This is a genomic window from Neobittarella massiliensis (ex Bilen et al. 2018), from assembly GCF_900289145.1.
Classification (GTDB): domain Bacteria; phylum Bacillota; class Clostridia; order Oscillospirales; family Ruminococcaceae; genus Neobittarella; species Neobittarella massiliensis.
In genome coordinates this window covers 1-57671 of sequence record NZ_OKQO01000005.1, presented here as the reverse complement: position 1 = coordinate 57671, position 57671 = coordinate 1, and the positions used below count along the sequence as shown (strand labels likewise).

Below are 57671 nucleotides of genomic sequence, written 5' to 3'. Positions count from 1 at the left end.
GGGGCCATGAGCCAGATCATCAGAGCCAGGGGCGACGCCTGCTCGGTGTACACCGACATCAGGGTGACCGAGCTGCAGCGCACCATCGACCAGATACGCTGGATGGCCGAGACCGAGCGCAGCCGGCGCTCGCCGTTTGACCACGGGGTGGGTAAGGCCCAGCAAGGCGGCGCCCTGAGCGCCCACGACGACCTGGCCGCGGTGGCCGGGGCGGTGCAAAAGTTGGGATATGATCTCTCGGAGGACGACATGGCCAAGGTGTACGAGGCATTTTGCCACATCGCCGCCAAAAAAGAGGTGAGCCTGCCGGAGCTGGAAGTCATCGTGGCCACCAACGCCCTGCAGGTGCCCCCCACCTACAAGCTGCGCAGCTATGTCATCAACGCCGGCAACGTGATCGCCGCCAGCGCCCAGATCGAACTGGAAAAAGACGGGCGCATCATGCCCGGTATCTGTGTGGGCGACGGCCCTATCGACGCCGCCTTTTTGACCATTGAGCAGATCATCGGCCACCATTACGAGCTGGACGACTTTCAGATCCAGGCGGTGACCGAGGGCCGTGAGGCTATGGGCGCCGCACTGGTGCGGCTGCGGGCCGGCGGCAAGCTGTACGCCGGGCAGGGTATATCCACCGACGTGATCGGCGCCAGTATCCACGCGTACATGAACGCGCTCAACAAGATCGTATACGAGGAGATGTAGCAATGAGACTTTCGTTTTCGATAAATGGCTGGCAGGGGTACAGCTGGGATGAATTTGTAGCTGTGGCCGGGGAGACCGGCATGCAGGGCATTGAGCTGCGGGGCATCCACCAGGGGGAGCTGGCCGGCAAGCACGGGCCTTTTGGCCCCCACCACGCCGCGGCCACAGTGCGCGACCTGTTTGAAAAGCAGCTCTCCATCCCCTGTCTCGACTCGGTGTGCGATATCTCGGATATCGCCGGCCGGGCCGATACTGTGGCCGAGGTGACCGCCTGTATGCAGACGGCCAAAGACCTGCGGGTGCCCTACGTGCGGGTGCACGCCACCAGCGGCGGAAAGAGCGCTGTAGAGGCCGCCGGCGACTGCCTAAAGCAGCTGGTAACGCGGGCCGAGGAGCTGGGGGTGACACTGCTTTTAGAGACGGTGGGCATTTTTTCTGATACGGCGGCGCTGCGGGACCTGCTCAACCGGTTTGCCTCTGACCATTTGGCGGCGCTGTGGGACCTGCACCACCCCTATCGCGACCACGGCGAACAGCCGGAGGAGACCATCCAAAACCTGGGGGCCTATGTGCGCCATGTACACGTAAAAGACTCGACCGTGGGGGAAGACGGCCGGCCGGTGTACTGCCTTATCGGCGAGGGCAGCCTGCCCATGGATCAGCTCATGCGGGCGCTGGGCTCGATCAACTACGACGGATTTATCTCGCTGGAATGGGACCCCCAGTGGATGCCGGGCCTGCAGGATATGGAGGTCATCTTTACCCACTTCGTCACCTATATGGAGCAGTTCGGCAGCCCGTCGCGGGCACCGCACCACCTGTACGACAACACCACTCACACCGGCCAGTTCGTGTGGAAGAAAGACGACCTCATCGACCTGACTTTCTCGCAGGTGCTCGACCGCATGGTGGAGGAATTCCCCGACCAGTACGCCTTTAAATACACCACCCTCGACTACACCCGCACCTACGCCCAGTTCCGCGACGACGTGGACCAGTTTTGCCGGGTGCTTATCTCGCTGGGGGTAAAAGCGGGCAGCCATGTGGCCATCTGGGCCACCAACATCCCCCAGTGGTTCATCGCCTTTTGGTCGGTGACCAAGATCGGCGCGGTGCTGGTGTCGATGAACACCGCCTACAAGATCCACGAGGCCGAGTACCTGCTGCGTCAGTCGGACACCCACACCCTGATCATGGTGGAGGGCTTTCGCGACGCCCACTACAAGAGCATCGTGCAGGAGCTCTGCCCAGAGCTGGCCACCACCCGTCCCGGCCAGCCGCTGCATAGCCGCCGACTGCCGTTTTTGCGCAACGTCATCACCGTGGGCTGCAAGGTGCCCGGCTGCCTATGCTGGGAGGAAGCCATGCAGCGGGCGGACAACGTGCCCGTAGAGGAAGTCTACCGCCTGGCGGCCAAGGTCGACCCGGGCGACGTGTGCAACATGCAGTACACCTCCGGCACCACCGGCTTTCCCAAGGGCGTTATGCTCACCCACTACAACGTGGTCAACAACGGCAAGTATATCGGCGACCGCATGGACCTCTCCACCGCCGACCGCATGATGATACAGGTGCCGATGTTCCACTGTTTCGGTATGGTGCTGTCGATGACCGCCTCGATGACCCACGGCACCACCATGTGCCCGCTGCCGTACTTCTCGCCGGCCTCGGCACTGGCCTGTGTGAGCGCCGAGCGCATCACCTGCTTTAACGGTGTGCCCACCATGTTTATCGCCATGATGGGCCACCCCGATTTTGCCACCACCGATTTCTCGTACATCCGCACCGGCATTATGGCCGGCTCCAACTGCCCGGCCGACCTCATGCGCCAGGCGGCAGAGGTGATGAATATGCGCCAGATCGTGAGCGTATACGGCCAGACCGAGGCCTCGCCGGGGTGTACCATGTCGAGCTTTACCGACCCGCTGGAGGTGCGCACCGACACGGTGGGCAGCGCCTTTGCCAACGTGTCCTGCAAGATCATCGATCCCGATACCGGCGCTGATTGCCAAGACGGCGAGACCGGCGAATTTGTGGCTCGGGGCTATAACATCATGAAGGGCTATTACAAGATGCCCGGCGCCACCGAGGCGGCCATCGACGCCGAAGGCTGGCTGCACACCGGCGACCTGGCCTGCCGCGACCGGGATGGCAACTACCGCATTACCGGGCGGCTGAAAGACATGATCATCCGCGGGGGCGAAAACATCTACCCCAAAGAGATCGAGGAGTTCATCTTCACCCATCCAAAGGTGCAGGACGTACAGGTCATCGGCGTGCCGGACAAGCGCTACGGCGAGGAGATCATGGCCTGTATCATTTTAAAAGAGGGCCAGCAGATGACCGCCGAGGAGATGCGCGGCTACATCGCCGATCACATGGCCCGGCACAAGGTGCCCCGGTACATCGATTTTGTGGCGGAGTTCCCCATGAATGTGGCCGGAAAGATACTCAAGTATAAAATGCGTGAAGACGCGGTGAAAAAGCTGGGCCTGGGAGACTAGAGCTGCCGGATGGCCTGTGTCATCGCCGCCGAGGGCCCCGGGGCAAAGACCTGCCCCGGGGCCTTTTGCCATTGGCGGTCAAGTGGGCTGCAGCGGTGCCCGATATACTTTTTTGGGCATGGTGCACAGTGGGGCGCACGGTGTTGGGGGCATACAGAAAATTGCCGGTGTGAGGTTGCCGGCTGCCGACAGGAACGGTATACTAGAGTGGAAGAGAAGTGCTAGAGGAGAGCGATACTATGCCCATAGAAGCTGTAAAAATGCCGGTGATCTTAGACTGCGACACCGGCTCGGACGACGCCTTTGCCATCGCTATGGCCATTGCCAGCGACCAGCTGGAGGTGCTGGGGGTATCGGCGGTGGCCGGCAACCTGACTTTAGACCGGGTGGTGAAGAACACCCGGCGGACCCTGTCGTTTACCGACCCCGCAGTGCCGTTTGCCGCCGGCGCAGCCGGGCCGCTGCAGCGGGACCTGATCGAAACCGGGCGCCCCATCCACATGTTGTTTGCGGGGGCAAAGGAGGAGCGGGTACCGGTAGATCCCCGCCCGGCAGAAGACTTTTTGTACGACCTGATCCAGAAGAGCGAGCAGCCGGTGACTCTTATCCCGCTGGGGCCGCTGACCAACATCGCCAAGCTGCTGCAGAAGTACCCCCAGTGCAAAGAAAACATTTTGCGCATGGTGCTGATGGGGGGCGCGGCGGCCGGCGGAAACACCACCGAGTTTGCCGAATTCAACATCTATGTAGACCCCGAGGCAGCGGATATCGTGTTTCGCAGCGGTGTCCCCATCGTGATGTGCGGCATAGAGGTGTGCCGTGACGGCCGGGTGAGCGTGGAGGATGCAGAGCGCTTGGAGGCGCTGCAAAACGAGGCGGCCGGCTACTTTGCGCGGGAGATGATGCAGGACTTTAAAAATGGTGAGAGCATCATCTTCGACGCGGTGACGGTGGCCTGGATCTTGCGCCCCGAGATCATCACCGCCCAGCCGGCGCAGGTGCACATCGAGCTGCGCGACCAGCTGCGGCTGGGGCAGACGGTGTGCGATTTTGCCAGCGACCGACCCAATGCGCTGGTGGCGCTGCACATGCAAAAAAAGGGGTTTGTGCAGCTGATCTTAGACCTGTTTGCCAAATATGGGGGCTGATGGGTCACCACCGGCGGGACGGCCTGCAGCCGCCCCGCCTTTTTGTGTGGCGGAGCCGGCCAATGGGCGGCGGTTGACGGCGGTTGGGCAAGAATGATGTAGAGGCAGCGCCCCGCTTTTTGCTATGATGGGCAGGCGAAGGAGGGATGTGTTTTGGCGGGAAAGACCCAAAACGTGATGGCGGCCATCGACTATATCGAGGCCCACTTAGATCAGAAGCTGGACCTGGAGCAGGTGGCGGAGGCGGTACACTACTCTAAATATTACCTGCACCGCATGTTTACCGCTGCGGTGGGGCTTACGGTGCACGACTACGTACAGCGCCGTCAGCTGACCGAGGCGGCCAAGCTGCTGGCGTTCTCGCGCCGGCCTATCTCCGAGATCGCCCAGCTGGCGGGGTATGCCAGCCAACAGGCCTTTACCGACGCCTTTAAGGCCATGTACAAAAAGGCACCGGGGCGGTTTCGCGAGGAGGAGGCCTTTTACCCCCTGCAGCTGGCTTTTGTGCTGCAGCCCGACCCGGCGCTGCCCGAGACGGATACCGCCGCGTTGGCAGAGCGGGTACAGACGGCGCAGGAAAAAGACATCGACCGCTGGATGCAGCTGGTGCGACTGGTGGTGGACGGTTTCCCCGGCCTGATCGAGGAGCAGTATATCGACGTGCTGCGCGACTATATGCGCGCCGGACGGGCCCTGTGGCTGTGCGAGAACCAAACGGCTATCGGCGCGGTGCTGTTTGACCCCCGGCAGGGGAGTATCGACTTTTTGGGCGTACACCCCCAGTACCGCCGCCGCGGTGTGACCGAGGCGCTGCTGCGGTGTGTGGTGGAGCGGTATATGCCGGGAAGACCGGTGAGTATTACCACCTACCGGGCCGGCGACCGGGCCGATACCGGGTACCGGGAGGCTTTTTTGCAGCTGGGCTTTGCCGAATCGGAGCTGCTGACCGAATTTGGCTACCCCACCCAGCGCTTTGTGCTGCCGGCAGAAGAGCGGGGAGGTGAAGGCGATGACTGAGCGGCGTATAAACCCCCTGGACCGCGATTTTGGCGCCGGGGCACTGCTACGTTTTGCCTTCCCCACCATTTTTATGATGGTGTTCATGGGCATGTATACCATTGTAGATACGGTATTCATCTCGCGTCTGGTGGGCACCGAGGCGCTGTCGGCGGTGAACATCGCCTGCCCGGTGATCTACGCCACGGTGGGGCTCGCGACCATGCTGGCCACCGGCGGCGGGGCCATTATCGGCCGCCGCATGGGGGAGGGGGATGACCGGGGCGCCCGCAGCGCCTTTAGCCTGCTGGCGCTGTGCTGTGTGGCGCTGAGCGCACTCATCGCCCTATTGGGCCTATCTTTTTTAGACCCGCTGGTGCGGGCGCTGGGGGCCAGCGAGATCTTGGCCCCATACTGCCGCGACTACCTGGGGGTCCTACTGCTGTGCACCCCTTTTAATATGCTGCAGGTGCTGTTTCAAAACCTGCTGGTCACCGCCGGGCGCCCGGGGCTGGGCTTTGGGCTGACGCTGGCGGCCGGCTGCACCAACGCCGTGCTGGACTTTGTGTTTATGGGCCCGCTCAAGATGGGGATCATGGGGGCGGCCATCGCCACCGGGCTGGGCTACTCCATCCCGGCGGTGGCGGGGCTCTTGGTGTTTATGAAAAAGCGGGGCAGCCTGTACTTTTGCCGCCCCATCTGGGAGGGGCGGGTGCTGGCAGAGGCCTGTCTCAACGGCTCGTCAGAGATGGTCAGCCAGCTGGCCACCGCCCTGACCACCTTTCTCTTTAACATCCAGATGATAAAACTGGCTGGCGAGGCCGGGGTGGCGGCGGTGACGGTGATGCTCTACACCCAGTTTTTGATGAGCACCTTGTATATCGGCTTTTCTATGGGGGTGGCGCCGATCATCAGCTTTAACTACGGCAGCGGCAACACCCGACGGCAAAAGCGGGTGTTTGGCATCTGTCTGCGCTTTATCGGTCTGTCGTCGCTGGCGATCTTTGCACTGACCATGATAGGTGCACCGGTGCTGTCGGCTATATTTGCCGCCCCGGGCAGCACCGTGTACCAGCTGAGCCGCGCCGGCTTTCGGCTGTTTGGCTACAGTTTTTTGGCCAGTGGGATCAACATCTTCACCTCGGCCATGTTCACCGCGCTGTCAAACGGCAAGCTCTCGGCGGGGCTCTCTTTTACCCGTACATTTGGTTTTACGACGATCGGGCTTTTGCTGCTGCCGCGGCTCTGGGGCGTAGACGGGCTGTGGCTGGCAGTGCCCATCGCCGAGGGGCTGACGGTGATCGCGGCGCTGGTACTGCTGTGGCGGGGCCGCAAGCGGTACGGGTACCTGTAAGTGGGCCGGTACTGCGCCGGCAATGACGCGGAGCCGATAAAAAAGAGCTCTCCCACCGGGGAGAGCTCCTCTTTTTGATGGGGGCGCTGATCGCCTGGATATTTTGGCGCCGTACCAGGCAAAAATGGCCCTGCGGCCGCGTATACTGGTAGGGACCTGCCCCGCCGGGGGCGCAAATGCTTAATAATGGGGGCGGCGATTTGGATATATACACCATGGTGCTCATGGGTTTTGGCATGGCGATGGACGCCTTTGCCGTATCGGTCACCAACGGGCTGGCAGCCCGGGGGCGGCTGCTGCGCTGTGCGCTGCTGTGCAGCCTGTATTTTGGTTTGGCGCAGATGCTCATGCCGCTGCTGGGCTATTTTGTGGGCTATGGCTTTAGCGGCTATATCCAGCGCTTTGACCACTGGGTGGCACTGATCCTGCTGTGCTTTTTGGGGGTGCGCATGCTGCGTGAGGCCGGCCAGCACGGGCGGCAGATCACGGCGGTGGGGCGCACGCTGATACTCACCAGCAGACTGCTGCTGGTGCAGGCCGTCGCCACCAGTGTAGATGCGCTGGCCCTGGGGGTGAGCCTGTCGGCCATTGGGGCCAACATCTTTTTGGCGGCACCCATTATTGGCCTCACCACTTTTTGCTGCTGCTTTGTGGGGGCCTTTTTAGGGCGCCGTTTTGGCGACCTGCTGGGCAAATTTGCCGAGATCGCCGGCGGCTTGATATTGGCCGGTATCGGGCTGAAGATCTTTTTGGAGCACACGGTGTGAGAGATAGAAAAAAGGGCCGCTGTCTTGGCACAGCGGCCCTTTTTAAGAGGGGACCTAATGGGGTCTACGACAACTCGAACTGGCCGGTATAGAGCTGGTAGTACTTGCCTTTTTGGGCGATGAGCTCGTCGTGATTGCCGCGCTCGATGATCTGGCCGTGCTCCAGCACCATGATGGCGTCGGCGCTGCGCACGGTAGAGAGCCGGTGGGCGATGACGAACACAGTGCGGCCCTGCATCAGCTCGTTCATGCCTTTTTCGATGAGCGCCTCGGTGCGGGTGTCGATGGAAGAGGTGGCCTCGTCTAAGATGAGCACCGGCGGGTCGGCTACCGCCGCCCGGGCGATGGCCAGCAGCTGCCGTTGCCCCTGGCTGAGGTTTTGCCCGTCGGAGTAGAGCATGGTGTCGTAGCCCTGTGGCAGGCGGCGGATAAAGCCGTCGGCGTTGGCCAGTTTGGCGGCGGCGACGATCTGCTCGTCGGTGGCGTCGAGACGGCCATAGCGGATGTTGTCTTTTACGGTGCCGGTAAACAGGTGAGTATCCTGCAGCACCATGCCCAGACTGCGGCGCAGGTCGTCTTTTTTGATCTTGCCGATGTTGATGCCGTCGTAGCGGATCTTGCCTTCCGGCACATCGTAAAAGCGGTTGATGAGGTTGGTGATGGTGGTCTTACCGGCGCCGGTAGAGCCGACAAAGGCGATCTTTTGCCCCGGCTTGGCGTAGAGCGAGACGTTTTGCAAAACAGTCTTATCCGGCTCGTAGCCAAAGGTCACGTCGAAAAAGCGCACGTCGCCGGTCAGCGGGGTATAGGTGATGGTACCGTCCTGGTGCGGGTGCTTCCAGGCCCACAGGCCGGTGCGGCCCTCGCTCTCGCAGAGCTGGCCGTCAGGGCCCTTTTGGGCGTTGACCAGCTGCACATAGCCGTCGTCCACCTCGGGGGTCTCGTCGATGACCTCGAAGATACGCTCGGCACCGGCCAGCGCCGAGAGGATGGAGTTAAACTGCTGTGAGATCTGGGTGATGGGCTGAGAGAAGGAGCGGGTGAACTGCAAAAACGAAGCGATGGTGCCGATGTCCATCGAGCCCCTGATGACCAGGAAAGCACCCACCATAGCGGTGGCGGCGTAGTTGACGTAAGACAGGTTGCCCATGATGGGCATGAGGATGCTGGCAAAGGTGTTGGCGTTGGTAGCCGACTGTCGCAGCTGCTCGTTTAAGACGGCGTACTCGTCGACGGCAGCCTGCTCGTGGCAGAAGACCTTGACGACTTTTTGCCCCTCGATCATCTCCTCGATAAAGCCGCTGGCGGCGCCGTTGGCCTTTTGTTGGGCTTTAAAATAGCGGGCGCTGCGGCTGCCTACCGCCTTGATGATAAACAGCATGATGACGAGCATGGCCACGATGAGCAGAGTGAGGGTGGGGCTGAGCACCAGCATCATGGTAAAGGTGCCCACTACCGAGATGACCGAAGACAGCAGCTGTGGAGTGGACTGGGAGATACATTCACGCAGGGTGTCGACGTCGGAGGTGTAGCGGCTCATCAGCTCGCCGTGGGTGTGGGTGTCGAAGTAGCGGATGGGAAGATCCTGCATGTGGTCGAACAGATCGCGGCGGATGGCTCCCAGCGTGCGGTTGGAGATCGAGATCATCAGCCGGTTGTAGCAGTAGGTGGAGATGGCCCCGGCCAGATAGATGCAGCCCATCAGGCACAGCATGCCGATAAAGCCGGAAAGATCGGCTGAGCCACTGCCGATAAAAGGCACGATATAGCGGTTGAGCACCGGCTTGAGCAGATAGGTGCCGGCCACCGAGGCGCCGGAGCTGATGGCTACAAATAGCACCACCAGCGCCAGCACGGCGGGGCGGGCCATCATGTAGCCGATGAGCCGGCGAAATGTTTTGCCGGTGTTTTTTGGCTTTTGGTAATTGGTGCGCGGTCTGGGCATCAGTCGGCCACCCCTTTCTGCTGTGAAGTGTACACGTCGCGGTAGATCTCGCTTCTCTGCATCAGCGTCTCGTGGTCGCCCACGTCGGCGATGCGGCCCTCATCCAGCACCACGATCTGGTCGCAGTCCTGCACCGAGGTGATGCGCTGGGCGATGATGATGGTGGTGCCGGCCAGGTCTTGCTGCAGGCCCTGACGAATGTGCTGGTCGGTAGCGGTATCTACGGCGCTGGTGGAGTCGTCTAAAATAATGATCTTGGGGCCAGCCAGCAGCGCCCGGGCAATGCACAGCCGCTGCTTTTGGCCGCCCGAGACGTTGACGCCACCCTGACCCAGATCGGTGTCGTAGCCCTGGGGGAAGGATTGGATGAAGTCGTGAGCCTGGGCGATCTTACAGGCGGCGACGATCTGCTCGTCGGTGGCGTTCGGGTCGCCCCAGCGCAGATTGTCGCGGATGGTGCCGGAAAACAGCACGTTTTTCTGCAGGACCATGGCTACGTCGTGGCGCAGCGTGTCGAGCTTGTAGTCGCGCACGTCGCGGCCGCCCACCTTCACTCTGCCCACCGTGGCGTCGTACAGGCGGGGGATGAGCTGTACCAGGGTGGTCTTGGCCGAACCGGTGCCGCCGATGATGCCCACCCGGCTGCCGGCGGGGATGTGCAGGTCGATATTTTGCAGCACGTCGTTCTCGGCATCTTGGCGGTAGCGGAAAGAGACGTTTTCAAAATCGATAGAGCCGTCTTTTACCGGCGCGTCGGAGGCGTGTTCGTCTGATATATCGGGCACCTCCTCCAGCACCTCGCCGATACGGGAGATAGAGGCGCGGGACAGTACCAGGTTGATAAAGGCCATAGAGATCATCATCAGCGACATGAGGATCTGGGTGACGTAGCTGATAAAGCTGATGAGCTCGCCGGTGAGCATGCTGCCGCCGATGACCATGCCCCCGCCGAACCACAAGATGGAGATGATGCAGCTGTACATCACCAGCTGCATGATGGGCATGTTGCAGATGACCCGGCGTTCGGCCGCCAGCGAGGCGCCGATGAGGTCCTCGTTGGCCTTTTTAAATTTGTCTTTTTCGTAGCGCGAGCGCACAAAGGCCTTTACCACCCGGATGGCGATGAGGTTTTCCTGCACCGAGGCGTTCATGCCGTCGTATTTGCGCAGCATCGACTGAAAGCGGGGGAAAGCGGTGATGGCGATGGTGGCCAGCGCCACGGCCAGTACCGGTATGGCCACCAAAAAGACGGTGACCAGGCTGGAATTTATCGAGAAGGCCATGATGGTGGCGCTGACGAGCATCACCGGTGAACGCACCAGCATGCGAATGACCATCATCGTGGCGTTTTGAGTGTTCTGTACGTCGGTGGTCATGCGGGTGACCAGGCTGGCCGAGGAGTACTTGTCGATGTTAGAAAAAGAGAAAGACTGTATCTTTTTAAACATGGCCCCGCGCAGCTGGCTGCCCAGCCCCATACTGGCCATGGCGCCAAAGCGGGCCGACAGCGCCCCGCAGATGAGCGAGGCCAGAGCCATGCAGACCATCATGGCGCCGGTGCGCACCACGTAACCCAGGTCGCGGCCGGGAATGCCCACGTCGACGATCTTGGACATGAGCAGCGGGATGCGGATCTCCAGCAGTACCTCGCCAATGACCATCAGCGGGCAGAGGATCGCATAGAGCCGGTAGGGCTTCATATAATGAGCGAGTTTTTTGATCATCGCCGGTCACCTCCTCTTTCGGGGCGCGGTGGGTGGGGATGGCCGCTGTGCGCGGCCCGGTGCTCAGCCTCTTTGAGCTGTTTCGCCTGCTGCCGCAGGGTGATATTATCAAGCCCCGCATAGGGGCCTACCGCCAAGTTGGCGATCATGTGCTCGACGGTGGTGATGAACTGCTCGATCTCCTGCGGGGAGAGACCGGCAAACATCTGCTGGTCCACCGAGTCGAACTGGGCGCGGAAAGCGGTGGTCAGCTGGCGGCCCTCATCGGTGATGTGCAGCCGGTTGCAGCGGGCGTCGCGGGGGTCGGGGGTACGGGCGATCAGGCCCATTTTTTCCATCCGCTTGATGGAAGTGGCCACCGACGGCGGGCTGACGTGCAAAAATTCGGCCACGTCGGACTGGGTGCAGCCGTCGTGATCCATCACGTATTCCAGCAGCGGCGGCTGCCCGAAATAGAGGTGGTTTTGCAGTGCCGTTTTTTGAATGTACAGCCGGTGCAGCAGGTGCAGTCGGCTGATCTTCTGAACGATCTCGCGAAGGTCCAAATAAATACCTCCTTTTTACATGGGGGATGTGAAATGTGGAAAAGGTGTCTTTTTAAATTAACCGGTTAATAGTTAATCGGCTTATTATATTTTAGCAGCTGTTGCCCGTTTGTCAAGGGGGCATTTGTTAAAAATAAAAAAGAGTATGCGGCTCTGGCCGGATGGGCAAAAAGGTGCGTGGTGGCCACTACCTGGCAAAATAACTTTTTCCAAATCCCCGATAGTACGCACCGGGCAGTTTACTAGCGCGGCGGTGGCCGGTGGCCGGCGGATATATCGACACGGCAGCTGGCGGAGATATGGCCGGTGTGGTACAATAAGAGCCAGTAAAAAGGGTCGCCGGCCGGCGGCGGAAGAAGAGGGAGAAGAGGAATGAAACTGCTGCACTGCGCGGACCTGCACATCGGCAAAACACTGGGGGAGTACCCGTTGCTGGAGGACCAGCGGTATATACTGGACCAGATCCTGCACCTGATCGAGTGCGAGCAGGTAGAGCTGCTCCTGCTGGCCGGCGACCTGTACGACCGCTCGGTGCCGCCGGCGGCAGCGGTGGCGGTGCTGGATGACTTCATAGATGGAGCCATAGCCCGCGGAGCCCGGGTGGCGGCCATTGCCGGCAACCACGACAGCGCTCAGCGGCTGCAGTTCGGCGCCCGGCAGACCGCTGCCGGTGGCCTGCTCATACAGGGGGTGCCCAGCCAGCGGATGGCCCGCCTGGAGATGACCGGGCGCGACGGCACCCGGCTGGCGGTGTACCTGGCCCCCTATGTGGACCTGCCACGGCTGCGACAGCTGTTTCCTGAGCGGGAGGTCCCCGATATGGACAGTGGATACGCCGCCTGGTTTGCCGAAAATCCCCTGGAGCCGGGGGCGGTCAACCTGCTCATGGCCCACGGCTTTTTTGCACCCGGCGCCATGAGCGCGGGCGATATGCGCCGCAGTGAGGGGGAGTTGGCGGTGGGCGAGAGCGACCTGGTGCACACCGGTGTGCTGCCCGATTTTGCCTATGTGGCGCTGGGGCACCTGCACGCCCCCCAGCAGGTGGGAGAGCGGCCCATCTACTACAGCGGGTCGCCGCTCAGCTACTCCACTTCAGAGGCGGGGCAGCAAAAACAGGTCAACCTGGTAGAAGTACGGCCCGACGGACAGGTACAGGTGCGACCGCAGCTGTTGCGGCCGCTGCGGTCGGTGGCGGTGGTGCGGGGCAGCTTGGCCGAGATCCTCACCGGCCGGCTGCACCCGGGCCGGCAGGACTATGTGTACGCGGTGGTGACCGACCGGGAGCTGGTGTACGACAGCATGAACCGGCTGCGGGGGGTGTACCCCAACATGCTGGGCCTGCGGCTGGAGAGCCGGCGGCGGCAGCAGCTCGAGCAGGTAGCCTGCGGCTGGGAGGAGATCGACAGCGCCACCCAATTCGCCGATTTTTACCGGGCCGTTAAGGGCGAGGAATTGGATGAGCCCAGCCGCGAGATGATCGCGCAGCTGCTGCAAAAACTGGAGCGGGAGGTGTAGCACATGCAGCTTGAGCAGTTACAGCTAGAGGCCTTTGGCCCCTTTGCTGACCGACAGCAGGTGGATTTTAAGGCGCTTAGCGGCAGCGGGATCTTTGTCATCACCGGCCCTACCGGAGCGGGCAAGACCAGCATTTTTGACGGGGTGATGTTTGCCCTGTACGGCCGGGCCAGCGGCGACAGCCGCCCCGCCGACGGCCTGCGCAGCGACTATGCCGCCGAGGACGCGGTGAGCCGGGTACGCCTTGTTTTTACGGTGCGCGGCCAGCGCTACACGGTGGAGCGCGCACCCAAACAGGTGCGCCGCAACAGCCGCGGCAACTACAGCACCTTTAACCAGCAGGCGGCGCTGTATCTGCCCGACGGCCAGGTGCTCACCCGCGTGCGGGAGGTGGACGAGCAGCTGGCCCAGCTGGTGGGGCTGGGGGCAGAGCAGTTTCGCCAGATCGTGCTGCTGCCCCAGGGGGAGTTTCAGCGGCTCTTGCAGTCCTCCAGCGCCGACAAGCAGCTTATTTTTCGCCGCATTTTTGGCACCCAGCTGTTTGCCCGCTTAGAGGAGGCGCTCAAAGCTGAGCTGGCGGCCCAGCAGGAGGCGCTGCAGGCCCACCAGGCCCAGCGCCAATTACTGCTGCACCAGTTAAACGGCAGCGGCGACGGCGCGCTCCAGCAGTTGTTAGATACCGATTATCCCGATGTGGAGGCCATCTGCCAGCTGCTCGAGCAGCGGCAGATGGCGGGGCGATCAGCGCTGGACGAATTGGCCGCGCAGCTAGAGAAAAATCGCCGCGACCAGCAAAAATACCCGCTGGAGCAGATGAGCCGCGACAATGCGGCTATTGTCCAGTTACAGAGCTACCAGCAGGCGCTGGCGGCGCTGGACGAGCAGGCCGGGGAACAGGCGCAGCGCCGCTACCAGCTGGCCCAGATGGAAAAGCTGGTGCGCTGCCGCCAAGCTGCCCAGCAGGCGCAGGAACACCGCGCCCGCCGCGACGAGGCGGCGGCCGGCCTGAAAGAGGCCCAGACCCAGTGGGATGACCTGCAGCGGCGCCGCCGGGAAATAGAGAGCGCCGAGCGGGAGCTGCGGGAGCTGGAGAGCCGCCGCGGCGAGAGCGACCGGCAGCTGCAGCTGGAAAAGAGCAGGTTGGAGAGCCTGCACCTGCGCCAGAAGCTGGAGGGCAGTTTGCAGGACAGTTTGCTCACGCTGCAGCGGCTGGATACGGTAGAGCAGTACGTGCAGTGCTGTGCCGAGCAGGCCGACCTGGCTGCACTGCGCGCCCAGGCGGTGGCACTGCAGGAACAGCTGGCCGAGTTTGGCCGCGCCGGCTGCGCCTGCCGCGCCGCCCAGGAGGAATACGACCGCATCAGCGGCGCCTACCACCGTTCGCAGGCGGGGCAGTTGGCCCAAACGCTGCGCCCCGATGCCCCCTGCCCGGTGTGCGGCAGCACGCACCACCCCGCCCCGGCAAAGACTGTGGACGCCGGGGCCGACTACCCGGCTCTGCAGGCGGCCACGGCTGCCCTAACAGCGGCCACCGCCGCCCTGCGGCAGAGAGACGCCCAACTGGCAGCGGCCTTAGAGCAGCTGAACGGCAGCGATCTGCTGCCGGTGCTGGGCACGCTGTCGGCCCTCAAAGCCGACCCGGCCCTGGCGGCGGGAGCCACTCTGTTTTGCGACGAGCGACAGCAACAGCTGCGCCAAAAACAGAGCCGGCTGGCCGAGGCCTTAGCGGCGTTTTGCCCGGTAGACCAGCTGCAGAAAAAGGGGCTCGACACCGCAGCAGGGGTGGCGGCCAGCCGGGCCGGCGTACAGGGCAAGCGACAGCTGTGGGCCGAGCAGTTGACGGCGCTGCCCACCGGCTGTGCCCAAGAGGTCCAAGACAAGGTGCGCCGGCTGGAAGAGGAGCGGCAGACGAGCGAAAAGCGGCAGGAGGCACTGCGGCGACAGCTGGCCGAGTACGAGCAGCAGCTGGCCAGCTGCCGCGAGCGGCTGGCGATACGCCGCCAACTGGCCGAGCAGACCGCGCAGGCGGTGCGGGAGAGCGCCGAGGCATTGGCGGCGCTGCTGGCCCGTGAGGAGGTACAGCCCGAGCAGCTGCGCCGGACGCCGCCCACCACCGCCCAGCGCCAGCAGCTGCAAGAACAGATCGACCGTTACGAGCAGGAGCGGCAGCGACTGCTGGGGCAAAAAGAGGCGCTGGCGGCCTATGAGGGCCGCGCCCCCAGCGACCTGGAGGAAGCCCGCCGGGTGCTGGACGCCCTGCGCGAGCAGGAGCAGAGCGCCCGCCAGCAGGTGACCGCCTTACAGCTGACCCTGCAAAAGCAGAAGAGCAGTCTCAGCCAGCTACAGCAGCTGTTAAAAGAGCAGGGGCGGTTGGATGAGGCCTACATGCAGGTGCAGGATCTGTACCGGGTGGCCAGCGGAAAAAACAGCCAGCACCTCTCTTTTGAGCGGTATGTGCTCTCGGGTTATTTTGACCGGGTGCTGGCAGCGGCCAACCTGCGGCTGGATCAGATGACACAGGGCAAATATATGCTGCTGCGGCGCACCGAAAAAGAGAAGGGAAACGCCCCCTCGGGGCTGGAGATGGAGGTGCTCGACAGCTACAGCGGCAAGGCGCGCCCGGTGAGCACGCTATCTGGCGGCGAGAGCTTTAAGGCGGCGCTGTCGCTGGCGTTGGGACTGGCCGATGTCATCGGCGCCCAGTCGGGGGGCATCGCCCTGGATACGGTGTTTATCGACGAGGGCTTTGGCAGCCTGGACCCCCAGTCGCTGGAGGAGGCTATGAACACGCTGGAGGCGCTGAAGAAAGAGGAGCGGCTGGTGGGTATCATCTCCCACGTACAGGCGCTCAAAGAGCGGTTTCCGCAGGGAATAGAGGTGCGGCCATTACCCGGTGGCGGCAGCGCGATCCACCAAAAGTAGTGGAAGATATTTACAAAGTTGATTGCAATTGTTTGTGCGCTTTGCTATAATAAGAAAAATCGGCATACGATATGCGCCCGTTATCAGCCCGCCCCGGTACCGGCCAGCGGCGGCTGGTGGCGCGCCTTTAAAAGTATATGTAGGACCGACCCTGCCGCGACCCGGCGGCAGACAGCTGAAAGAGAGAGTACCCCATGAATATTTGGCACGATATCGACCCCCGGCGGGTGGCGCCCGCCGATTTTGTAGCGGTGGTGGAGATACCCGAGGGCAGCAACAAAAAATACGAGCTGGACAAGCAGACCGGTCTGCTGCGGCTGGACCGCATCCTCTACACCTCCACCCACTACCCGGCCAACTACGGCTTTATCCCCCGCACCTATGCCGACGACAGCGACCCGCTGGACGTGCTGGTGCTGTGCTCTGAGCCGCTGGACCCCATGGTGATGGTGGAGTGTTATCCTATCGGTGTGGTGCGCATGATCGACGACGACGAGATCGACGACAAGGTCATCGCCATCCCGCAGAAAGACCCCACCTGGAACTTTTACAAAGATATCAGCCAGCTGCCGCCCCATATCTCCGACGAGATCAAGCACTTTTTCGAGGTGTATAAGGGGTTGGAGCACGGTCACACCACCACCTCGGAGGTGCTGGGCGGCCAGCGCGCGCAGGAGATCATCGAGGAGTGTATGGAGCGCTATCAGGTGCATTTCTGCGGTAAGCGCGTAGACAACTAGCAGCTGCTCGGGGCGCGCTGTGCGGCGCACCCGAGCGCGATCAAAAGCAAAGACGGCGAAAGGCGGAGAGACGTACCGTATGGAGAGAGTGATACTATTTATCAAGGGGATGCTCATCGGCGTGGGCAACATCATCCCCGGGGTGAGCGGCGGCACAGTGGCTGTTATGGCCGGGGTGTACGACGAGCTCATCGGCGCCATCACCCTAAAGTGGAAGGTGCTCAAGAAAAACCTGCAGTTCCTCATTTTGTTGGGGCTGGGCATGGCGGTGGGCATCTTCGCGTTTAGCGGCGTGCTCTCGTACCTGTTTGAAAACTTCCCTATGCCCACCAGTTTCGCCTTTATGGGGCTCATTATCGGCAGCCTGCCCGATATCGCCAAGCGGGCGGCCAAGTCGGGCTATGCGCCCCGCTACCTGTTGCCCATGGGCATCGCCATCGGCGTTATGGCGGTCATCGCCTTTGTAAAGCCCGACTCGGCGGCCATGAAGATCGGCGCGCTGTCGGTATCAAACTTCTTTCTGCTGTTTTTTGCCGGGCTCATCGCAGCGGTATCGATGATCGTGCCGGGCATCAGCGGTTCGTTCGTACTGTTGGTCATCGGCCTGTACGAGCCTATTTTGCACGCGGTGGCCAAGCTCAATATCCCGCTGCTCATCCCGGTCGTACTGGGGGCGGCAGTCGGCATTTTGGGTGGGGCCAAAGTCATCGACTACCTGCTGCACCACTACACCCGCGCCACCTACTTTGCGATTTTAGGGCTGGTGGCCGGCTCGCTGCTGGTGCTGTACCCCGGCTTTACGGTGAACCTCAACGGGCTCATCTCACTGCTCTGCCTGGTGCTGGCGGCGCTGGTGAGCTACCTGCTGACGGTGCTCGATAAAAAGTCGAGCGAGGTGCAGGAAGTGACGGTGGCTAAAAAAGACCCCGAAGCGTAGCGTTTTAGGCGATGAGATGCCCCGTCTCCGCACAGCTGGATGCGCCGGCTGTGCGGGCGGGGTATTTTTATAGTTGCGGCGGACCGGCGGTGGCGCACATGCTGGCGCGTAGCTTGTCAGCCCGCCCACCACAACAGCGGCTGGCCCGCGGCTATTTTATAAAAGAGGTGATCTTATGACCGGAGATATCCATCAGTTTGACCCGCTCGTTCAGGTGGCGGCAGCGGTACAGGGCGACCGGCAGCTCTCGCAGAGCAGCTGGGCCGGGTCGGTGGCGGCGGCGCTGCAGACCAGTTCTGGCACTATCTATACCGGGGTGTGCATCGACACCCCCTGCTCGATGGGCTTTTGCGCCGAGCACGCTGCGGCGGCAGCCATGATATGTGCCGGCGAGAACCGGGTGGTGCGCATGGCAGCGGTGACCGATGGGGGACAGGTGGTGCCGCCCTGCGGCCGCTGCCGCGAGTTCATCTGCCAGCTGCACGCGGACAACGAGCAGTGCCAGGTGCTGCTGCCTGATGGGCAGGTGCGCACCTTGGCCGAGCTATTGCCCTGCCGCTGGGTGCCAAAAGACGGCGGCGAGCCGGCAGACAACTGACCGAATAAGACGGGGACGCCTGTTTTCAGGCGTCCCCGTCTTATTCGCAGGCCGGGAGCGGGCGCACAGGCCACAGATATGCGCAAAAGGCATTTTTCCCTATAAAAGATAAGTATTGGACATCATAGCAGCGGCGCTCTATAGTGAAAGACAGACAGAGAACACTGCGGCGGCACAGGGGGCCGCCCGCCCAAATGATGTAGGGGGGAACTGACTTTTGAAGAAAACAGCGCTTATCGCCTTGGGCCTAGCCTTGGCGCTGCTGGCCGGCTGTGGGCAGCAGCATGACCGGGCGGCCAGCGGCGCCAGCTCGTCTGTTGCCGAGAGTGTGCCGGTACCGGCCGAGACGGCAGACAACGCCTGGTCTACCGACACGCCCGAAAATCACGGCATGGATGGGGCGGTGCTGCAGCAGCTGCATGCGGCGCTGGACCAGAGCGAGATCTATGCGTCGGTGACGGTGCGAGACGGCTATATCGTAGATGAGTATTACCGGGAGGGGTACGGGGCCGACAGCGTATTTCGGCTCAACTCCTGCTCGAAGAGCTTTACCGGGGCACTGGTGGGCATCGCCATCGAGGAGGGGCTGATCGGCGGTGTTGACGATCAGCTGACAATATATTTTCCCCAGTTGGCGGGTACCGAAAAAGGGCAGATCACCATCGGCCAGCTCCTGCAGCATACCTCGGGGCTGGAGTGGCACGAGTGGAACGGCGACGACTCCTCTTTTTTTGAGCTCAACGCGGCGGAAAACTGGGTAGACTACGTGCTGCAAAAGCCGCTGGTGGCGACGCCGGGCAGCTCTTTTAACTACACCACCGGCGGCCCTCATCTGCTGGCGGCGGTACTGGAACAGGTGACCGATGACTCGCTCTTTCACTACGCGCGCACGCACCTGTTCGAACCGCTGGGCATGAGCAGCGTGCAGTGGCGGGCCGACCCGCAAAATGTGTTGGACGGCGGCAACGGCATCGAGATGACCGCCCGCGATGCCGCCAGGTTTGGTCAGCTGTATTTAAACGGCGGCAGCTGGCAGGGGAGGCAGTTGGTGCCCCGGACGTGGGTGGAGGAGTCGACCCGCGCCCAGGTGGGGCCGATCGGCAACTCCGGCTCTTACGGGTACCTGTGGTGGACCCGACAGTTTGGCGCACAGGGGTACGACACCTATTTTGCCATGGGAGCTATGGGCCAGTTCATCTTTGTGGTGCCTCAGCTCGACCTGGTCACGGTGATGACCAGCAGCCCCACCCAACAGGATACCTATGCCCCGTGGCCGTACTTTGCCGATTATATCCTCGCTGCCTGCCACTGAGCGGTGGCCCGCTGCCCCGCGGCTGGCGGCAGAGACGCAAAAGAGATAAAAGACCTGCCACGCGATCTTGATGGCAGGTCTTTTTAGCAGGTATCAAGCCCGGCCCGCGAGCTGCACTACAGCTGCGAGATGGCTGCCAGGTAGATGTTTTTGGCCGTCTCGATCTCGCGAGGATCGATCTTTTCGTCGCGGCAGTGGCAGATCGCGTCGTCGCCGGGCCCGAGGATGACGAATGGGACCCCGGTCTGGGGCACGAACTGGCTGCCGTCGGAGTAGAAATAGAGCCCGCGGTGCACCGGGTCTACCCCACAGCGGCGGCAGGCGTCGTCGACGATGGAGCCAAAGCTGCTGTCTGCCGGCAGCTCGATGGCCGGACGGTCGTTCTGCACCGCCGCCGACAGGTGCAGGCCCGGCCGCTCCAAGCACAGCGATCTGGCGATCTGGCCACTCATCTCGATGATCTGGCGGTTTTGCAGACCGGGCACGGCCCGGATGTCGAAGGTGGCGGTGGCGCTGTCGGGGATCACGTTGGTCTTGACCCCGCCGCTAAAGGTGGTCATGGCCATGGTGGTGCGCCCCAGCAGCGGGTGGGCCGCCCCGGCCGACAGCGCCCCGGCCAGGCGCTGGGCAAAGGTGTTGATACCGTCGATGGCGCTGACGCCCAAGTCGGGGCGCGAGCCATGAGACGATACCCCCTGCGCCGTGACCTGCAGCCACAGCGCCCCTTTTTCACACACCCCAGGCCGGCAGCTGGTGGGCTCGCAGATAAAGGCGGCCACGGCCCGGTCGAACACGCCTGCCTGCTGCATGGCCACCACGCCCATACCGCTGGTCTCCTCGTCACAGGTAAACAGCAGCTCTACATCCAGAGCGGGGGGCTCGCTGGCGGCCAGTAGATGCTGGCCCACCAGGATCATGGCGGTGTCGCCGCCTTTCATATCGGCGCTGCCGCGGCCCCATACAAACTCGCCGTCGTAGTGCCCTGAAAAGGGCGGGTGCTGCCACAGCGGGCCGTCGCTGACCGGCACGGTGTCGATATGTCCCACCAGCGCCACCGAGCGGCTGTGGTCGCGGCCGGGAATGCACACCTGCAGCGAGTGGCGGGTGTCGCTGTGTACAAACCGGCGGGTGGTGGCAGCGGTGCCGGCAAACAGGCCCTCGATAAAATCGGCGATCTGGCGCTCGCCGTCGCCGTCGGTGCGCAGGGTGATGAGCTCTTGCAGCAGGGAAACAGTTTTTTCCATAGGTGACGCTCCTTTATAGTGTGTGCCCGCCGCGGTGACGGGCGTCAGGTGTATAGCTGGCCAAACAGGTGGATGCCGGTGGGGGTGCGAAAGATGTTTTCCAGCGCGGTGTAGCGGCTGCGGTAGTACTGCTCGCTCTCGCCGATGTTGGTGAGAAAATCGGCCTCTACCAGGACCTGGTAGTCGTCGCCGTCGATATCCCGGTAGGTGTGGTGATGGCCGATTAGATAACACACCCGCTGGATGAGCGGCTCTTTGTACCCGAGCTCCTGCAGCATGGATCTGGCGATGGGCGGGCCCTCCTTTTCCTGATGCGGCCCGGCGCTGGAACCGTATTTTTGCACGCTCACCTTGCAGCCCACGTCGTGCAGCACGGCGGCGGCGTACAGGACCTCACAGGTGGGCGGCGGCAATTGCTCGCCGTCGGCGATAGCCACCGCGTAGCCGTACACCTTTAAAAAGTGTTCGATCTGGTGGGGATCGCCGCGGTAGTACTGTGTCATTTTGGCGATCAGATGGCCGAGTTTGGGCATGTTACGGGCTCCTCTCTAAAAAAAATAGTATCCGGGGCTGCTAGGGCAGGACCGTGCCCATACTGCAGTCGCCCACGCCGGTGCGCGACAGGCTGCCAAAGCGGCAGACCAGCCGCCCGGCACCCCAACCGCTGCGCAGGGGCCGGCTCTCGAAAGCGGCCAGCTGCCCGTTTACGATCGTGTAGATGGCGCGGCCGGTATGCCGGTCGGCCACCGTGACGTTGGCGGCGGCACCGCAGCCCAGGTGGCCCAGCTGTTGCTCGAACCAGGGATTACCGGTGCGGGCAGAGAGGATATGGGCGGGGTTTTTGGTCATAAGGGCCACTGCTTTAGACAGCGGCAGCACGCCCAGATCGCACAGTTCGAACAGGGCGGGAATATTGTCGCGGCTGTCGCCGAAGCCCTTCATGGTGGCGTCTCCCTGCCCGTCGGAAGCGAGCACCTGCACCCGGCCTTCGGCCAGGGCCTGATAGCACAGCTGCTGGGCGCGGCTGTCGATGCGCAGCCCTTCGCGGCAACCGCGATTTTGACGCATCATGCTGGCGAGCAGCTCGCCGTCGATATTGGGCTGTGCCAACAGGTCGAGCACCTGCTTCATGTCGGCGGCGCCGTCGCCGAAGGTGCCGCAGCCGGCGGCCGAGGCGTGCCCCAGATAGAGCGGGCGCCCCTTAGACAGCGCGGCCATGCGGCAGGCGTGCTCGGGGTCTTGGGTGTGGGTCATGAACAGCAGCCCTGCACGGGAGGTGACGGAGAAGATGCGCTCGGCGCTCTCGTCGCTCAAAATAAAGTGGCCCATGTGATCTTTTACGCCGATGATCTGCATGCCGGTAGCCACCCCGATGGGGTTGCGGCTGAGCTTTTGCAGCGCCACCTCCCGCACCAGCGTACCGGTGAAATAGGAGACGAGCTCCTCGTCATCAAGCGAGGTGGCCAGCAGCGCCGGCGCACCGGCATATACCCCGGCACTGATGGGCAACCCGCGGTCAAACTCGGCCCCCAGCAGTGAAGGGGCCAGCAGCGTGTTGCCGGCCCCGGGGGAAAAGGCGACGGTCACCCCGTCTGCGGCGGCGTGGGCAAACGGATCGGTGCTCACCTCGAACAGGTCGCCCAGGTGCAGATGCATATCGATCAGGCCGGGAAAGACATACAGGCCGCGGCAGTCGATCACGGTATCGCCGGGCTCGGTGGGGATGTGCGGCTGGCAGCTGTGCACGACGCCGCCCAGCAATGCCAGATCGCGCGGTTCCTCGACGCCGTTTTTGGGGTCGACGACCAGTCCGCCCTGCAGCAGCAGCCGGCCGCCCGCCGCCGGTGGCGGGCAGTGCAGGCCAGCAGCTGTGGCGGTGGCGACGCCGGTCGGGGCCGGCGGTAAGGTGCGGTAGATCAAGTGGCTCACTCCTTTATAGCGGGCCCTGACAGCAGGGCCCGGTGCTTGCCCCTATTTTAGCACAAAAGACGGCCGGCACAAAGGGGCAAACGCTGCCCAGCGCCGGCAGGTGGGTAAAATGTTGCGGGATCGGCCGCCATCGGTGCGCGCCGCCAGATGAAAAAAGAGCGCCCCAGCCGGTGGCGGGAGCGCTCTGTTGCGATCGGGACTACTGTACCGGCAGGCCGGTGGCCCGCTGTAGCTCGTCCAGCAGCTGTTTCGTCTGCTGTTGGGTGGGCAGGCTCAAAAACACCCATTTGTCGGGCAGCTCGACAGCGATATACCAGGGGCAGGAGGCGTAGGTGTACACGCGGCTGGGGCCGTATCCCTTTAGGTTAAAGTTGCCAAAATTGTATCGGCGGGAGGAAGCTCCACCCACCCGGGTGCCGGAGAGGTGTTCACTGGAGACCGCGAGCGACTGCACTTCGCCGGTAGCAAACGACCAGTCAAACCCGGCGGCGTCGATCTCGACGGTGGAGCGGTCGGGTGAGAGCGCGATCTCGGCGGTGGTAAAATCCATGCGCACGAGAAACAGGCAGATCGCCCCGCAAAACAGCAGGATACCGGCGACCATGGCGTAAAATCGGCGCCGGCCGCCGGCGGTAGCCATGTTGTAGCAATTTTGAAAGCCGGGGCGGGGCTCTACCTTATAGCGGCTGTCGCGGGGGTTATAGTAGTGGCCGGACAGCCAGTATACATCGTCGTCGCAGACGGCGGGGCGGGTATCCAGTGCCAGGATCTGCCGCTGGGCGGCCTGTACCCGGTGGCCGATGTACAGATATCCCAGCAGCGGCGCCAGCGACAGTGCCAGCAGAGCGGTCAAAACGGCCCAGCTGCTGGGAGCGGTACCGAAGAGGATAAAATACAGAATGAGTTCGAGCAGGCTGTCGGCCGCCGCCAGGCCAGCCCAAAACCCGGTATACAACTGCCTGGATACGGCATTACAGGCGGTGTTTACGGCCGGATCTTTGCTGAAGGTGGTCTTGGGCGCGCGGCGCTGCCAAAAAAACAGCGCACAGAACCCCAGCGTGACAGCCAGGTGAGTGCCGGCAAACACCGGTTGCCACACACCGGCGAGGCCGGCTGCCAGCAGCGCGTGGAGAAACATACCCACCGCCACCAGCAGTGAGGGCAGCAGCCACCAGGGGCTGATAGCGGCCGGCGGCTGTTCGGTGATGTCGATGGTGGCCACCACCGGCTCGCCGGTGACCCAGACGTTTTTTTGCTTGAGCGCATACAGCCGGCCAAACCAGCGTTTTTGCAGCGCGCTGCCGCCCCAAAGGACCAACAGGTAGTAAAAAATGGTGTGCAGCAGGCCCAGCGAGGGGTAGTCCTCCAGCAGCGGCAGGGGCACAAGCGGGAGCAGCGAGAGCCAAAATGCCCGCCAGCAGGTTTTTTTATAGGCAGTTACCAGAGTCGTTACCTGCGGGTCATCTACTGCCCAACCGGGCAGCGTTACCCCCAACAGGCGCGACGGGGTACCGGGATGGACAGTACAGCGGGCCGAGGAGAGCATGTTATACAGCACACAGCCGGCGCCGATGAGGTCGCAGCCCACCAGGATGATGGTCATGAGGAACACGGTGTATCGCCCCCTTCACCGGCCGGCTTTTGAGTGATCGACCGGTAGCACTGGGCGCACAGCTGCAAAAATTCCCGCTGGCTCAGTCCGCCGATACCCGCCTGGGCCGCCAGCAGCGCCAGATCATCTTGCAGCTGGGCACAACAGGCCTGACCGCTGGGCGGAGTACTGCTGACAACAGTGCCGCGCTTGCGGTCGGTCACCACAAAGCCCTGTGCCTTGAGCAGGTTGTAAGATTTTTGTACGGTCATGGCGTTGACCCCCAGCTGGCCGGCCAGTTGGCGCACCGAGGGCAGCTTTTGGCCGGGGAGCAACTGGCCGGCGGCAATAGCCAGCACCAGCTCGTTGCGCAGCTGCAGATAGAGGGGTACATCGCTCTGCAGGTCGATCCGGATGAGCATCAGCAGGTCTCCTCTCCACTACTGTATATCTGTATTATATATAGTAATACAGATATACAGTAGTGTCAACATAAAAAACAGCCCGTCACCTGGGGACGGACTGTAGAAGATGATATAGATGACAGCGCAGTAGATCGACAGGCTGGCGATATGGCTGGAGACGTACAGCTGATTTTGAGCCTGACCGCCGCGAAAGGGCAGACCTGGATCTGCTTTGTACAGAGAGACAGAGCAGCCCCACCGCCATTTTGACCGGCCGCGTACCACTGCAGCAGCAGATACTGCCGCTATAGTGAAAGCTCTCGCTAAGAGGTGAGGTGCAGAGCACCGGTGACCAAACTTTGCAGCACGAGTAGTGTGGCGGCGGGTGGCACGGCCGCGCCCGGCGCACACCGATATCGGTGGAACATAACGTGTGGGACACGCGGCAGAGCGCACATCCCGACGGCCCGGCGCTATCCGTGCAGCTTGCCCAGCACCCGGCCGCTGCAGGTGATGTTTTCAAAGCGGGAGAGGGGAATATCGGCGTAGCGGGGATTGAGAGAGACGAGATAGTCGCCGGCATACTTTTTGAAAAATCCCTCGCCGTCGAGCACGAAGATGCCCAACTCGCCGGGGAGCACCGACGGTTGCTGTTTGATGAGCAGGATGTCGCCGTCGTTATAGTCGGGCCACATGCTGTCGCCGCTGACGCGCAGAGCAAAGTCGGCCTCTGAACTGGCGGGGACCGAGATGGGCTCGCTGTCGCTGCCGTCGAGGTACACACCGGTACCGGCCGAGGCGGGCAGCGCGTAGAAGGGGATCTGTTTTTGCGGCTGTAGGCGGGGCCAGAAGTCGGGTGTTAGAATGTTGGTCTCCTGACCGGTGATGCGGCTGTATTCCCGCTCTAAGATCAGGTCGACTAGCTGACGGCCGTCACGGTCCAGCGCCTGGTAGCGGCGCAGGTGTTCAGCGGCCGCGCGGTCCTCGGCCTGCAGGGCGGCCTGGGGGGGATAGTGGCCCTGAAAGAGAAAGTTGGCATCGCAGCCCAGCGCCTCGAATAGGGCGTAGAGCACCGGCTCTTTGGGATGGCTGACCCCGCTCTCGTAATTGCCGATAGCCGACTTGGTGACCCCCACCGCCTTGGCCAGCTGCCCCTGGGTGAGGCCCAGCTGCTCCCTGGCGCGGCGTATCTGTTTGCCGATGCCCATAAAAAGGTACCCCCTCTATAAAAAAGCGGCTGCTCGCCGCCAGTTGCACAGTGTCTGCTGCCGACGGGTAGAAAGCGGCGGCAACTTTTCTCACTGCACCCATGTGCAGAGATCTTCTAATAAGAGAATAGCACAGGCCGGTACTGGCGTCAAGCAAAAAGATCAAGAAACTTGTGAAAATGTGCTTGACAAGTCAAGAAACTTGCGATAAACTAAGTTCATACAAGAAACTTGGACACCGGCGAGCTGGACGAGCTCAGCCACTTGACGATAGATAAGACCACCGTTGTGGCAGGAGGAGAACCCGTGAAGAGATCTAAAAATGTGCTGACCGTACTTTCACTTTTGACTTTGTTTTTCACCGCCGCCGCCAGCGACGGCGGCAGTCTCAGCGGCCTGCAGATCTTGCTGTTGTGCGGCATTAGTCTCGTGGTACTGGCGCTGTGCGTGGGCAGCGGCCATACAGCCAGCACTCGCAAAATGGCCCCCAAAGCCGCACCGCGGCCCGCCTCTCGGTCGCCGCGAGTACGCCCGGCCCGGCAGGTGGCGCATTGCCCCGGTGGCCGCGCTGCATAATTCCCCCACGAGCTGTGTAAAAGCGGCCGCTTAGATAAGCAGCACCCCAATATTCACCCCGTACGGGGCACAGAGCTCTGCCGTGTGGAGCCAGGTGCCGGCCACCGGGAGCGACAGCATAGCGCCTACCCGGCGGCAGAGAACAAAAAAGAGAGAGACGGTCATCCGTCCCTCTCCTTTTATGTTTAAAGCACCGTTATCTAAAATCGACTGCACACCGGTACTTGCGCAGTCGATAAAAAACTGGGCACGATGGGGCCAGCCAGATTCACTGTTTCGGTGCGAGGTCTGGTTGATGGACTGTAAAATAGCCGTGCTCGGTGCGCAGATCTTTTGTTTTGGCACAGAGAGATCACGGGTATCGCCAAGTACAGAACGCCGCCGACAGCCGGGGCATATGATCAAAATACCTGGTGAGCAGTGCAGCGGCGGATCGAGCGATCTTTTTTGGTACCAAGTGCCGCTCAGTGGCTCTTTTTTATGGTCGACAGCCGGTAGAACAGCAGACAAGAGAGCCCGCCCAACAGCCCGGTACATAAAAACAGTACGGCCATCCCGCTGCCGGGTCCGCGCCCCACCAGCGCTTGCAGCCAGTGGGCAGGGGCGCTGGAGCCGGCCATAAAGGGCTCTAGCACGCGGTCGGCCAGCAGCCCGCCAGAGAGGATGGCCACCGGGATGGTACACCACTGGATGGCCCCGCGCACCGCAAATACCCGACCCTGCATGGCCAGCGGCACCCGCTGATACCACAGCGCCTGACTGCCGGCGTTGATGACGGGGACAGGCAGGCTGGCCGCCAGCCCGGCGAGGCACCACAGAAGCGGACCGCGCCCCACCGCCATGAGCAGGTCGCCGCAGAGAAACGAGCATACAGCCGGCAGGTAGATCATGCGCATACAGTCGTGTTGGCGGCGGTCCAGTGAGACTGCCAGCCCGCCGATGATGCCGCCGATACCGATGACCGCTGTCACCTGGCCCAGTACCTGGGCACTGCCGCCGCTGCGGGCCAGTATCATGGGCGAGAGGATATTTTCGTAGGTGAGGCGCGAAAAAAAGTTGATGAGGGCCATAGTGAGCACCACTGTCAGCAGCTTTCGGTCGCGCCGCAAAAACGTGAGGCCCTGCCGGCAGCCGGCCAGCGGCGATGCAGTACGTTGGGGCTGCGGCTGTTCGGGTACCGAGATAAGGAGCCAGAGCGGCAAAAAGGCGGCCAAAAAGGTGAGCAGATCGACGGCGATGACCAGCCCCAGCCCACCCAAGGCCAGCAGTGCCGCCGCGGCCATGGGGGCCGCTACAGCGGTGAGGTTGCCGGCTAAAGAGGACATGCCGCTGGCTCTGGTGCGCGCGTCGGCGGGAACCAGGATGCCGATAGCCACCGTTTGAGCGGGCGACTGAAAGGCGTTCATCAGCCCGATGACGGCATTTACCAGGTAGATGTGCTGTATCTGCAGTGTGCCCGTTGCCCACAGCAGGGCGACAGCCAGCGAGCACAGGGCCGCCAAACCGTCGGACCACAGCATGATGAACCGCTTGTGGTGGCTGTCGATAAAGCCGCCGCAGAAAAGACCTACCGCCACCCAGGGCAGATAGGTGCAAAAAGCCATGAGCGAGACGGCTGTGGCACTGCCCGTCTGCTGATACGCCCAGATCGTGAGGGCAAAGCTGGTCATGGCACTGCCCAACTGAGAGACCGACTGACTCAGCCAAAACAGTAAAAACGAAAAGGGGAGATGTCTGGTATTTTTCACGGGGAACCTCCTTGTGCGCTTGCGGTGTGTGGCGAGCGGCAGGCAGGGCCCGGCGTGGGGACGAGCTACTCTGTGCAGTTATGTCCCGCTGCTGGCGCCTGCACAGAGTAAACGGTTGAGAAGCACGAGATATTCCCCCTTTTTTGGCAGCGGTTACAGCTGCCTTCTCTTTATTCGCAGTGTAGCACGAACCGGTGCTGCGAGCAAGCGTGTGCGGTACACAGCGAATAAAAAGGGCGGGCAGCTGCTGCGCTGCCCGCCCTTGATACGGCATTTCTGTAAAACAGACTTCTACTCAGGAGAAATAGCAAAAGCGCTGTACGTCGAACACCCCGCGGTCGGTGATGCGAACCTCCGGGATGACCGGCAGGCACAGGAAAGATAAGGTGAGATAGGGGTCGTGCTGCTCACTGACGCCGATCTGGCGGGCACACCGGATAAATTGGGCGCTCTGACGCTCCAGCGTGTGGGCGTTCTCGTCGCGCATCATACCGGCTACCGGCAGCTCGATGAGCGAGAGCACCTGCCCATCTTGCACCACGATGTAGCCACCGCCGGCGGCAGCCAGCGTCTGTACGGCCAGACGCATGTCGCCGTCGTTATCGCCCACTACGACCAGGTTGTGGGAGTCGTGCCCCACCGTGGAGGCGATGGCTCCGTGCAGATCAAAGCCGCGCACCACCCCCAGGCCTACGTTGCCGCTGGCGGTGTGGCGGTCGAATACCGCTACTTTGTTGAGACCCTGCCCGCTGACGAACAGACCGTTTTGGCTGGGCACCCGCTCGTAGAGCAGCTGGGTGGTGATCTGGTGGGGGACCAGGCCAATGACCGGGAAGTCTTTATCCGCGGGGACCGGCAGGTCGAAGCAGCCGTCGGTCAGGGGGGCCAGGTGCACGGTCTGTTTGAGCGGCGCGGGTACCGAGATCTCGGTGGCGAGGAGCGGAGCGCGGGTCTCGGCGCAGCACACGCCCCGGTGGTACACTGCGTGGATGGCCACCTGTTCCAGGTCGTCGAGCACCACTAGGTCGGCCTGATAGCCGGCGGCCACAGCCCCCAGGTGGTCCAGCCCGTAGATGTGGGCGGCGGTATAGCTGGCACAGCGATAGGCAGTGGCCGGGTCGAGACCCAGTGCGATCGCTTTTTTGATGTTGTGGGAGATATGCCCCTGCTCGCTGATATCTTCCAGGTGCTTGTCGTCGGTGCAGAAAGCAACCCGGTCAAATGAGGCCCCCACCTCGAGCAGCGTGGAGACCACACACTCGAGGTTTTTGGCAGCCGAGCCCTCCCGAGCCAGGATATAGAGACCTGCCCGCAGCTTGTCGAGCACCTCCTGCGGTTTTGAGCACTCGTGCTCGGTGCGCACACCGGAGAGCACATAGCTCTCGAGCTCTTTGCCGGAGAGCAGCGGGGCATGACCGTCGATGACGCCGCCGGCAAAGGCCTGCAGCTTTTGGTGCACATCGGGGTCGAGGCCGTTTACCCCCACGTAGTTCATCATCTCGCCCAGGCCCAAGATATCGGGCTGGCCCCGCAGGGGGGCCAGGTCGCCGGCGGTGAGGGTGGCACCACTGGTGTCGAGCGGGGTGGCGGGCACGCAGGAGGGCAGCATGTAGTAGATGTTGCAGGCGGCGCCGCGGGCGCTCTGGCGCATGAACTCGATACCGTCGAGGCCGCAGACGTTGGCGATCTCGTGGGGGTCGGCGATGAGGGTGGTGGTGCCCCAGGGCAGCACCTGGGCGGCAAACAGCCGCGGGGTGACCATAGACGACTCGATGTGCAGGTGGGCGTCGATAAAGCCGGGGACCACATAGCGGCCGGCAAGATCAACCTCCTTCTGGCCGGTATACTGGCCCACGCCGACGATGGTGTCGCCGCAGATGGCGACGTCGCCGGGCAGTATCTCGCCGGAAAAGACGTTGAGCACCCGGGCGTTTTTGAGTACCAGCTGGGCCGGCACCTGGCCCTGTGCGGCCCGCATCATCTCATCAGTGACAGTTTTCATGCGATATACCCCTCCCGAAAAATGTTTCGAAATTGTAAATTTCGTCTATTATACCCTTATTGCGACAACTTTTACAACCCTATTTGACCCACTGCCGGCAAAATTGTAAAAATGACTGCTGGGGCGGGGAGCGGACTGACAAAAGCTGGCCAGTTTTACCTACTGGCCGACCGTTTGAAAGCGGCCGGGTGGTGTGTTACACTGGGGGAAATACGCAGGGGGCAGACCTGGCGACCGCGCGGCTCCGCTGAGCGGCTTTTACGGGAGGACCGACGCAGGGCGACTTGCTGTGAGGTGCCGGGTACTGCCGACGGCGTTTACTTTACGGGAGAGAAAACGGTGGGGCTTTGCAGCGGGTGTAAAGATTGGCAGCCGATAGACCGGCGGCCGGTACTGCGCCGCAGTGTACAGCGGTGCTTTTATGCCGCCGGGGACTGGGTGCCTGACAGGTGACAAGTGGCAGTCGCGTTTGTGGGCGGGGCCAGTATCTGCCGGCTGTGGCGGCGTGTTATACAGCATAGGAGAGGGGAGAGGACGATGGCGGCGGACCGACTGTTTGCCATGACCTGCCTGCTGCTGCAGCGGGGGCAGATGACGGCCGGAGAACTGGCCCGGCATTTTGAGGTGAGCGAGCGCACTATTTACCGGGATATAGACGCCCTGAGCGCGGCGGGGGTGCCGGTGTACGCCCAAAAGGGGCGGGGCGGCGGCTTGGGCCTATTGGAGGACTACGTGCTGGCCCGCACCTATTTGGACACCGAGGAGCGCGAGGCGCTGCTGACGGCGCTGGAGAGCTTGCAGGCGGTGGGGCAGGGGGGCGACAGCGCACTGGTGAAGCTGCGGGGCCTGTTTGGCCGCCACCGGGAGAGCTGGCTGGAGATCGAGTTTTCTGGCTGGGGCGATACGGCGGGACTGCAGCAGCGCTTTGAGCAGGTGAAGACCGCTATTTTGCGGCGGCAGTGGGTGCTTTTTACCTACTACAGCGCCAAGGGGATAGAGAGCGAGCGGACGGTGTGGCCGGGCAAGCTGTGTTTTCGCGGCCAGGACTGGTACCTGTGCGGATGGTGTGCCCAGCGGGCCGACTGGCGCTACTTTAAGCTGCGGCGCATGCAGCAGTTACAGTTGGATGACCGCGGCCGACCTGCCCCGACCGGTCTGCCCCCGGCCCCGGTGCTGGGAGCAGACCACCGCTATGGCGGCGGCCCGGAACTGGTGCTGCACATTGCCGCTGAGCGGGGGTACCGTGTGCTGGATGAATTTGCCCCCGAGCAGGTGCGGCGACTGCCCGACGGCAGCTTTGAGGTACATGTACACATGCCGGAGGACGAGTGGCTGTATGGGTATCTGCTCTCGTACGGCGGTGGGGTATGGGTAAAAGAGCCGGTTCACATTGCCCGCGAGCTGGCCCGCCGGGCAGCTGTGGTGGCCGCCGAGCTAGCGCGGGGCGACAGATAGAGAGACCGGCGGTGCGGTACAAACGGGGCACAGCGATCACCGGGGGTGGACTGGTGCAGTGCTGGTGCAGTGCTGGGCGGCACGAAACGGCCACTTTTGCTTTTCCTTTAAAGTGTGCGCCCTGAACAGGCGTTGGAAGGCATATTGACAACTGGCGATATATTATGTAAAAATTATATGTAATGACAAAGAGGAGATGGTGTTTATGTACGTACTGCTGAAAGCTCATCGCATAGTGGGGGCTATTGCGATAGGCCGGGTGGCAACTTAATTTGTCGGAGTAGTTCTTGCTATGCCTTATTGGGAAAGACCAATGAAGGAGAGCAAGATTAGATGAGTTACAGATCTGCAACAGATATACTGCCTGCTGAACTGGTGGGTGAGATCCAAAAATATATAGACGGCGCATATCTCTATATCCCCAGCCGCAAACGGAGAACTTGGGGGAGCAAAAACGGAACGAGAGAGATGCTAAAGCAGCGAGATCAAAAGATCTACCGGGATTATCAAAACGGAGCCGGCATAGAGGCGCTGTCTGAGAGGTACCACCTTTCTGACAAAGGTATACAAAAAGTACTTACCGCGCAGAGAAAACGAGAGCGGTAAAGAGTAGAGAGTAGAAAGAGGGCTGCAAGGTGACTTGCGGCGCTCTCTTTTTTATTTGGCATGAAAACTGTAGGCTGGAAAGTGCCGGACAGCTGCTCTATAATAATGGTGGTGAGTGGTGGGAATATTTCTAATCGGTTTAAAAAGGAGCGGCTATGCCTGCTATTTCGGTAGAGCTGGTGACCCGGCTCATCAGGGAGCAATTTCCCCAGTGGGCGGATCTGCCCATACGTCCCGTTGCCCAGAGCGGGCACGATAACCGGACGTTTTATCTGGGTGAAAATATGACTGTTCGGCTGCCCAGCGGGGCGGCGTATGTGCCGCAGATCGAAAAGGAGGCCGAGTGGCTTCCATACTTGGCACGATTTCTGTCGCTGCCCATCTCATGTCCCATCGTTCGGGGGAGAGCGGGCAGCGGTTACCCGTTTGTGTGGTCGATAAACAGGTTTGTAGAGGGCGAGACGCTGTGCCGCGAAAATATAACGGATCTAGAGCGCCTGGCGGTGGACTTGGCGGCCTTTTTGCGGGAGCTGCAGCGCATAGATACCCGGGGCGCGCCGGCGGCGGGCGCACACAACTTTTATCGGGGCGCTGAACCTGCCGTTTACAGCCGACAGGTAGAGAGCGCCCTGAGAGAGCTGGAGACGGACTTGCCGGTGGACGCGCTAAAACAGCTCTGGCAGCGCGCGACCGCCACCCGGTGGACCTCGGCGCCGGTATGGCTCCACGGGGATGTTGCCCCGGGCAATATTTTGGTGCGTGACGGCACACTGTGTGGGGTGATCGATTTTGGGATCATGGGCGTTGGCGACCCCGCCTGTGACTATGCGATGGCCTGGACATTCTTTGACCGCCCCAGCCGCGTGCGCTTTTTAGAGGACCTGGACCCGGGCACGATAGACAGAGCGCGGGGTTGGGCGCTGTGGAAGGCGCTGATCACCTACCGCTCGTCCGAGCCCGGGGCAGCTGACAGCGCCAGGCACACGCTGGATGTGATCTTAGAGGAATACGACTGGATGATGGCAGGAGGATAATGGGATGAATACACCAACTCTGAAAACAGAGCGCCTGATCTTGCGCAAATTTACCGAGAGGGATATCGAGGCGCTGTACCAGATCTTGAGGGATAAAGAGGTCAATCGGTTTTTGCCGTGGTACCCCCTGCAGAGCATGGAGGAGGCCGAGGCGTTTTATCAGGAGCGATATGCCGCCAAATACGCCGAACCGCGCGGCTACCAGTACGCGATCTGTTTAAAGAGCGACGACCGTCCCATCGGCTATATCAAGGTGGATATGCAGGAGCACCACGATTTTGGCTACGGGCTGCGCCGCGAGTTTTGGCACCGGGGGATCGTTACCGAGGCGGGAAAAGCGGTGGTAGAGCAGGTGAGAGCGGATGGACTGCCCTACATTACGGCGACCCACGATGTGCAAAATCCCCGCAGCGGCGCGGTGATGCAGAAGTTGGGCATGACCTACCGCTACTCGTATATAGAGCAGTGGCAGCCCAAGGATGTTCGCGTGACTTTTAGGATGTACCAGCTGAATTTTGACGGCAATGAGCAGCGGGTATATAAAAAGTACTGGAACCAGTACGCAGAGCACTTTGTGGAGGTACTGTAGGCACCGGTTGGTGCTCACTGTGCGGTATAGCGGACAAAAGAGAGACAGCAGGCCCGGTGTTAGACCGGGCCTGCTGTTTTCTTTTGGGGATGAGCGTTTTGGGGAGTGGGGGGTAAAGGCATGTGGGAGGGCAGGTCGTGCGGTCGTGCTCGGCTGGCGGCGACTGTTGGTGTGGGGAGAGGAGCTGTATGGGAGCTATGAGAGTTGTACGCGGCGGGGGAGTAACTGGATCGATCGCCGGGATCGCCGGTGGTGTGGTGGTCTGGTGGGCTGATGATCGGGAGGATTGGGACAAGTAGCGGCGGACCGGCGGGAATGGCAGAACAAGAGTGTGGCAGTTTCTTGGGACGGTAAGATAAGGCGGTGCGTGGGGGGGATATGTTGTTTATGCGCGATGGGGGAGAACTGGGCTGTAGTTGGCGCTGATAGTCTGAGGATATGGGGTCAGTCGCTGCAAATGGGTGGATGGTGCGGCGTTGAGATGGGTGAGTTTATTGAGGTGGAGAGGTAGGGGCACAGGTGGTTTTGCTGTATGGTCTTGTGCGGGAAGTGGTGAATTTTGGTGTGGGGAGAAAGGGCTCACGGGGACTTACTGCTTGTGTGTGGTGGGGGAGAGCTGGGCTAGGTATCGGTGTTGTCGATGGCCTGGGAGTATGGGGCTGGTGGTCGTGGACGGGTAAGCGGTATGGCTTGGCGTGCGGGTGACTTATTGGGGTAGAGGTGGTTCTGATGGTGTGAAAATATATGGTTGATGGCGACTGTTGAGGCGGGGGCGGGGGCTGTACGGGAGCTCTGTTACTTGTGCGCGGTGGGAGGAGGATAGGCCGAATGCCGGTCGGCGCCGATGGCCTGGGAGGTACGGAACTAGTGGCTGTGGCCGGGTGAACGGTACGGTGTTTGGAGTGCGGGTGGCTTATTTGGGTGGAGAGATAGGGGCACAGGTGGTTTTGCTGTATGATCTTGTGCGGGCAGTGGCGACTTTTGGTGTGGGGAGAAAGGTCTCACGAGGACTTGCTGATTGTGTATGGTGGAGGAGAGCTGGGCTGGGTATCGGTGTTGCCGATGGCCTGGGAGTATGGGGCTAGTGGTCGCGGACGGATAAGCGGTATGGCTTGGCGTGCGGGTGACTTATTGGGGTAGAGAGATGAGGGTAGAGGTGATTCGGATGGTGTGAAAATATATGGTTGACGGCGACTGTTGAGGCAGGGGCGGGGGCTGTACGGGAGCTCTGTTACTTGTGCGCGGTGGGAGGATAGGCCGAATGCTGGTTAGCGCCGATGGCCTGGGGATATGAGTTCAGTAGCTGCAAATGGGTGGTTGGTGCGGCATTTGTTTGGGTGGGCTTATTAAGGTGATAAGGTAGGGGCACAGGCGATTTTGCTGTATGGGTCCTGTGCGGTCGGTGGTGACTTTTGGTGTGGAGAGAAAGGGTTATATGGGGACTATACTGCTTGTGTACAGTGGGGGAGAGCTGGGCTGGGTACCGGTGTTGTCGATGGTCTGGGAGTATGGGGCTAGTGGTTATGGACAGGTGAGCGGTGGAGCGTTGGAGTGCGAGGGGCTTATTGGGGTGGAGAGATAGGGGCACAGGTGGTTTGGCTGTATGGTCTTGTGCGGGAAGTGGTGACTTTTGGTGTGGGGAGAAAGGGCTATGTGGGAACTATACTGCTTGTGCGTGGCAGGAGAGCGGCTGGATCGGGTGCCGGGGTCGCTGGTGGTGTGGTGGCCTGGGCGGTTGGAACAAATGGCGGCAGACTGGCGGGAATGGCAGAATAGGGGTGTGGCGGTTTATGGGGGTAGAGGGATAAGGGACACAGGTGATGGGGCTGTGTTGCTTTATGCGCGGTGGAGGAAAAACGACCGGTCGACGCGGATGATCTGGGGATATGAGGACAGTGGTTGCGGATAGGTCGGTGTGGCGGATTTAGGGGAGAACTATTTAGATTGATAAATAGGGGGATGGGGATTTGTGGGATGAGTTTGACCGGAGAGTGCGGTTGAAGGTCGCGGTGGAAATATGGCGAGAGTTGAAACATGGGGACCGATAGCAGAAGAACAGGCGATCGTTAGGGACGGCTATCTGCTATGGGCGGTACAAAAAATGGGGCGGGTGGGGAAAGCTGACAGGCGGCTGTCAACTTTAGGGGTGTATACTGAGGGCAGAAAGGATGGGTGGTACAGATGGAGAAGGTGGATTTTAAGAAATTGGAAAAGGCGTTTTACCTGCCGGGAAGAGAGCCCGAACAGATAAAGCTGCCGCAGATGCCCTACATAGCGGTGGACGGCACCGGCGCGCCGGACGGGGAGAGCTACCAGCAGGCCATGGAGCTGCTTTACGGGCTGAGCTTTACCATTAAGATGAGCCGTATGGGCAGCTGGCAGCCGGCGGGATATTACGATTACGTAGTGCCGCCGCTGGAGGGGATGTGGTACGCCGACAGCATGGCGCTGGAGCGGGAGCAGTGGCGATGGACCTCGATGATACGGCAGCCGGAGTTTGTGGACCAGGCAGTTTTTACATGGGCGGCGGCACAGCTGGCGGCCAAAAAGCCGCAGCTGCCGGTGGCGCGGGCGCGCTTTTTGTACCACAGCGACGGGCTGTGCGTGCAGATGATGCACCGGGGCAGCTATGCCAGCGAGGGGAAGAGCTTTGCAGCCATGACCGCTTTTATGCAGGAGCACGGGCTGGTGCAGCGGGAGAGCTGGCACCGGGAGATCTACCTGGGGGACCCGCGGCGGACCAGGGAGGAGAACCTGCGCACAGTGCTGCGGCTGCCGGTGCGGCAGGTGTAAAATAGCAGATACGATAACGGTTTATATCGATAAAAACGCGCCGGACCGCGAGAACCGGCGCGTTTTTTGGCATTTTAAAAGTGAAATACCAGACTTTATAAAGTGGGGGTGTTGGCGGTGAAGAGCGGAAAAAAGATACCGGTCGGGATACTGCCGCTGCCCCTGTCTGTTTGGGCTGGGCGGGTGTGGGTGGGAGCGGGCGACAGACCGGGGGCCTTGTCGGTAGCGGCGTAGTGGGTAAAGCCGTTATGCGGCAATTTTTCTCTTGCGGCGGTGCCCCGGAGCGGACTGTACAACTGACGACCGGGAGCGGGGGGTGCCCCTGCCGGCTTTGCTCTGCTGGGCGCTGGGGGGGACTTGGCGTAACTATATGCGGGTGCTGCTGCGACATGAGACAGCTGGGAGCGGGTGGTGTGGATGCGGCACGGATACAGCGCGATCTGGCGGCTGAAGTGACTGGCTTTTACCAGTATGGCCGCTTGGTGACGGTACAGTTGGGACAGCGGAGCGGGCGACTTTATTTTGCGGTGGTTCGCATTACCGGTGATTGGGAAAGCGTTGCTGGCGGCTTTAGCCGCGGCGGGCAACCGGTGGAAAGAGCGGCCCAGTGACGGGCGACCCGGTGGGAGATAAAACAGCACACTGAAGCGTGGGAGGTGTGTGCTGTAAAAATTGGCGCTGCTGATGGAAAAGATAGCTTTTGGTGCGGTGGTGACCGTACTGGTGGCGTGTGGTTTGACCGGATGCTTGCAGTGGGAGAGCTGGCTTTGACAGGTGCTGGTGGAGATGGTGGCGGTGTCTGCTTGGCGACCGGAACACCAGCGGTTTGGACAGTTCCCCCAGTACGCAGGGGGCGACAGTGCGGCACCGGGGTGCGAGCACGGTCGCCGAGGACTTCGCCTGCCAGAGCGACTGCCTGCTGGCCGGTACCCAGCGGGAGGACTTTGGGTGCTGGGTGGCTGTTCTACATCAAGATGGGTGATTTTGTGGCGGGCGGGGGCTGTTTACTGACGAGATGCAGTGGCAGCTGGATACCGGACAGGCTCGCTTTGGGCAGGGAGATCTGAAGTTGGTGTTGACCTATGATGAGCCGGTACAGTGTTTGCATTTGACTGTGCAGCGGCTGCCGGTGAAATGACCGGCAGCCAGTGAAGCCGTGGGTGGCGGTCATACGGCGTTCAGTTTTAAAACAGAGACTGGGAGTGCGGCACTGCGGACAGAAAAAAGAGAGCCCCCTGTGCTGGGGGACTCTCTTTTTTGGGTGGCTGGAGCCGGGATGTCAGTACTCCTCTTTGCGGCGCTGGCGGCGCAGGCTGTCGCGGCGCAGGGCGGCCTGAAACTCGGCCTGTTCCTCGGTGGTCTCGCACAGCAGGGCGGGGACCGGGGTGGGTCGCCCCTGCTTATCCAGCGCCACCAGCACCAGATAGGCGGTGTTGATGCGCTGGCGGTCGCCGGCCAGCGACTCGACAAAGCTGTCGACCCGGACCTCCATAGAGGTGCGGCCGGTGTAGGTGACTTTAGCGGTGAGCAGTACCGTGTCGTTTTGCACGGCGGCCCGGTGGAACTGCAGGTTGTCGACCGAGGCGGTGGTGACGTCGCACCCGCTGTGGCGGCGGCCGGCCACGGCGGCGATGACATCGATCCACTGCATGAGCGTGCCGCCAAACAGGCGGCCGGAGCCGTTGATGTGGCTGGCCATGACGATACAGGTCTGCTCGGTATAGGAGAGCCGGGCGGGCTTTTGCGCGGCGGCGGGGGTGCTGGGCGTTTGTGGGGACATACTTTACCTCCTGTATGCTGTATGCAAAATAGGGCAGTGGCCCTGTTTTTTAGTATGAGCTGATCTACTCTATGATAGCACACCCCGGGCTGCGGGAAAAGCCCCGCCGCGAAAAGAGCGCTGACACGGTGGCGGCCTGAAAGCTGGGACAGCCGGTCGGGGCGGCAGCTCATCGGTACGGGCAGTGTTGGGGGACTGCACGGTCTTGTGCGGGACTGCAGCGGCGGTGTGGGGATGGGCCACCGGGGCGTTAGAACGCTGTAATACCAAAATACCGGCGTTACCGGCGGGTCTGGAGGTACAAGCGGCAGCGGGGGGCGACCGGGCAGACAGCAGTGCCGGTAACTGATGGACTGGCGGACTGATGGACTGGTGGAGCGGGGAGAATGGGGCAAACTGTGCAGCTGTGCCAGAGTGGGGCTTTGCCCGGGGGCAAAAAGCGGCCAAATGAGAGAAAATGGCCGCGCAGGCCCCCATTTTTGTGCGGATGGCGGTATAATGGGAGATGGATATACACAGGAGGCGAGAGACTTTGAAACAGAAAAAGACGGTGCGCGCAGTGGCACTGGGCCTGGCGGTACTGCTGGGTTTGGGGGCGCTGGTGGGCGCGCTGCTGCCGCTGATCTACTAGGCGGACACATACAGCACGGCCGGAGCGGGCCCGGGGCCGGCTGCCGGGGGAGAGAGACGAGAGGGAGGTACGCGGTGATCAAACTGATCGTGACGGATATGGACGGCAGTCTGCTGGACGACGACAAAAACCTGCCGGTGGGCTTTATGGACACGCTGGAGGAGCTGCGGCGGGGGGGCGTACATTTTGTGGTGGCCAGCGGCCGCTCTTACGTGAGTTTGCAGCACTACTTTTCGCACATGGAGCACCCGCCGGTGTGCATTTGCGACAACGGCGGGTGTATGGTGTACCGCGGCGAGGTGGTGCGCGCGCGGCTGCTGCCGGAGCAAAAGGTGCAGAAGATACTGGCGCTGCGGCGGCGGTTGCCGGGCCTGCGCATGACTTTGTGCTGCGAAAACGGCACCTTTTACGAGTCGGCCGGGCCGGTGCACGACGAGCGGATGCACTTTTTTTACCCCAACGCCACGGCGGCAGAGGACCTGGAGCAGGTGCGCGATCGGGCCTATAAGATCGGCATGAGCGATGAGCTGGAGCCGGAAAAAAACTCGATGCCGGTGCTGCACGAGATGTTTGGCGACAGCTTGAGCTTTGCCATGTCGGGCGAGCGGTGGGTGGACATTGCCGACGCCGGAGTGTGCAAAGGGGAGGCGGTGGCGCTGCTGCAGCGCCACTGGGGCATCTCGCGGGAAGAGACCATGGCTTTTGGCGACCATTTTAACGACCTGAGCCTGCTTGAGAGAGCCCATTACGGCTATGCTATGGAAAATGCGGTGCCGCCGCTTTTGGCGGCGGCGCGGTACACCGCCCCCAGCAACCAGGTGGGCGGCGTGCAGCAGGTCATCTGCCAGCAGGTGCTGCAGACCGGCGCTGTGCGGAGCGTGGCTGCCGGCGGCGAGTAGGTGCGCGGGCGCTGCCCGGCGCCAAGAAGATGAGATGAGCAGGATAGAGAGCCACTGTGCCCTATGATGACACAGTGGCTCTTTTGCGCAGAAAGCTAAAAGGACCATAGCGCAGAATATGGCCGGCCTGTGCCGAGAAGGGCGCGGCGGTGGGTGGCCGGAAAAAGGGGCATAAAAAAACGGGCCGGCATGGAGCCGGGCCCGTTTTTTATGTGGACAGAGACCGCTTTTAGTAGATGACGATCTGGGAATCTTTGATGTGGCTGGAGCCCTCTTCGGTCTTCCAGACGCTGCCCTCAAAGGCGCGGAACGCGGGGATGCCGGTGAGCTCGCTGAGGAAACCGGCGATGAAGTTAAAGTGCACGTGCTGCAGCATGGGCTTGACCCAGTCGACATCGGCCTCGGGCAGGCTGAGCACATGGGCGCCGGCGGGGAAGATGGCGGGATCGGCGTCGGTGACGACGAACGGATCGCGGCCGATGTTGACCATGGTGCCGATGACTTCCAGCGTGCGGGACATGGACTGGGAATCTTTGTCGATGATGACAAAGGTGCCGATCTTCTCGGGCTCGTTAATGAAGTAGTTGATGTGGCACCAGTCCTCACAGTCGTCGATGGAGTTGCAGGCGCCGATGAGCTCGACGAGTTTGGCGGCCCCGAAGTGGCTGGTGGCGGCGGACAGGCCGTCGGCTACGAAATCGAAAGCCTTTTTGTCTTTGAGGGCCAGCGCGGCCTGATAGGAGGCCTCTTCGATCTCCTCCATCTTGGCGGCTACGGCGTCGCAGTAGTCGGTGATGTGTTTTTCGAAGGTGGAGGTGTACTCGAGCGTGTGCAGGCCGCGGACGATGCCGATGCGGTTGGCCAGGCACATGAGGGCCAGCGTGGAGGCCACATAGGAGCAGACGCCGGCGCAGGGCTCGAGCTGGGGCATATCCAGTGCCAGCGTGTGCGCGGCGGCCTGACCGACGATGCTCTCGGGGTGGTCGGTGATGGCCAGCGTGTTGGCGCCGTGTTTGGCGGCGCGGGTGAGGGCCTCGGCCACGCGGCTGACGGTGCCGGAAATGGAGATGCCGATGACCAGCGGCTTGGGATCGGTGCCGAAGGCCTTGGCGTCCATATGGCGGGCCAGCTCGGAGCATTTGGTGGGCACGCACTCGACGCCGGACAGGGTCTCGAACGCCTTTTTGGCGGCCACGCCGGCCAGGTAGGAGTCGCCGCAGCCGGTGATGTAGACCCGTTTGATGCTTAGCAGCTCTTCCATCGAGATGCAGTCGATGAATTTTTGCAGGGTCATGCCGGCGAGGATCTTTTTGCCGAACTCGGCAGTGTAGCGGGCCTGACGAGCCATGGCGCAGTCTAAGTTTGCTCTTTCCATAGTGTTTTGCCTCCTGTTTTGTGGGTTGGGTGAAGTGGTGGGTAGACGAATTTATCAGTATGCGCTCGGGTGCGCATGACGTCAGTGAGAGTGGGCCGCTTGGGGTCGATTTGTCACCGCGGCGGCTGACCCTGGGCGATGTACTGCTTGGCCAGCTGGTCGTACTGGGTATGTACCATCTGCCGCACCTCGGCCATGAGCTCGGGCGAGAAATCCTGCACCGGGCCGTATTGGCGGACGTTGAAGTGGGCGGCCACCGAGCCCATGACCCCGCACATGAGCGGGTCGTGCCCCTCGCAGAAACCGACCATGGAGGCCGAGGTGGAGGAGTTGCCGCAGCCGGTGGGATCTTGTACTTTGCCTTCGTAGCGCAGGCAGGGCACGAAGAAGTGCTTGCCGCCGGAGATGGCGTAGAGGCCGCGGTCGCCCACCCGGAAGAGGACGAAGGGCAAATTTAGGGATTTGAGTTTATCGATGCACTGCTGCTCGGTCTCGAGGCCGAACAGGCGTTTGGTCTCGGGCAGGTTGATGGAGAACATGTCGACGTACTGCAGCACGTTCATCACCCGGTCGAGCCGGTCGGGGAAGGTGTCCATGTGGATGACTTCGTACATGATCTGGAAGCCGTAGCGCTGTTTGAGGGCGTAGAGCTCGCGCCAGAATACCGGGTCGGTGCCCAGGGCCACGTACAGGCCTTTGAGCCCGTCGGCGTAGGGGGCCACGTTGCGGTGGTCGGGAGTCATGACGCCGAAGTTGAAGCGGAACTCGTCATAGCTCTCGCCGTGGCCGGGGATCTCTTCGTAGGTGCCGTCGGCGGCGTAGCGCACGATGTCGTAGATGGTGTACTCGCCCACCGTGGCGATACCCGCCCGGGGGATGCGGTTGCGGTCCATCCAGGGGCCGTAGTCCCGCTCAAAATCGTCGCCCACGTTGCCAAACAGCTGGCAGCTCTCGTCGTAAAAGCGGATACCCTCCAGGCCGTAGACGGTGCCGCCCATGATGCCGTCGATCTGGCTGCCGTCGGTAAAGTCGATGCGGTTGGTGATGATACAGCCAACAGCTCCGTAACGCATAACAAGTCCTCCTCAGCTCGCATATTTGGGCCGGACAGAGCCGGCGCTCACACAACTGTATTATACCATGGTACCCCTTTTTGCGGACGACAAACTTTGTGCCGGTTTTTTGGAGAAGCTCGATAATTTTCGATTTTTGATTTGGGCAAAATCGGGAGAAAAACCGGTAAAATACACGAAATGTGATGAGATGTTTTAGGAATATCGACATGTGTAAAACAGCGGCGGGGCAGGTTGTATATCCTGCGGGGGGAGGGGTGCGGCGCCGGCGGGATCACCGGGGCGCAAAAAGACCGCCGCACGGGTGGGTGCGGCGGCCGGGTAATGCGCTGCAGCTAGTACAGTGTTTGCTGGACGGCGCCTTCGTCGGCGGGGAGAAACAGGTTCTCGACGGCCAGGCCGTGCTTTTTGGCCAGGCCGACGGTGTAGGCGGTGCCACCTTTTTTGCCCGAGTAGTAGCAGATGAGCAGGCTGGAGTGGCTGATGAGGTAGCGGTTGCGCACGTGCAGGCAGCCGGTGTAGTAGCGGGGGGAGAGCACCACCCGCTGCCAGGCGTTTTGACAGAGGTGATCGAAATCTGCCTGGCCCTGGGCGGCCCAGCAGCTGCTCTGCCCGGCGTAGGGCAGCACGCAGACCAGCCGCAGCGGCAGGCCGGTGCTTTTTTTGGCGCGCAGCACGGCCATGCCGCAGGCGGTGTCGAAACCCTGGGCCATGCCGCAGAGAAAGGTGTCTTTGCCGTGCATGACCGCGAAGAGGATGGCCTGGTCGAGATCCTGCAGGATGCGGTGGTAGGCGGCGTGGCCGGGGGAGAAGGGGAAACCGAACTTTTCGGGCCGGTAGCCGGAAAAGCTGACCGACTTTTGCGGGTCGATGGGCTGGCCGGCGCCGGGGCCCTGAAACTGGGGGTAGCCGGCCAAAAAGTCTGTTTTGGCGGACACGGATACCGCCTCCTTTTTTGGGGATGAGAGCGCCTTTAGAGATAGATGTTGGGGGAGGCCCGGCGGCTGCGCGCGGCCGGGGCGGAAAAGACCTGAGACAGCGGCGCGCCGGCCAAGTAGTTCTCGATAGGGCCAGACAGCGTGTGCAGCCGATTTTGCAGCACGGTGGGGCTGACCCCGAAACGGGGGGCCAGCGACAGAGCCAGCGCGGCCGGATCTTGCCGGTAGGCGGCTTTTTGCCGGCGCACCAGCGGCAGCAGCTGCTGGTAGGGGACCAGCAGCTGGGCGGCGCCCTGATTGGCCTGCCACTCGTCGTTTTCGGTGCGGGCGCTGGCCGGGCGGCCGGCATGCAGAGAGAAGTGCACCAGCTCGTGGGCCAGCGAAAAGCGCTGGGAGGCCGGCGGCTGGGAGGCGTTGACGATGATACACTGCCCCTCTAAGAGCAGAGCGCCGAGCTTTTTGCTGTCGAACCGGTGAAAGTGCACCGGGCAGATGGCACCGGCGGTGATGAGCAGGTCGCCGGGCGGGAGACAGCGCTGCAGCTCGCGCAGCTGCCGGTACAGGGCAGGCAGCGACCTACCGCTCATCTTCGCGTTTGCGGCGGGCGATCTTCTGCGCCATGGAGGTGAGAAAAGCCACGTCGTCCTCGGAGAGGTCGAGCTCTTGCAGGGTGGTCTTGAGCTGGTAGTAGGTGTCGGACTCCTTTTCCTCCCACCCCATGAGGTAGCCGGGAGAGACCTGCAGCGCTTTGGCCAGTGCGTCGACCTTATCCAGCCCGACGCTGCGGGTGGCCTCGGTCTCGTAGCGGTAGACGGTGCTTTTGGCGACACCGATCTGGCGGGCCACGTCTTCCAGCGACATGTGCAGCTCGAGCCGGCGCTGTTTGATCTTCTCCCCGATGTTTTGCGGCGTGTTGCTATTCATAGCGGGTCCTGCCTTTCTGCGCGGATTTCTATATGTGATATCAGTATACCACGACAATTTTATTTAAGCAACGAATTTTTAAAATATTTTGCAAAAACGTTGACAAAATGAAACGATAGTGTTAGACTGGGTTGCAACAAGTGAACGTTTGTTTTTGTTGAGACAGTGAGTGGACGGATCAGGGTCCGGAGGGGAAAAACAGGCAGCAGACCGGCAGAGTAAGCGGATCTGGCGGCCATTTGTTGGCCGGGGATCGTCGCCGGGCGGGCGAAAGGTCTGCTTTTGGTTTAAAAGATACAGGTTTTGAGACCGAGTTCAGGACAGGCTTTATGCTGGAGAGCAGACAGAGGGGAGAAGAGACCGGAGGACGCACCGAAGCGGGACGGAGGATATGTACTCTTTTTTTACATCTATCGTTTTGAAAACGAAACGTTTGTGGTGTGTGGTGTGGGAGAGATGGCGGAGCAGTGCGCAGTTATCATGCACTGTGTGCTGTGTGCTGTGTGCTGTGTGCTGTATACAGTATACAGTGCGCAATGGGCAGCGAGGGGAGAAAGTGGTTTGCGGCGTTGAGGTAGGGACGGCGGATGTGCCTACTGTGGCGGGGGGCAGGCGGCCGCCGGCGGCTGACGGATGTGTGGTTTTGTAAAGGCGGACAAGACGCTTTAGACAGGCGGCCAGACAAGGTGGTGTACAGCGGGGTAGAGGTGGCAGCCGACAGCCGGCAGTGCCGGAATGGGGACAGCAGGGGGGAACAGAGGAGATGGTAACGCTTGGCGTTTGAGAGATCGGGTGGACCTTTTGGGGGCGGGAAGTGAGACATTCTGATAGGGGAGCGGGTATGAAGTAGCTTAGCTGGTGCGGCGTGGCTTGGTAGGGTTTGGCCTGGTGTAGTACGACTCGGTGTGGTGCGGCTTGGCATGTGGGGGAATGGGGGACTGACGTGAGGGCTAGGTGGGGAATGTAGTTGGAGACGGGGACAAATGAGTGTTTGTGGTGCTGGGATGCTGGGTAGCTTTTGGGGAATTGCGGTGGACGGTGGGCGTGGTGCGGCTTGGTATGTGGGGGAACGGGGGACTGGTGCTGAGGTTGGATGGGGAATGTAGTTGGAGATGAGGGCAGATGAGTGTTTGTGGAACTGGGGAGTTGGGCGGTATTTTTGGGAATTGTGGCGGACGGTGGATGTGGTGCGGCTTGGCTTGTGGGGAGCGGGGGACTGACGTGAGGGCTGGTTGGGGGATGTAGTTGGAGACGGGGACAGATGGGTGTTTGTGGTGCTGGGGAGTTGGCGGTATTTTTGGGAGTTGCGGCGGACGATGAGCGTGGTGTGGCTTGGTATGTGGGGGAACGGGGGACTGACGTGAGGACTAGGTGGGGAATGTAGTTGGAGATGGGAACAGATGGATGTGTGTGGTGCTGGGATGCTGGGTAGTTTTTTGGGGAATTGCGGTGAACGGTAGATGCGGCCTGGTGTGTGGGAAGCGGGGGACTGTCGTGAGGGCTGGTTGGGGGATGTAGTTGGAGATGGGGACAGATGGGTGTTTGTGGTGTTGGGATGCTGGGGCCTTTTGAGAGTTGCGGCGCACGGTGGGTGTGGCGTGGTCTGGTGTGTGTGCGGGGAGACTGGCGCGGGGGCTGGGCGGAGAGGACAGCAGGTGGCTTTTGACTGGTGGGCGGGCGGTGCGGCTGTGCAGCAGTGAGGAGCTACCGAACAGAGAGATGGGGACAAGGCGCTGCTGACGCGCCGGAAAAGAGGGAGAGAGATGGCTTTAAAGAGAGAGCGGAGCTGGCGGGAGCTGCCCATTGCCGGGCTGCGGATGCTGGGGATGAGCTGCGGGGAGATCGGCGCTTTGACGGGGCTGCCGCCGCGGGTACTGGCCCGGCGCATAAAGGAGGAGCCGGAGCTGGGCGGGGCCATGGACATGGAGCCGCAGATCGCGGCGGGGCAGGCCATGGAGCACCTGCTGCGACAGGCGGCGGGATATGTACAGCCGGTCGTGCGGCCCATAAAGGTGAAGGAGACGGTATTTGGCGAGGACGGGCGCAAGCAGAGCGAGAGCGAGCGGGTGGTGGAGGCGGTGGAGGAAAAATACTGCCCGCCCAGCGCCACGGCAGCGGCGTACCTGCTAAAGATACTGGGCCGACAGTGCGCAGAGAAGCAGGAGACATCGGTGCAGATCGTCCACCACCTGGCCCGGCCGGAGGGGGAAAGTGGCGCAGTTTGAACTGGATTACCAGCCCACGGCCAAGCAGCAGCTCTTTCACGCCAGCGGGGCGTATGAGCTGCTGTACGGCGGGGCGGCGGGCGGCGGCAAGAGCCGGGCGGTGGTGATGGAGGCGGGGGGGGGCGCGCTGGAACACCCGGGGGTACACAGCTACCTGTTTCGCCGCAGCTACCCCCAGCTGCGGGACACGCTGATCCGCGAGGCGCTGACGGTGCTGCCGCGGGGGCTCTACCAGTACCGGCAGCAGACCCACGACCTGTTTTTACCGGGGGGCTCGGTGCTGCATTTTCGCAGCTGCCGCGGGCCGCAGGACGCCTACCAGTATCAGGGCAGTGAGTTCAACCGCCTATTTATCGACGAGCTGACCCAGTTTGAAAAAGAGACCTATGACTACTTAAAGACCCGGGTGCGGGCCAAAAAGGCGCTGGGGGTGCGGCCGTTCATACGCTGCACGGCCAACCCGGGCGGGCTGGGACACGGGTGGGTGAAGGCCTATTTTATCGACGCGCTGGAGCCGTATGTGGTGCGGGCGTTTTCCACCTATTCACAGCTGTTGGGGGAAAACACCGTGCAGACCCGCCAGTACATACCGGCCACCGCCAGAGATAACCCCCACCTGCACCCGGGCTACATCGCCGAGCTGGAGCAAAAGCCCGAGGCGCTGCGGCGGGCGCTTTTGCTGGGGGACTGGAACGTGTTTGACGGGCAGGTGTTCGGCGAGTTTTGCGACGACGCCAGCGGGTATGAGAGCCGGGAGCTGACCCACGTGATACGGCCCTTTTCGATACCGGAGGACTTTACCATTTACCGCGGCTTTGACTGGGGCTACACCCGGCCCTACGCGGTGGGGTACTGGGCTAAATCGCCCGACGACGTTTTGTACCGCTTTGCCGAGATCTACGGCTGTGAGCCGGGACAGGCCGACCGAGGGCTGCGCCAGGACCCCCGCACGGTGGCCCGGCGGGTGGCGGACTTTGAGCGCCGGGAGCTGCCGGGGAGAAAGATACTGGGTATTGCCGACCCCAGCATTTTTGACGAGAGCCGGGGCGAGGACGGGTGCATTGCCGCTATTTTTGCCAGGGAGGGGCTGTACTTTGCGCCGGGGGACAACCGGCGGCTGCCGGGCAAGATGCAGCTGCACACCCGGCTGCGCTTTGACCAAAACGGGCGGCCGGGACTGTATGTGTTTTCGAGCTGTACCGAATTTATACGCACGCTGCCGGCGCTGGTGTACGACCGGCAGGCCCCCGAGGACGTGGACACCCGCGGCGAGGACCACATTTACGACGAGAGCCGCTACGTGTGTATGGCCTGCCCGATGGTAAACCCGCCCCCGCCGCCGCGGGCGCTGCGCCCGCCAAAGGACGACCCGCTGGAACTGGCGCAGGCGCGGCCGAGACCCCAAAACCCCTATGACCGGGCGCTGTTTGCCAGCGGGCCGTGACAGAAGATAAGGAGCGAGCGAATGGAAAAACTGGAGAAGATGCGCGCGGCGCTGGCGCGCTACCGGGAGGGGCTGCGCCGGGCCCACGGCGAGGCGATAGAGTGGGAGGACTACTTTAAGGGGGCGCACTGGAAGTACATGAAACAGGCGCCGCTCTCGGGGCGCGAGCCGCACACGCCGTTTTTGCTCAATGCGGTGTGGAACAAGCACGCCGACGCCATGGACGCCTGCCCCAGCCCGGTGTTTTTGCCCCGCCAGCCCCAAGACGAGCGGGGGGCCGAGCTGCTGGGGCGGGTGGTGCCGGTGCTGCTGGACAAGCTGGATTTTGAGCAGGTGTACAGCGACCTGTGGTGGAAGAAGCTGAAGGTGGGAGCGGGCTGTTACGGGGTGTTTTGGGACCCGGCGGCCGGCGAGATACAGGTGCAGCTGGTGGACCTGATGCGGCTCTACTTTGCGCCCGGCTGCGGCGATATACAGCGCTCGCCCTATGTGTTTTGCCTGTCGCTGCAGCCGGTGGAGGATATGCGGCGCAGGTGGCCGCAGGTGCCTTTTACCGCCGACAGCCTGACGGTGCGCGACAGCTTTCGCGACTTTGGGGCCGACGAGCTGGCGGGCAAGGTGTGCCTGTGCGACTGCTATTACAAAAAGCAGGTGAGCGGCCGGCAGGTGGTGCACCTGTGCAAGTTTTGGAACGAGCACCTGCTCTATGACAGCGAGGCCGACCCGGCCTATGCCGGGCGGGGCATTTACGACCATGGACAGTACCCCTTTGTGCTGGATGTGCTGCTGCCCAAGGAGGGCTCGCCTTTGGGGATGGGGCTGTGCGAGGTGGGGGCCTCGTGTCAGGGGTACATTGACCGGCTGGACTACCTGATCGAGGAGAATGCGCTGATCGCCGGGCGGCAGCGGTTCCTGGTAAAAAACGGGGCCGGGGTGGACATGGGGCAGCTGGCCGACCTGCGGCAGAATTTTGTGCAGTGCGACCTGTCGGTGGACGACAGCGCGGTGCGCCCGCTGCAGGCGGCGCCGCTGCCGGGATTCGTGCAGACCCACCGGGACCAGAAGATCGCCGAGCTCAAGGACATATTGGGCAACAAGGACTTTATGACCGGCGGGGTGACCGGCGGCGTGACGGCCTACGGGGCCATTGTGGCGCTGCAGGAGGCGGGCAACAAGCTGAGCCGGGACATTATTGCCGGCAGCTACCGCGCCTTTAAGCAGGTGACCTGCCAGCTGGTGTGGCTGATCAAGCAGTTTTACCGCCAGGAGCGCACCTTTTATGCCGATGGGGAGTTTTTGAAGCTGGGCCGGGAGGACATTACCCCGCACCTGGATATTCGGGTGATCGCCCAGAAGAAAAACCCCTTTACCACCGCCGCCCACAACCAATTGGTGCTGGACCTGTACAAGCAGGGTGCCTTTGCTGCGGACGGCGCCGAGGCGGCGGCGCGCTGCGTGCAGGCCATGGTGCTGGAGGGCAAAGAGGAGATACTGAAGATGCTGCAGACCGCGGGCGGCGGGCCGGGCGCGGCGATGGGGCCTGAGACAGGGCCGGCGGGCGCTGTGGCGGGCCCGACAGAGGAGAGGGACGGTGTGCCGGCGAGAGAGAGCGGGCACACCGGGACAGTGCCGCCGGAAGTGGCGGCGAGAGGGGGCATATGAGATGCAGGAGAGCGAACAGGTGGCAAAAGAGCTGCCGGCGGCAGAGGCGGACACAGAGGTACAGCCGCCGGTCGAGGAGCAGCCGGAGACGGCGGCGGAGCCGGGGCCGCCGGATGACTGGAGGGCAAAAGAACAGCGGCTGAAGGAGCACTTTGGGGTGGAGGAGATCGAGGAGCTGTTTGACATGCCCAACCCCCATTTGGTGGAGCAGGTGCAGGAGAACCTGCGCCAGCCGCTGGCGGCGCTGGCCGCCGAGTACCCCCAGCTTTTGGGGGAGGTGCAGGCCGGAGAGCTGGCCACCGACCGCGGCTATGTGCAGCTGTTGGCGGCGGGGTACAGCCCGCTGTCGGCCTATCTGTGCCGGTACACCGACCGCTGTATGCAGGCGATACAGGCGGCGGGACGGCCGGTGGAGAGCGCCATGCAGCGGGGCGGCGGGCTTATTGGCGAGGACGTGCAGAATTTTACCGACGAGCAGCTGCTGCGCATTCGCGAGGCGGTGCGCCGGGGCGAACGGGTCGTTTTGTGAGCGGCGGTAAAAGCAGAGATGGAGCCGGTGCAGACACCGGCAGAGGGAGGACATGATGGAAGTAAACACCACCAGCCAGAGCGGACAGGGACAGGAGATACTGTCGGCCCAGATGAAGACCTATTACGACAAGGAGCTGATCCGCAATGCCAAGCCGCGGCTGGTACACGACCAGTTCGCGCAGAAAAAGCCCATCCCCCCCAACCGGGGAAAGACGGTGGAATTTCGCAAGCTGAGCCCTTTTGCGCCGGCCACCGAGCCGCTGCAGGAGGGGGTGACCCCGGCGGGCAAAAAACTGGACTGGAGCACCCTCAGCGCCACGGTGAGCCAGTACGGCGACTATGTGAGCGTATCGGACATGCTGGAGATGACGGCCATCGACCACAACCTGCTGGAGGCCCAGGAGATACTGGGCGACCAGGCCGGGCGCACCCTGGACACGGTGACCAGGGAGATCATCAGCGCCGGGACCAACGTGATGTTTGCAAATAAAAAGCTGGCCCGGCATACACTGACAGGTGGCGGCGGGCAGGAGGGCGATTTTTTGCGGGTGGAGGACATCAAGCGGGCGGCCACCTGCCTGAAAAACAATCTGGCCACCCCTATCGGCGGCAGCTATGTGGCCATCATCCACCCCAACGTGGCCCACGACCTGACGGCAGACCCGCTGTGGGAGGCGGTGAAGAGCTACGACCCCAAGGACCTGTACGACGGCGAGATCGGGCGGCTGTTTGGGGTGCGGTTCATCGAGACCTCAGAGGCCAAGGTGTTTAGGGCGCAGCCGTTCGGCGCGTTTGGCACGCTGCACGTGGCTGGCGCCAGCGGCACCGCTTTGACGGTGAAAGAGACGGTGGAAGGGCAGGACCTGGAGGGGCGGATGCTGCTCATCGACGGGCAGGTATACACGGTGACCGCCCAGGCCGGCAAGGTGCTGACTTTGGACGAGAGCTGTGCGGCGGCTGCGGACGCGGTGATCTATGACGGGGGCGCCGGGGCGGCCGGGGCCGACGTGTACGCCACGCTGGTGTTTGGCCAAAACGCCTACGGGGTGACCGAGATCGAGGGCGGCGGGCTGCAGACCATCATTAAGCAGCTGGGCAGCGCCGGCAGCTCGGACCCGCTGGACCAGCGGGCCACGGTGGGCTGGAAGGCCACCCGCACGGCGGCGATCTTGTCGGAGCCGTTTATGGTGCGACTGGAGAGCTGCTCGAGCGCGGTGGGCGAAGGGGGGATGCTGTGATGCGCAGAGACCCCCTGTTACAGCCGGTGACGGTGACGCTGTTTCGCGACGAGGGGCGCTACCGGGACGACTGCGCGGTGATCGTAAACGGGCGCAGCTGGGTGATACGCCGCGGCGTGCAGGTAAAGCTGCCCCGCTATGTGGCGCTGGCGCTGCAGCACGCCGAGAACCAGCGCCGCTACGCCCAGCGGCTGTGCGAGCAGTACCGCGGCTGAGCGGCGGCGAGCGCACATATACGGGCCGGCGGCGGGCGCTGATGAGCGCGCCGCCGGGCAGAGAGGGGGTGGACCCCGATGCGGCGGCCCGCTGCGGGCGGGCCGGTAAGGAGGAAGAGATGACCGGAAAAGATATGATCGCGCGGGTGCGGGAGGGCTATGACACCCCTTTGCCGGAGAGCACGCTGTACCAGTTTTTAGAGGAGGCCGAGGCCGAGATGGTGGCCGACGACCCGCTGCAGCGCACCACTGCGGTGCTGCCGGTGGGAGAGGACGGCAAGATCGCGCTGCCGGAGCGGGTATACCCCTACATGGTACTGGCGGTACAGGGCTACAAGATGGGCCTGGGCCTGCCGCTGCCGGGGGTGGCGGGCAAGTGCGCCGCCGGGGTGTTTTTGCCCCCGGCGGGGCGGCCGGAGCAGGTGGCGGTGACCTTTCGCACCCCGGCGCCCAAGGTGGGGCCGGATACCGTATTGACCGCCGGTGAGGGGCACAGCGGCTGCTATTTGTACTACCTGCTGGCCAAGCTGGAGCTGCTGCAGGGAAACATCGGCGGGTACAACAACTTTGCCGCGCTGCTGGAATCGGCCCGACAGAGCTACCGGCGGCAGGCGGTGGGCGGCGCGGCGGCAGAGCGCTTTCACAGCGAGCTGCGCCCGCTTTAGGGGGCGCCGGTATGCGCTATGTGCGGCTTTACCGGCCCGGCGGACAGCAGGTGCAGACCGGGCGCTTTTACGGCCTGAGCGGACTGGAGCCCCGGCTGGGCTATTACGACCGCGGCGTGGGCTGCGAGATAGACCCCCAGGGACACCTGGTGGGAGCCAGAGCGCCGGTAGAGGTGCTGCGCCGCCCCGGCCTGCGCCAGTACGGCGACGGCTGGACCATTGAGGGGGACGGCTTTTACGTGGGCGGCGTGAAAAAGGGGACTTTGAGCGCGGGGGAGAAGTGTGTGGTGCGCTTTGGCGACAAGTGGCTGATCTTCCCCGACCGGATGGCCTATGACCGGGTAAAAAACACCTTTGCCGGCTTTACCGCCCCGGCGGACATGCGGCAGGCGGTGGTGTTTGGCAACCGGGTATTCGGCATCGTGGGGGGGCTGTTGCGGGCCTCGGCGCTGGGGGACGAGGGGGACTGGGAGAGCTACCAGAACCCCGACGGCTCGCCCAAAGAGAGCGGCAGCTACCGGGTGGCGGTGGCCGGGGGCAGCTTTACGGCCATCACCGCCTTTTTAAACCACGTGACGGTGTTTACAGACGAGGCCATCTACGAGCTGTACGGCAACCGGCCCTCGAACTTTACTTTGACCCAGTGCGCCACCCTGGGGGTGACGGGGCCGGGACAGGCCGGCTGCTTTGACAAGACGCTGTGGTTTTTTGCCCGCCAGAGCCTGTACAGCTACCGCGGCGGCGCGGTGCGCGACGAGCTGGCGGCGCTGGGGATCACCTTTGCCGATATGCAGCTGTGCTGTACCCAGCGGGGAGCCTATTTTTTGGCCGACGGCGGGGTGTACCGCTTTGACGGGGCGCTGGTGCAGCTGGGGGCGGGGGACTACACCGCCCTGACTACCTTTGGCGGGACGGTGTACGCCACTGCCGCCGACGGCGCCTGCTACGCGCTGGAGCGCGGGGCGCGGCAGGGCTTTTGCGTGCAGCTGCGGGGCGGGCTGGGCGGCGGCAACCTGCAGCAGTATGAGCTACTGTACAGGGGCAGCATCGCCGCCTACCAAAACGGGCGGCTGCTGGGCAAAAAACAGAGCCGGGAGCTGGACCGGATGCGCTGTTATGTGCAGCTGGGCGGCCGGCAGCCGCGGCCTTTGCAGCTGCGGCTGGGACCCGACAGCGCGCTGTGCGGGCTGCGCTACAGTTTACACGGGGGTGATGACAGATGATGATGGCGGGGGTGCCCGACTTGCAGGGCCAGACGACAGAGGAGAAGGTACAGACGCTGACTGACTACGTGATACGGCTGCAAAAGGAGCTGGACTGGCTGCTGCAGAACCTGGACAGCGGCAACTTGAGCGCCGCCTTTGCCGCCAGTATCGGCGGCGGGGACACCGGCGAGCTGGCCGGACAAATCGCGGCGCTGCAGCAGCTGCTGAGCAGCGACAAGGTGACCTTGAACGGGGCCGGGCTGGCGGTGCACGCCGGCTCGCTGCGGGCCTATGACGAGGAGGGGCAGCTGGCGCTGTGGTTTGACGGCGGGCTGCAGCTGGCGCCCCGGCAGAGCTACACCGGCAGCTTTCAGTGCGGAAACCTGCTGGTGCGGGTGCAGGGGGGCATCGTCAAGGGGGTGGAACCGAACTTTGAGCTATCGTGACGACCTGCAGGCGGTGCTGCGGCAGCTGCGGGAGAAGAAATTCACCTACCGGGTAGACGAGGACGCCGGCTACCAGAGAGAAAAGGGACGCGACGCCCAGCAGACCGCCGGGCGGCAGGACGACTACCGGGCGGCGGCCGCGGCGCTGGTGGGGGGACAGCAGTCGAGCTATGGGGAGGCGGCGCGGCAGTACTTGCAGCGGCAGATGACCCAGCGCGACGAGGACCGCCGCCAGCAGTACACCGACGCGGCCTACAGCAGCTACCAGAAAGAGACAAAGGCGTTAGAGCGCCAGCGGGAGAGCCTGCAGACCAAGGTGGAGCGCGAGGAGCGCCAGCGACAGCAGGCTGAGGAGCGGGCCCGCAAAGAGCGCCAGCGGGAGCTGGAGAGACAGCAGAAGGCGCTGTTAAAGGCGCAGCAGCAGAGCCGCACGGCCGGCAGCGGCAGCAGCGCCCGCCGCAGTGGGAGCACGGGCAGCGGCAGCAGTGGCAGCGGGGGCGGCAGCGGCAAGGCGGCGGGGCAGACGGCGGCTTTTGACGAGAAGAACAAGGATTTTCGCGCGATCGCCGCCCAGTCGCGGCAGTACTACACCATGGGACACAGCCGCGGTGTGAGCGAGACCAAGAAAAAAGACGGCAGCTATAACCGGGTGTACGCCGAGGGACAGGCCTACCGCCAACAGGCGCGGTACCTGTACGGCGCGGTGGACGGCGACATGCAGAAGGTATACGCGCTGGCGGCCTATTTGGGCATACCGGCGTACTACACCTCAAGCGACGTGCTGCACTTTATGAAGTAGGGGGAAGGGACATGCAGTACGTGTTAACACTGGGGGAAAACAAGCAGCTGACGGCGGCGCAGGACGGCGGCGAACCGGTGTTGGTGGCGGGGGAAAAAGGGGTGGACAGCCTGCTTTTTTGCCTGCCGGCCACCTACCGCGGGCTGGATATGACCGGCTTTAGCTTTTACCTGAACGCCGAGACGCCGACCGGCAGCCACAAGCTGGCGCTTTCCCGGGAGGACGCGCCGGGCCGGGTGTGCGCCCGACTGGATTTTGACGGCAGCAGCACCGGGCTGTGCGGGCCGGTGGCCATAAGTCTGGAGGCCCGCGACGCCAGCCGGGTGCTGTGCAGCCGCCAGTACATGCTGCAGGTGTACCCGGCCCCCGACCTGAGCGAGGTGTACCGGGCGGGGCAGAGCCTATTTGACACGCTGTTTAACCAGGTGAACATTTTGCACGGCGAGACGCGGGGCTACAGCGAGGCGGCGGCGACCAGCGCCACGGCCGCCGCCCAGAGCGCGGATGCGGCCAAAGAACAGGTGGTGGCGGTGCAAAACAGCGCCCAGCTGGCTGTGGACGCTAAGGGAGCCGCCCAGCAGATCGCGGAGCGGGTGAACGTGCAGCTGGCGGCGGCGCAGGACGCGGCCACGGTGAGCCAGGGGGCCAGCGACCTGGCCGCGCGCGCGGCACAGACCGCCGCCGAACAGGCCGACCGGGCCCACAGCGAGGCCGACCGGGCGGAAAACGCCGGTGGCGGCACGGACAGCGGCGCGGTAGAGGACCTGTTTTTGGGCACCGGCACGCTGGGGCCCAACTTGCTCAAAGACCCCAGTTTTGAGGGCAGCGGCAGCTATACCGGCGGGGCGCACCGGGTATTTGCCGACGCGCTGCACGGGCGGCAGGGCATGCAGGTGAGCCGGGTGGCGCCGCTGGTGAGCAGCTATAGCGTGCAGCTGATGGCCGGGCAGAAATACCTGTTTTGCCTGGTGGCGCGGGGGCGGGACACGGTGGTGCTGGCGGTGGGGGACGAGCAGTTTGCGCTGGCCCAGCCGCTGGTAAACGGGCAGCCCATGGCCCGGCACCTGCTGCTGTTTGCCCCGGCGGGGGACTGCAACGGGCCGCTGACGGTGCGCAGCGGGGCCCAGTTATATGTGGACTGCATGCTGCTGCTGGCGGTGCCCGACAGCTTGGCGGCGGTGGACGAGGCGGGGTGGCTGGCGCTGCTGGCGCGCTACCCCTACACCTGGGGGGCGCACCCCCAGCCGCCGGCGGTGGCGGCGGCCCGACAGGCCGACACGCTGCGGCCGGACTTGGAGGGGCTGGCGGTATTTCACGGCGGCGTGCCGGTGGCGGCGGTGCCGGACGTCGACTACCCGGCGGCCCAGTACAGCCGCTATACCGGACTGGCGGCGGTGGGCGACTGGCTGGAGATGGGGGCGGCCAACCTGGCTTTTTGCTACAAGCTGGGACGGCTGGTGCACCTGGACGGGGTGCTGGACTTTGTGCCCCGGGGCGCCGGGGACTGCCTGTTTGGCGGGTTGCCCTACCCGCCGGCGGGGCTGGTGGCCGGGCCGGTGTGTCACGGCGAGGGGCTGCCGCCGGGCTTTGGCGACCTGGCGCTGTGCAGTGCCGGCGAGGGGGCGCTGCAGTTTGGGCTGTACGGCACCGCTGCCGATGGGCATCGCCGACTGCTGACGGCGCAGGACCTGCCGGCCGACGGCTGCCGAGTGATATTCTCGGTAGATTATATTGCGGTGTGAGGGCGGTATTTTACAGTGGGGCCGGGCGTGTACCACAGCTTGCGGCATAGAAAAAGAGCGGTGCGCGGGGGCGCACGGCTCTTTTTTGATCGGCCCTTTGACCGGGGCGGACAGCGGCGAAGAAGGGAAAAAGACGGTGGGATGGGGGCGCCGCGCGCGGGGCAAATAGGGCGATGTGGGTGTGGGCTATGGGCGATGCCGGGGCGATACGCCGCGGAGCCGGCCGACAGGCAGCGCGGGGCGCGCGGCGATAAGGACGGCAGCAGAGCGCACGGGACTAGCCCAGCACCGGCAGCGGGCCGGAGGCGGCGTTGCCCGCCTTATCGCCGACTTGTAAAGTGTATCGGCCCGGCGGCAGCGCAAAGCGGGCGGTGCCGGTACCATCGTCGACAGATACGGGGCGGTAGAGCTGGCCGACAGAGCTGCTCACCGATAGAGTGGACCAATCGATGCCGGTATCTTGATCGGCGACGGTGAGCAGGGTGTCGCCCCCATCGCGGCAGACCGCTGTGAGCTGGGGGGCAGCAGTGTCGAGCCCCTGCACGGTGAGGGGGCGGGTGATTACTTTTTGACCGGCGGTGGCCTCGACGAGATAGCCGCCGTTTTGGCTGACCGCGGCGGTGTAGCGGCCATCGCGCCGGCGGACAAAAGGCTGCCTACGCCCCTGGGGGCCGACGAGGGTGAGCGAGTCGGCGGTGCGGCCGGAGAGCGAGACCCGGCCCCTATACACATCTAGATGAGATCGGAAGAGCACACGTCTGAACTCCAGTCACGTCCGCACATCTCGTATGCCGTCTTCTGCTTGAAAAAAAAAAAAAAAAAAAAAAAAAAAAAAAAAAAAAAAAAAAAAAAAAAAAAAAATAAAAAAAAAAAAAAAAAAAAGGAAAAAACGTGAAAAGTAACGAGACATAGGAGAATAGAAAACAGTACATCGTGTTCGGAGGGCTTAAAGTGTTATAGACATGAATTAGGAACAACGTGCATGGGTTCG

General features: G+C 62.6%; 48 protein-coding genes (1 of these 48 running past the window's edge). 31 read left to right on the top strand and 17 right to left on the bottom strand.

The window, feature by feature from the left end; translation table 11 throughout:
• The 6 genes from C6Y32_RS07800 to C6Y32_RS07775 all read left to right on the top strand — a co-directional run.
• Window positions 1-702: the 3' end of an alpha-isopropylmalate synthase regulatory domain-containing protein gene (locus C6Y32_RS07800; RefSeq protein WP_105204749.1), read on the top strand. It extends 708 nt beyond the left edge of the window; 702 of the gene's 1410 nt are visible here — the last part of the coding sequence; its start codon lies off the left edge, out of view; it ends in the stop codon at window positions 700-702.
• A gap of 2 nt (window positions 703-704) precedes the next feature.
• Window positions 705-3206, top strand: coding sequence for an AMP-binding protein (locus C6Y32_RS07795; protein WP_105204748.1), 2502 nt, complete (start codon window positions 705-707; stop codon window positions 3204-3206).
• 239 nt (window positions 3207-3445) lie between these two features.
• Window positions 3446-4354 (top strand): nucleoside hydrolase, encoded by a 909-nt coding sequence (locus C6Y32_RS07790; protein WP_105204747.1) that lies wholly within the window; start codon window positions 3446-3448, stop codon window positions 4352-4354.
• 153 nt (window positions 4355-4507) lie between these two features.
• Window positions 4508-5371 carry a GNAT family N-acetyltransferase gene (locus C6Y32_RS07785; RefSeq protein ID WP_105204746.1) on the top strand — a complete coding sequence of 288 codons (864 nt, stop codon included), beginning with the start codon at window positions 4508-4510 and terminating at the stop codon, window positions 5369-5371.
• Complete coding sequence (locus tag C6Y32_RS07780; RefSeq protein WP_105204745.1) at window positions 5364-6704, top strand: MATE family efflux transporter; 1341 nt, start codon at window positions 5364-5366, stop codon at window positions 6702-6704. Before C6Y32_RS07785 ends, C6Y32_RS07780 begins: the two co-directional genes overlap by 8 nt.
• Window positions 6705-6904: 200 nt before the next feature.
• A complete protein-coding gene (locus C6Y32_RS07775) occupies window positions 6905-7471 on the top strand; it encodes a manganese efflux pump MntP (protein ID WP_164998182.1) in 567 nt (188 codons plus the stop codon).
• A 64-nt stretch (window positions 7472-7535) separates the two neighbouring features.
• Here C6Y32_RS07775 and C6Y32_RS07770 read toward each other — a convergent pair whose 3' ends face one another.
• Genes C6Y32_RS07770 through C6Y32_RS07760 form a run of 3 tightly spaced genes read right to left on the bottom strand, consistent with a single transcriptional unit; the run spans window position 7536 to window position 11685 of the window.
• Window positions 7536-9416 carry an ABC transporter ATP-binding protein gene (locus C6Y32_RS07770; RefSeq protein WP_105204743.1) on the bottom strand — a complete coding sequence of 627 codons (1881 nt, stop codon included), beginning with the start codon at window positions 9414-9416 and terminating at the stop codon, window positions 7536-7538.
• The gene (locus C6Y32_RS07765; protein ID WP_105204742.1) at window positions 9416-11140 is read right to left on the bottom strand and encodes an ABC transporter ATP-binding protein; all 1725 of its coding nucleotides are present in this window, start codon (window positions 11138-11140) and stop codon (window positions 9416-9418) included. Before C6Y32_RS07765 ends, C6Y32_RS07770 begins: the two co-directional genes overlap by 1 nt.
• Entirely contained in the window at window positions 11137-11685 is a 549-nt protein-coding gene (locus C6Y32_RS07760; protein WP_105204741.1) for a MarR family winged helix-turn-helix transcriptional regulator, read from the bottom strand. Before C6Y32_RS07760 ends, C6Y32_RS07765 begins: the two co-directional genes overlap by 4 nt.
• A 372-nt stretch (window positions 11686-12057) precedes the next feature.
• Here C6Y32_RS07760 and C6Y32_RS07755 point away from each other — a divergent pair, with 372 nt between their 5' ends.
• From C6Y32_RS07755 to C6Y32_RS07730, 6 genes are all read left to right on the top strand, one after another.
• The gene (locus C6Y32_RS07755; protein ID WP_105204740.1) at window positions 12058-13200 is read left to right on the top strand and encodes an exonuclease SbcCD subunit D; all 1143 of its coding nucleotides are present in this window, start codon (window positions 12058-12060) and stop codon (window positions 13198-13200) included.
• A gap of 3 nt (window positions 13201-13203) precedes the next feature.
• Entirely contained in the window at window positions 13204-16122 is a 2919-nt protein-coding gene (locus C6Y32_RS07750; RefSeq protein WP_105204739.1) for an AAA family ATPase, read from the top strand.
• 194 nt (window positions 16123-16316) lie between these two features.
• A complete protein-coding gene (locus tag C6Y32_RS07745) occupies window positions 16317-16862 on the top strand; it encodes an inorganic diphosphatase (RefSeq protein WP_105204738.1) in 546 nt (181 codons plus the stop codon).
• 79 nt (window positions 16863-16941) lie between these two features.
• On the top strand, window positions 16942-17799 hold the full coding sequence (locus tag C6Y32_RS07740) for a DUF368 domain-containing protein (protein WP_105204737.1): 858 nt from the start codon (window positions 16942-16944) through the stop codon (window positions 17797-17799).
• Window positions 17800-17974: 175 nt separating this feature from the next.
• Window positions 17975-18397: a cytidine deaminase family protein gene (locus tag C6Y32_RS07735; RefSeq protein ID WP_105204736.1), complete on the top strand. Its 423-nt coding sequence runs from the start codon at window positions 17975-17977 to the stop codon at window positions 18395-18397.
• Between the two features lie 217 nt (window positions 18398-18614).
• Window positions 18615-19709: a serine hydrolase domain-containing protein gene (locus C6Y32_RS07730; protein WP_105204735.1), complete on the top strand. Its 1095-nt coding sequence runs from the start codon at window positions 18615-18617 to the stop codon at window positions 19707-19709.
• Between the two features lie 116 nt (window positions 19710-19825).
• On the opposite strand, the gene C6Y32_RS07725 is transcribed toward C6Y32_RS07730, so the two are convergent.
• The 6 genes from C6Y32_RS07725 to C6Y32_RS07695 form a co-directional block, all read right to left on the bottom strand.
• Complete coding sequence (locus C6Y32_RS07725; protein WP_105204734.1) at window positions 19826-20953, bottom strand: M20 family metallopeptidase; 1128 nt, start codon at window positions 20951-20953, stop codon at window positions 19826-19828.
• A gap of 44 nt (window positions 20954-20997) precedes the next feature.
• Window positions 20998-21486 (bottom strand): HD domain-containing protein, encoded by a 489-nt coding sequence (locus C6Y32_RS07720; protein ID WP_105204733.1) that lies wholly within the window; start codon window positions 21484-21486, stop codon window positions 20998-21000.
• 40 nt (window positions 21487-21526) lie between these two features.
• On the bottom strand, window positions 21527-22873 hold the full coding sequence (locus C6Y32_RS07715; RefSeq protein WP_243562622.1) for an amidohydrolase family protein: 1347 nt from the start codon (window positions 22871-22873) through the stop codon (window positions 21527-21529).
• 208 nt (window positions 22874-23081) lie between these two features.
• Window positions 23082-24494, bottom strand: coding sequence for a hypothetical protein (locus tag C6Y32_RS07710; RefSeq protein WP_105204732.1), 1413 nt, complete (start codon window positions 24492-24494; stop codon window positions 23082-23084).
• The gene (locus tag C6Y32_RS07705; protein WP_105204731.1) at window positions 24482-24895 is read right to left on the bottom strand and encodes a GntR family transcriptional regulator; all 414 of its coding nucleotides are present in this window, start codon (window positions 24893-24895) and stop codon (window positions 24482-24484) included. The genes C6Y32_RS07710 and C6Y32_RS07705 overlap by 13 nt, the downstream gene beginning before the upstream one ends.
• A gap of 455 nt (window positions 24896-25350) precedes the next feature.
• A complete protein-coding gene (locus tag C6Y32_RS07695) occupies window positions 25351-26085 on the bottom strand; it encodes an XRE family transcriptional regulator (RefSeq protein WP_105204729.1) in 735 nt (244 codons plus the stop codon).
• A 306-nt stretch (window positions 26086-26391) separates the two neighbouring features.
• On the opposite strand from C6Y32_RS07695, the gene C6Y32_RS07690 reads away from it, so the two are divergent.
• Complete coding sequence (locus C6Y32_RS07690) at window positions 26392-26661, top strand: hypothetical protein (protein ID WP_105204728.1); 270 nt, start codon at window positions 26392-26394, stop codon at window positions 26659-26661.
• Between the two features lie 464 nt (window positions 26662-27125).
• Here the strand turns inward: C6Y32_RS07690 and C6Y32_RS07685 are convergent, their stop codons facing one another.
• The gene (locus tag C6Y32_RS07685; RefSeq protein ID WP_105204727.1) at window positions 27126-28409 is read right to left on the bottom strand and encodes an MFS transporter; all 1284 of its coding nucleotides are present in this window, start codon (window positions 28407-28409) and stop codon (window positions 27126-27128) included.
• Window positions 28410-28704: 295 nt separating this feature from the next.
• Window positions 28705-30411 carry an adenine deaminase gene (ade, locus tag C6Y32_RS07680; protein WP_105204726.1) on the bottom strand — a complete coding sequence of 569 codons (1707 nt, stop codon included), beginning with the start codon at window positions 30409-30411 and terminating at the stop codon, window positions 28705-28707.
• 537 nt (window positions 30412-30948) lie between these two features.
• Between ade and C6Y32_RS07675 the strand changes: the two genes are divergently transcribed.
• The 6 genes from C6Y32_RS07675 (at window position 30949) to C6Y32_RS15360 (ending at window position 37499) form a co-directional block, all read left to right on the top strand.
• Window positions 30949-31866 carry a helix-turn-helix transcriptional regulator gene (locus C6Y32_RS07675; RefSeq protein WP_105204725.1) on the top strand — a complete coding sequence of 306 codons (918 nt, stop codon included), beginning with the start codon at window positions 30949-30951 and terminating at the stop codon, window positions 31864-31866.
• 333 nt (window positions 31867-32199) lie between these two features.
• Window positions 32200-32472 (top strand): CD3324 family protein, encoded by a 273-nt coding sequence (locus C6Y32_RS15855; RefSeq protein ID WP_105204724.1) that lies wholly within the window; start codon window positions 32200-32202, stop codon window positions 32470-32472.
• A 155-nt stretch (window positions 32473-32627) separates the two neighbouring features.
• The gene (locus C6Y32_RS07665) at window positions 32628-33506 is read left to right on the top strand and encodes an aminoglycoside phosphotransferase family protein (protein WP_105204723.1); all 879 of its coding nucleotides are present in this window, start codon (window positions 32628-32630) and stop codon (window positions 33504-33506) included.
• A 4-nt stretch (window positions 33507-33510) separates the two neighbouring features.
• The gene (locus C6Y32_RS07660; protein WP_105204722.1) at window positions 33511-34095 is read left to right on the top strand and encodes a GNAT family N-acetyltransferase; all 585 of its coding nucleotides are present in this window, start codon (window positions 33511-33513) and stop codon (window positions 34093-34095) included.
• Between the two features lie 2181 nt (window positions 34096-36276).
• Entirely contained in the window at window positions 36277-36888 is a 612-nt protein-coding gene (locus C6Y32_RS07640; RefSeq protein ID WP_105204718.1) for a GyrI-like domain-containing protein, read from the top strand.
• 413 nt (window positions 36889-37301) lie between these two features.
• Entirely contained in the window at window positions 37302-37499 is a 198-nt protein-coding gene (locus C6Y32_RS15360) for a hypothetical protein (protein WP_105204717.1), read from the top strand.
• Window positions 37500-38167: 668 nt separating this feature from the next.
• On the opposite strand, the gene C6Y32_RS07630 is transcribed toward C6Y32_RS15360, so the two are convergent.
• Window positions 38168-38668 (bottom strand): acyl-CoA thioesterase, encoded by a 501-nt coding sequence (locus C6Y32_RS07630; RefSeq protein WP_105204716.1) that lies wholly within the window; start codon window positions 38666-38668, stop codon window positions 38168-38170.
• A gap of 705 nt (window positions 38669-39373) precedes the next feature.
• On the opposite strand from C6Y32_RS07630, the gene C6Y32_RS07625 reads away from it, so the two are divergent.
• Entirely contained in the window at window positions 39374-40198 is an 825-nt protein-coding gene (locus C6Y32_RS07625) for an HAD family hydrolase (protein WP_164998181.1), read from the top strand.
• Between the two features lie 229 nt (window positions 40199-40427).
• On the opposite strand, the gene C6Y32_RS07620 is transcribed toward C6Y32_RS07625, so the two are convergent.
• The 5 genes from C6Y32_RS07620 to C6Y32_RS07600 form a co-directional block, all read right to left on the bottom strand.
• On the bottom strand, window positions 40428-41573 hold the full coding sequence (locus C6Y32_RS07620; protein WP_105204714.1) for an SIS domain-containing protein: 1146 nt from the start codon (window positions 41571-41573) through the stop codon (window positions 40428-40430).
• A 113-nt stretch (window positions 41574-41686) separates the two neighbouring features.
• Window positions 41687-42646: a carbohydrate kinase family protein gene (locus C6Y32_RS07615; protein WP_105204713.1), complete on the bottom strand. Its 960-nt coding sequence runs from the start codon at window positions 42644-42646 to the stop codon at window positions 41687-41689.
• A gap of 335 nt (window positions 42647-42981) precedes the next feature.
• Window positions 42982-43584, bottom strand: a complete 603-nt coding sequence (locus tag C6Y32_RS07610; protein WP_105204712.1) for an SLOG family protein — start codon at window positions 43582-43584, stop codon at window positions 42982-42984.
• A 35-nt stretch (window positions 43585-43619) separates the two neighbouring features.
• Complete coding sequence (locus C6Y32_RS07605) at window positions 43620-44171, bottom strand: ImmA/IrrE family metallo-endopeptidase (protein WP_105204711.1); 552 nt, start codon at window positions 44169-44171, stop codon at window positions 43620-43622.
• Window positions 44161-44508, bottom strand: a complete 348-nt coding sequence (locus tag C6Y32_RS07600) for a helix-turn-helix domain-containing protein (protein ID WP_105204710.1) — start codon at window positions 44506-44508, stop codon at window positions 44161-44163. Before C6Y32_RS07600 ends, C6Y32_RS07605 begins: the two co-directional genes overlap by 11 nt.
• 1763 nt (window positions 44509-46271) lie before the next feature.
• On the opposite strand from C6Y32_RS07600, the gene C6Y32_RS07595 reads away from it, so the two are divergent.
• The 11 genes from C6Y32_RS07595 (at window position 46272) to C6Y32_RS07545 (ending at window position 56680) form a co-directional block, all read left to right on the top strand.
• Window positions 46272-46733: a hypothetical protein gene (locus C6Y32_RS07595; protein ID WP_105204709.1), complete on the top strand. Its 462-nt coding sequence runs from the start codon at window positions 46272-46274 to the stop codon at window positions 46731-46733.
• The gene (locus C6Y32_RS07590; protein ID WP_105204708.1) at window positions 46720-48177 is read left to right on the top strand and encodes a phage terminase large subunit; all 1458 of its coding nucleotides are present in this window, start codon (window positions 46720-46722) and stop codon (window positions 48175-48177) included. The genes C6Y32_RS07595 and C6Y32_RS07590 overlap by 14 nt, the downstream gene beginning before the upstream one ends.
• 21 nt (window positions 48178-48198) lie before the next feature.
• A complete protein-coding gene (locus C6Y32_RS07585; RefSeq protein ID WP_105204707.1) occupies window positions 48199-49839 on the top strand; it encodes a hypothetical protein in 1641 nt (546 codons plus the stop codon).
• A gap of 1 nt (window position 49840) precedes the next feature.
• Entirely contained in the window at window positions 49841-50368 is a 528-nt protein-coding gene (locus C6Y32_RS07580; RefSeq protein WP_105204706.1) for a hypothetical protein, read from the top strand.
• A gap of 52 nt (window positions 50369-50420) precedes the next feature.
• The gene (locus C6Y32_RS07575) at window positions 50421-51608 is read left to right on the top strand and encodes a N4-gp56 family major capsid protein (RefSeq protein WP_105204705.1); all 1188 of its coding nucleotides are present in this window, start codon (window positions 50421-50423) and stop codon (window positions 51606-51608) included.
• Window positions 51608-51823, top strand: a complete 216-nt coding sequence (locus C6Y32_RS07570) for a hypothetical protein (protein WP_105204704.1) — start codon at window positions 51608-51610, stop codon at window positions 51821-51823. Before C6Y32_RS07575 ends, C6Y32_RS07570 begins: the two co-directional genes overlap by 1 nt.
• Before the next feature lie 119 nt (window positions 51824-51942).
• The gene (locus C6Y32_RS07565; RefSeq protein WP_129589414.1) at window positions 51943-52488 is read left to right on the top strand and encodes a hypothetical protein; all 546 of its coding nucleotides are present in this window, start codon (window positions 51943-51945) and stop codon (window positions 52486-52488) included.
• A gap of 11 nt (window positions 52489-52499) precedes the next feature.
• Window positions 52500-53711, top strand: a complete 1212-nt coding sequence (locus C6Y32_RS07560) for a hypothetical protein (protein ID WP_105204702.1) — start codon at window positions 52500-52502, stop codon at window positions 53709-53711.
• Window positions 53708-54139: a hypothetical protein gene (locus tag C6Y32_RS07555; RefSeq protein WP_105204701.1), complete on the top strand. Its 432-nt coding sequence runs from the start codon at window positions 53708-53710 to the stop codon at window positions 54137-54139. The genes C6Y32_RS07560 and C6Y32_RS07555 overlap by 4 nt, the downstream gene beginning before the upstream one ends.
• Window positions 54126-54938 carry a hypothetical protein gene (locus C6Y32_RS07550; protein WP_105204700.1) on the top strand — a complete coding sequence of 271 codons (813 nt, stop codon included), beginning with the start codon at window positions 54126-54128 and terminating at the stop codon, window positions 54936-54938. Before C6Y32_RS07555 ends, C6Y32_RS07550 begins: the two co-directional genes overlap by 14 nt.
• A gap of 11 nt (window positions 54939-54949) precedes the next feature.
• On the top strand, window positions 54950-56680 hold the full coding sequence (locus tag C6Y32_RS07545) for a hypothetical protein (protein ID WP_105204699.1): 1731 nt from the start codon (window positions 54950-54952) through the stop codon (window positions 56678-56680).
• Window positions 56681-57671 lie beyond the last annotated feature (991 nt).

Excerpts from the sequence above, each read along its gene's own strand:
- C6Y32_RS07780 (WP_105204745.1), top strand. The coding sequence starts at position 5,364 with ATGACTGAGCGGCGTATAAACCCCCTGGACCGCGATTTTGGCGCCGGG.
- C6Y32_RS07675 (WP_105204725.1), top strand. The coding sequence starts at position 30,949 with ATGGCGGCGGACCGACTGTTTGCCATGACCTGCCTGCTGCTGCAGCGG.
- C6Y32_RS07640 (WP_105204718.1), top strand. The coding sequence starts at position 36,277 with ATGGAGAAGGTGGATTTTAAGAAATTGGAAAAGGCGTTTTACCTGCCG.
- C6Y32_RS07595 (WP_105204709.1), top strand. The coding sequence starts at position 46,272 with ATGGCTTTAAAGAGAGAGCGGAGCTGGCGGGAGCTGCCCATTGCCGGG.
- C6Y32_RS07560 (WP_105204702.1), top strand. The coding sequence starts at position 52,500 with ATGCGCTATGTGCGGCTTTACCGGCCCGGCGGACAGCAGGTGCAGACC.
- C6Y32_RS07735 (WP_105204736.1), top strand. The coding sequence starts at position 17,975 with ATGACCGGAGATATCCATCAGTTTGACCCGCTCGTTCAGGTGGCGGCA.
- C6Y32_RS07600 (WP_105204710.1), bottom strand. The coding sequence starts at position 44,508 with ATGAATAGCAACACGCCGCAAAACATCGGGGAGAAGATCAAACAGCGC.
- C6Y32_RS07665 (WP_105204723.1), top strand. The coding sequence starts at position 32,628 with ATGCCTGCTATTTCGGTAGAGCTGGTGACCCGGCTCATCAGGGAGCAA.
- C6Y32_RS07705 (WP_105204731.1), bottom strand. The coding sequence starts at position 24,895 with ATGCTCATCCGGATCGACCTGCAGAGCGATGTACCCCTCTATCTGCAG.
- C6Y32_RS07720 (WP_105204733.1), bottom strand. The coding sequence starts at position 21,486 with ATGCCCAAACTCGGCCATCTGATCGCCAAAATGACACAGTACTACCGC.
- C6Y32_RS07750 (WP_105204739.1), top strand. The coding sequence starts at position 13,204 with ATGCAGCTTGAGCAGTTACAGCTAGAGGCCTTTGGCCCCTTTGCTGAC.
- C6Y32_RS07765 (WP_105204742.1), bottom strand. The coding sequence starts at position 11,140 with ATGATCAAAAAACTCGCTCATTATATGAAGCCCTACCGGCTCTATGCG.
- C6Y32_RS07660 (WP_105204722.1), top strand. The coding sequence starts at position 33,511 with ATGAATACACCAACTCTGAAAACAGAGCGCCTGATCTTGCGCAAATTT.
- C6Y32_RS07790 (WP_105204747.1), top strand. The coding sequence starts at position 3,446 with ATGCCCATAGAAGCTGTAAAAATGCCGGTGATCTTAGACTGCGACACC.
- C6Y32_RS07555 (WP_105204701.1), top strand. The coding sequence starts at position 53,708 with ATGATGATGGCGGGGGTGCCCGACTTGCAGGGCCAGACGACAGAGGAG.
- C6Y32_RS07615 (WP_105204713.1), bottom strand. The coding sequence starts at position 42,646 with ATGCGTTACGGAGCTGTTGGCTGTATCATCACCAACCGCATCGACTTT.
- C6Y32_RS07570 (WP_105204704.1), top strand. The coding sequence starts at position 51,608 with ATGCGCAGAGACCCCCTGTTACAGCCGGTGACGGTGACGCTGTTTCGC.
- C6Y32_RS07755 (WP_105204740.1), top strand. The coding sequence starts at position 12,058 with ATGAAACTGCTGCACTGCGCGGACCTGCACATCGGCAAAACACTGGGG.
- C6Y32_RS07605 (WP_105204711.1), bottom strand. The coding sequence starts at position 44,171 with ATGAGCGGTAGGTCGCTGCCTGCCCTGTACCGGCAGCTGCGCGAGCTG.
- C6Y32_RS07575 (WP_105204705.1), top strand. The coding sequence starts at position 50,421 with ATGATGGAAGTAAACACCACCAGCCAGAGCGGACAGGGACAGGAGATA.
- C6Y32_RS07580 (WP_105204706.1), top strand. The coding sequence starts at position 49,841 with ATGCAGGAGAGCGAACAGGTGGCAAAAGAGCTGCCGGCGGCAGAGGCG.
- C6Y32_RS15855 (WP_105204724.1), top strand. The coding sequence starts at position 32,200 with ATGAGTTACAGATCTGCAACAGATATACTGCCTGCTGAACTGGTGGGT.
- C6Y32_RS07565 (WP_129589414.1), top strand. The coding sequence starts at position 51,943 with ATGACCGGAAAAGATATGATCGCGCGGGTGCGGGAGGGCTATGACACC.
- C6Y32_RS07620 (WP_105204714.1), bottom strand. The coding sequence starts at position 41,573 with ATGGAAAGAGCAAACTTAGACTGCGCCATGGCTCGTCAGGCCCGCTAC.
- C6Y32_RS07795 (WP_105204748.1), top strand. The coding sequence starts at position 705 with ATGAGACTTTCGTTTTCGATAAATGGCTGGCAGGGGTACAGCTGGGAT.
- C6Y32_RS07745 (WP_105204738.1), top strand. The coding sequence starts at position 16,317 with ATGAATATTTGGCACGATATCGACCCCCGGCGGGTGGCGCCCGCCGAT.
- ade (WP_105204726.1), bottom strand. The coding sequence starts at position 30,411 with ATGAAAACTGTCACTGATGAGATGATGCGGGCCGCACAGGGCCAGGTG.
- C6Y32_RS07695 (WP_105204729.1), bottom strand. The coding sequence starts at position 26,085 with ATGGGCATCGGCAAACAGATACGCCGCGCCAGGGAGCAGCTGGGCCTC.
- C6Y32_RS07770 (WP_105204743.1), bottom strand. The coding sequence starts at position 9,416 with ATGCCCAGACCGCGCACCAATTACCAAAAGCCAAAAAACACCGGCAAA.
- C6Y32_RS07740 (WP_105204737.1), top strand. The coding sequence starts at position 16,942 with ATGGAGAGAGTGATACTATTTATCAAGGGGATGCTCATCGGCGTGGGC.
- C6Y32_RS07725 (WP_105204734.1), bottom strand. The coding sequence starts at position 20,953 with ATGGAAAAAACTGTTTCCCTGCTGCAAGAGCTCATCACCCTGCGCACC.
- C6Y32_RS07545 (WP_105204699.1), top strand. The coding sequence starts at position 54,950 with ATGCAGTACGTGTTAACACTGGGGGAAAACAAGCAGCTGACGGCGGCG.
- C6Y32_RS07630 (WP_105204716.1), bottom strand. The coding sequence starts at position 38,668 with ATGTCCCCACAAACGCCCAGCACCCCCGCCGCCGCGCAAAAGCCCGCC.
- C6Y32_RS07585 (WP_105204707.1), top strand. The coding sequence starts at position 48,199 with ATGGAAAAACTGGAGAAGATGCGCGCGGCGCTGGCGCGCTACCGGGAG.